The sequence below is a fragment of the Streptomyces sp. NPDC047017 genome (assembly GCF_040644175.1).
In the GTDB taxonomy this organism is placed as follows: Bacteria; Actinomycetota; Actinomycetes; order Streptomycetales; family Streptomycetaceae; genus Streptomyces.
Window position 1 is genome coordinate 400474 of sequence record NZ_JBEYVW010000003.1, and the last position, 57671, is coordinate 458144.

The 57671-nt window shown below is 75.8% G+C and carries 21 protein-coding genes (2 of these 21 only partly in view); 15 read left to right on the forward strand and 6 right to left on the reverse strand.

Annotation, left to right across the window (positions count from 1 at the left end; all coding sequences use genetic code 11):
• The 4 genes from ABZ858_RS07325 to ABZ858_RS07340 all read left to right on the forward strand — a co-directional run.
• Nucleotides 1-16673 carry the 3' portion of a non-ribosomal peptide synthase/polyketide synthase gene (locus ABZ858_RS07325; RefSeq protein WP_361373624.1) on the forward strand. 2161 nt of this gene lie to the left of the window's left edge, so the window shows 16673 of its 18834 coding nt (coding positions 2162-18834); its start codon lies off the left edge, out of view; its stop codon occupies nucleotides 16671-16673.
• Nucleotides 16674-16686: 13 nt separating this feature from the next.
• Nucleotides 16687-36663 carry a non-ribosomal peptide synthase/polyketide synthase gene (locus tag ABZ858_RS07330; protein ID WP_361373626.1) on the forward strand — a complete coding sequence of 6659 codons (19977 nt, stop codon included), beginning with the start codon at nucleotides 16687-16689 and terminating at the stop codon, nucleotides 36661-36663.
• 134 nt (nucleotides 36664-36797) lie between these two features.
• Nucleotides 36798-37004, forward strand: a complete 207-nt coding sequence (locus tag ABZ858_RS07335; RefSeq protein ID WP_361373628.1) for an MbtH family NRPS accessory protein — start codon at nucleotides 36798-36800, stop codon at nucleotides 37002-37004.
• A gap of 135 nt (nucleotides 37005-37139) precedes the next feature.
• Nucleotides 37140-37667 (forward strand): GNAT family N-acetyltransferase, encoded by a 528-nt coding sequence (locus ABZ858_RS07340; protein WP_361373630.1) that lies wholly within the window; start codon nucleotides 37140-37142, stop codon nucleotides 37665-37667.
• A gap of 91 nt (nucleotides 37668-37758) precedes the next feature.
• Here ABZ858_RS07340 and ABZ858_RS07345 read toward each other — a convergent pair whose 3' ends face one another.
• The 3 genes from ABZ858_RS07345 to ABZ858_RS07355 are packed head-to-tail and all read right to left on the reverse strand — an operon-like array spanning nucleotide 37759 to nucleotide 41366.
• Complete coding sequence (locus ABZ858_RS07345; protein ID WP_361373632.1) at nucleotides 37759-39372, reverse strand: FAD-dependent oxidoreductase; 1614 nt, start codon at nucleotides 39370-39372, stop codon at nucleotides 37759-37761.
• Complete coding sequence (locus tag ABZ858_RS07350) at nucleotides 39369-40106, reverse strand: methyltransferase domain-containing protein (protein WP_361373634.1); 738 nt, start codon at nucleotides 40104-40106, stop codon at nucleotides 39369-39371. Before ABZ858_RS07350 ends, ABZ858_RS07345 begins: the two co-directional genes overlap by 4 nt.
• Before the next feature lie 54 nt (nucleotides 40107-40160).
• Nucleotides 40161-41366 (reverse strand): lycopene cyclase family protein, encoded by a 1206-nt coding sequence (locus ABZ858_RS07355; RefSeq protein ID WP_361373636.1) that lies wholly within the window; start codon nucleotides 41364-41366, stop codon nucleotides 40161-40163.
• Between the two features lie 531 nt (nucleotides 41367-41897).
• Here ABZ858_RS07355 and crtI point away from each other — a divergent pair.
• The 4 genes from crtI to ABZ858_RS07375 all read left to right on the forward strand — a co-directional run bounded on the left by crtI (nucleotide 41898) and on the right by ABZ858_RS07375 (nucleotide 46440).
• Nucleotides 41898-43445 (forward strand): phytoene desaturase family protein, encoded by a 1548-nt coding sequence (gene crtI, locus ABZ858_RS07360; RefSeq protein WP_361373638.1) that lies wholly within the window; start codon nucleotides 41898-41900, stop codon nucleotides 43443-43445.
• Nucleotides 43442-44458 carry a phytoene/squalene synthase family protein gene (locus ABZ858_RS07365; RefSeq protein ID WP_361373640.1) on the forward strand — a complete coding sequence of 339 codons (1017 nt, stop codon included), beginning with the start codon at nucleotides 43442-43444 and terminating at the stop codon, nucleotides 44456-44458. The genes crtI and ABZ858_RS07365 overlap by 4 nt, the downstream gene beginning before the upstream one ends.
• Nucleotides 44455-45447, forward strand: a complete 993-nt coding sequence (locus ABZ858_RS07370; RefSeq protein WP_361373642.1) for a DUF5914 domain-containing protein — start codon at nucleotides 44455-44457, stop codon at nucleotides 45445-45447. The genes ABZ858_RS07365 and ABZ858_RS07370 overlap by 4 nt, the downstream gene beginning before the upstream one ends.
• A gap of 99 nt (nucleotides 45448-45546) precedes the next feature.
• Nucleotides 45547-46440 (forward strand): NADP-dependent oxidoreductase, encoded by an 894-nt coding sequence (locus ABZ858_RS07375; RefSeq protein ID WP_361373644.1) that lies wholly within the window; start codon nucleotides 45547-45549, stop codon nucleotides 46438-46440.
• A 135-nt stretch (nucleotides 46441-46575) separates the two neighbouring features.
• Here ABZ858_RS07375 and ABZ858_RS07380 read toward each other — a convergent pair whose 3' ends face one another.
• Nucleotides 46576-47202, reverse strand: coding sequence for a helix-turn-helix domain-containing protein (locus ABZ858_RS07380; RefSeq protein ID WP_361373646.1), 627 nt, complete (start codon nucleotides 47200-47202; stop codon nucleotides 46576-46578).
• Between the two features lie 126 nt (nucleotides 47203-47328).
• Here ABZ858_RS07380 and ABZ858_RS07385 point away from each other — a divergent pair, with 126 nt between their 5' ends.
• Both ABZ858_RS07385 and ABZ858_RS07390 read left to right on the forward strand, forming a co-directional pair.
• The gene (locus ABZ858_RS07385; RefSeq protein ID WP_361373648.1) at nucleotides 47329-48780 is read left to right on the forward strand and encodes an amidase; all 1452 of its coding nucleotides are present in this window, start codon (nucleotides 47329-47331) and stop codon (nucleotides 48778-48780) included.
• 133 nt (nucleotides 48781-48913) lie between these two features.
• Nucleotides 48914-49420, forward strand: coding sequence for a hypothetical protein (locus tag ABZ858_RS07390; RefSeq protein WP_361373650.1), 507 nt, complete (start codon nucleotides 48914-48916; stop codon nucleotides 49418-49420).
• A gap of 321 nt (nucleotides 49421-49741) precedes the next feature.
• Here the strand turns inward: ABZ858_RS07390 and ABZ858_RS07395 are convergent, their stop codons facing one another.
• Nucleotides 49742-50635, reverse strand: a complete 894-nt coding sequence (locus ABZ858_RS07395; protein WP_361373652.1) for a PhzF family phenazine biosynthesis isomerase — start codon at nucleotides 50633-50635, stop codon at nucleotides 49742-49744.
• A gap of 426 nt (nucleotides 50636-51061) precedes the next feature.
• On the opposite strand from ABZ858_RS07395, the gene ABZ858_RS07400 reads away from it, so the two are divergent.
• The 3 genes from ABZ858_RS07400 (at nucleotide 51062) to ABZ858_RS07410 (ending at nucleotide 54887) form a co-directional block, all read left to right on the forward strand.
• Nucleotides 51062-51787, forward strand: coding sequence for an amino acid racemase (locus tag ABZ858_RS07400; RefSeq protein WP_361373654.1), 726 nt, complete (start codon nucleotides 51062-51064; stop codon nucleotides 51785-51787).
• Nucleotides 51788-51967: 180 nt separating this feature from the next.
• On the forward strand, nucleotides 51968-53677 hold the full coding sequence (locus ABZ858_RS07405; RefSeq protein ID WP_361373733.1) for a helix-turn-helix domain-containing protein: 1710 nt from the start codon (nucleotides 51968-51970) through the stop codon (nucleotides 53675-53677).
• Nucleotides 53678-53834: 157 nt separating this feature from the next.
• On the forward strand, nucleotides 53835-54887 hold the full coding sequence (locus ABZ858_RS07410) for a DUF2599 domain-containing protein (protein ID WP_361373656.1): 1053 nt from the start codon (nucleotides 53835-53837) through the stop codon (nucleotides 54885-54887).
• A 129-nt stretch (nucleotides 54888-55016) separates the two neighbouring features.
• On the opposite strand, the gene ABZ858_RS07415 is transcribed toward ABZ858_RS07410, so the two are convergent.
• On the reverse strand, nucleotides 55017-55604 hold the full coding sequence (locus ABZ858_RS07415) for an isochorismatase family protein (RefSeq protein WP_361373658.1): 588 nt from the start codon (nucleotides 55602-55604) through the stop codon (nucleotides 55017-55019).
• 169 nt (nucleotides 55605-55773) lie between these two features.
• Here ABZ858_RS07415 and ABZ858_RS07420 point away from each other — a divergent pair, with 169 nt between their 5' ends.
• Both ABZ858_RS07420 and ABZ858_RS07425 read left to right on the forward strand, forming a co-directional pair.
• Entirely contained in the window at nucleotides 55774-57099 is a 1326-nt protein-coding gene (locus ABZ858_RS07420) for a serine hydrolase domain-containing protein (RefSeq protein WP_361373660.1), read from the forward strand.
• A 26-nt stretch (nucleotides 57100-57125) separates the two neighbouring features.
• Nucleotides 57126-57671 carry the 5' portion of a serine hydrolase gene (locus ABZ858_RS07425; protein WP_361373662.1) on the forward strand. 375 nt of this gene lie beyond the right edge of the window, so only the first 546 of its 921 coding nucleotides appear in the window; it begins with the start codon at nucleotides 57126-57128; its stop codon lies beyond the right edge, outside the window.

The window sequence follows — 57671 nt, forward strand, 5'->3', positions numbered from 1 at the left end:
ACTCCTACGACCTGGCCTCCGGCCCGCTCACCCGGGCGCTGCTGCTGCGCCTCGGCACCGACGAGCACCTGCTGCTGCTCGCCCAGCACCACATCGTCACCGACGGCTGGTCGGTGGGCGTCCTCACCCGCGAACTCGCCGCGCTCTACCACGCGGAGACCACCGGCGCACCCGACGGCCTGGCCGAACCCGCCGTCCAGTACCCGGACTTCGCCGTATGGGAGCAGCGGCAGCGGGCCGCCGGCACCGACGCCGTGGACCTCGCCTACTGGAAGCGGCACCTGTCGGGCCTTCAGCACCTGGAACTGCCCACCGACCGGACCCGGCCGCCGGAGCGCACCACCGCGGGCGCCGCGCACCGCCACCGCCTCTCCGCGGATCTGGTGTCCCGGCTGCGCTGCCTGGCCCAGGGCCGGGGCACCACCCCCTTCACCCTGTACGCCGCGGCCGCCGCCCTGCTGTTCTCCCGCTACTCCGGCCAGCGCGACGTGGCGTTCGGCACCGTCACCAACGGCCGCGACCGCCGCGAACTGGAGGACGTGACCGGCTTCTTCGCCAACACCGTGGTGCTGCGCGGCGACGTGGACGAGAAGACGACCGTGGACCGCTTCGTGGAGAGCATGCGCGCCACGGTGCTGGACGCCTTCGCCCACGACGCGGTGCCCTTCGACCGGGTCGTGGAGGAACTGGCCCCGCCCCGCGACCCCAGCCGCACCCCGCTGGTGCAGGCCCTGGTCGTGCAGCAGACCGCGCCCGTGCTGCCGCCGCGCTCCGGCGGCGTGCGCTTCGAGGACCATCCGCTGCCCCGCCCCGCCGCCCGCTTCGACCTCGTCCTGGAGTTCGCCCCGGAGGCCGGCGCCGACGGCGGCTGCGCGCTCACCGTCGAGTACAACACCGACCTGTTCGACGCCGCGACCGTCGCCCGGCTGACCCGGCATCTGCACCGGCTCCTGGAGGGCATGGCGGACGGGCCCGGCCGCACCCTGGCCGAGCTGCCCATGCTCGCCGACGACGAGCAGCGCACCCTCGTGGAGGCCTGGAACCCGCCCGCGTGCCCGTCCCGCGACACCGGCGGCGCCACGCTGCCCGCGCTGTTCCGGGCCCAGGCGGCCCGCACCCCCGACCGGACCGCCGTCACCTGCGGCCCGGACCGCCTGGACTACGCCGAGGTCGACCGGCGCTCCGACCACCTGGCCCGGCTGTTCGCCGCGAAGGGAGCGGGCCCCGAGGCCCTGGTCGCGCTCTGCCTGCCCCGCACCGCGGACCTGATACCCGTCCTGTGGGCGGTCCTCAAGTCCGGCGCCGGCTACCTGCCCGTCGACCCCGCCTACCCGGCCGACCGCGTCCGCTTCATGCTCGCCGACGCCCGGCCCGCCCTGGTCGTCGCCACCCGCGAGACCGCGCACGCCCTGCCCGAGGACTGCGCGCCCCTCCTGCTGGAGGACTGCGCCCAGGACACGGAGACCGAGGACGACCGTCCGGCCGCCGGACCGCCCGCCGCCGGCCCGCTACGGCCCCCGCTCCCGGACCATCCCGCCTACGTCATCTACACCTCCGGCTCCACCGGCCGCCCCAAGGGCGTCGTCATCACCCACCGCAGCGTGGCCGAGCTGGCCGCCTGGACGCGCGAGCGGTTCGCCGCCGACCGGCTGGCCCACGTCATCGCCTCCACCTCCCTCAACTTCGACGTCTCGGTCTTCGAGCTGCTGTGCCCCCTGCTGGCCGGCGGCACGGTCGAGATCGTCACCGACCTGACGGCGCTCGCCGACGCGCCCGACGCCCGCCGCGCCGGACTGCTCAGCGGCGTGCCGTCCGTGGTCTCCCGCCTGGTCGCGGGCGGGACGACACCGGTCACCGCGGACACCGTCGTCCTCGCCGGGGAGGCCCTGTCGGCCCAGACGGCGCACGAGGTGCGCGCCGCCATGCCCGGCTGCGAGATCGCCAACATCTACGGCCCCACCGAGGCCACCGTGTACGCCACGGCCTGGTTCGGCGGGCAGCGGCTGCCCGACCAGGCCCCGCCCATCGGCCGGGCGGTGGCCCGCACCCGCGCCTACGTCCTGGACCGCTCGCTGCGCCCGCAGCCGGCCGGGGTCACCGGCGAGCTGTACCTCGGCGGCCCCGGACTGGCCCGCGGCTACCTCGGCCGCCCCGGACTGACCGCCGCCCGCTTCCTCGCCGACCCGTTCGGCGCGCCGGGGGAGCGCATGTACCGCACCGGCGACCTGGTGCGCCGGCGCGCCGACGGCGAGCTGGAGTACGTCGGCCGGACCGACCAGCAGGTCAAGGTGCGCGGCTTCCGCATCGAACTGGGCGAGATCGAGGAGGCGCTGCGCGGCTGCGCGGGCGTGGCCGAGGCCGCCGCCACCGCCGCCGACGACCGGCGCCGCCTGGTCGGCTACGTCGTCCCGGCACCGGGGGAGCGCGTCGAACCCGAGGCCGTACGCCGTGAACTGGGCCGTACGCTGCCGGACTACATGGTCCCGCCGACCGTCGTCGTGCTGGACGCGCTGCCGCTCAACCCCAACGGCAAGCTGGACCGGGGCCGGCTGCCCGACCCGGGACCCGCCGTGCGCGCCGTACGGCACGTCGCCCCGCGCACGCCCACCGAGCGCGCCCTCGCCGCGATCTGGGCGGACGTGCTGAACGTGGAACGGGTCGGCGTCGACGACAACTTCTTCGAACTCGGCGGCGACTCCATCGTCAGCATCCAGGTCGTCGCCCGCGCCCGCACCGAGGGCCTGCCGATCACCTCCCGCGACGTCTACCGGCACCAGACCGTCGCCGCGCTCGCCCGCTGCGCCGACGCCGCGACACCCGTACGGGCCGCCGCCCCCGCCCCGGAGGCCGCCACGGGCACCGCACCCCTGACGCCCATCCAGCACTGGCTGTTCGAGGCCCTGGGCGACCGGGCCGGCCACTACGCGCAGGCGCTGACCCTCCAGCTCCCCGACGACCTGGACGAGGCGGCGCTGGAGGACGCGCTGAACGACCTGATCGCCCACCACGACGCCCTGCGCTCCCGCTTCGCCCCGGACGGCGACGCCGCGGCCGGGAGCACCGCCGGGCTCCGCTGGCACATCGACGAGCAGGCGCCCCGCCTCCCCCTGGCCCGCCACACCGGCCCCGAGACCGACACCCCGCACTTCGGGCCGTTCGACGTCGCCGCCGGGCCGCTGCTGCGGGCCGTGCTGCACGAGCGCGGCCCCGGCCGGGGCCGCGCCCTGCACCTGGCCGTGCACCATCTGGTGGTCGACGGCGTCTCCTGGAGGCTCCTCCTGGAGGACCTCGACCGCGCCTACCGGGCCCGGCGGGCCGGCCAGGACGGCACGGCGGCGCTGCCCGCCAAGTCCTCGCCGCTGCGGCAGTGGGCCCGCCGCCTGGACGCCCACGCCGCCGCGGGCGGCTTCGCCGGCGAGACGGCGTACTGGGCCGAGGCCGTCGCCGGCGCCCGGGCCGCGCTCCCGGCCGACCTCGCGGGCGCCGACACCTACGCCTCGGCCCGCGCGGTCACCGTACGCCTGACCCCCGAGGACACCGCCGCCCTGCTGCGCACCCTGCCGGACACCTACCGCACCCAGGCCAACGACGTGCTCCTGAGCGCGCTGGGCCGGGCGCTGTGCGCCTGGAGCGGACACGACCGGGTGCTCGTCGACGTGGAGGGGCACGGCCGCGAGGAACTCTTCCCCGACCTGGACATCAGTCGCACCCTCGGCTGGTTCACCACCCGCCACCCCCTCGCCCTCGCCGTGCCCGAGGACGCCGGCTGGGACGCCGTGCTCAAGCAGGTCAAGGAGCAGCTGCGGGCCGTACCCCGGCACGGCATCGGCCACGACGTCCTGCGCCGCCTGGCCGGACCCGGCGCGCCGCCCGCACCCGCCGCGCAGATCAGCTTCAACTACCTGGGCCGGATGGGCCTCGCGGACACCGCCGACGGCCTGTACCGGTCGGTGCTGCGCCCGCTGGAGCTGGACGCCGACCAGGACGCCCCCCGCCCGCACCCCCTGGAGGTCGTCGGCCGACTGGACGGCGACGCGCTGGAGTTCACCTGGTTCTACTCCGGCCGGATACACCGGCAGGACACCGTCGAGGCACTGGCGCGGCGCTACGCCGACGCGCTCGCCGACCTGGCCCGCCACGCCGCCCGCCCCGGAGCCGCCGGACGCACCCCGTCCGACTTCCCGCTGGCCCGGCTCGACCAGGCCGCGGTGGACCGCGTCACCGGCGACGACCCGGCCGCCGTACAGGACGTCCTGCCGCTGACACCGACCCAGAGCGGCATGCTCTTCCACGGCCTGTCCGAGGACGACCGCGGCGTCTACCTCCAGCAGCTCACCTTCGTCCTGGACGGCGTACCCGAACCGCGGGCCCTCGCCGACGCCTGGCAGCACGTGACCGACCGCACCGACGTGCTGCGCGGCCGCGCCCTCTGGCAGGACGTGCCCGAACCGCTGCTGGTCGTCCAGCGCCACGCGGCCGTGCCGGTCACCCACCTGGACTGGCGCGCCCTGCCGCCCGAGGAGCGCGGCGACCGGCTGCGGGAGCTGCTGGCCCGCGACCGCGAGGACGGCGTCGACCTGACCCGCGCCCCGCTCCAGCGGCTCGTGCTCGCCCGCCTCTCCGACACCGAAGTACGCGTGGTGTGGACCTTCCACCACCTGCTCCTGGACGGCTGGAGCCTGTTCCAGGTGCTGTCCGACGTGTTCGCCCACCACGCCGGGACCGCCCCGGACGCCCTGCCCGAGCGGCCCCCCTACCGGGACTACGTCGCCTGGCTGCGCGAACGCGACACCGGCGAGGCGGAGACGCACTGGCGGCGCCGCCTGTCCGGGCTCACCGAACCCACCGCGCTGCCCTACGACCGCGAGCCGCGCGAGAGCCACCGCGCCGAGTCCACCCGGGAGGTGCGCGTCACGCTGCCCGCGGACGCCACCCGGGCCCTGGAGAACCTCGCCCGGACCTCCGGCCTCACCCTCAACACCCTCGTCCAGGGCGCCTGGGCGGTGCTGCTGGCCCGCCAGTCCGGACGCCAGGAGGTCGTCTTCGGCACCACCGTCTCCGGCCGGCCGCCCGAGCTGCCCGGCGCCGACGCCATGACCGGCCTGTTCATCACCACCCTGCCCACCCGCGTCGCCGTCCCCGCCGAGGGCACCCTGCTGGACTGGCTGCGCCTGCTCCAGCGCGACCAGATCGAGGACCGCCGCTTCGACCACCTGCCCCCGACCCGCATCCGCACCTTCACGGACCTGCCCGAGCGGGCCAACCTGTTCGACTCCATCGTCGTCTTCGAGAACTACCCGGTGGACGACGGCCTCGCCGCCGCCCACGGACTGCGCCTGAGCGAACTGGAGGGCGTGGAGACCACCAACTACCCGCTGAGCCTGGTCGCCTACCCGGGCACCGGACTGACCCTGCGCCTCGGCTACGACCCGCGGCTGTTCGACGCCGCCACCGTGCGGCGGACCGCCGAGTACCTCTCCGTGCTGCTGTCGGGCATGCCGGACGCCGCCGCGCTCGCCCCCGCCCGGCTGCCGCTGCTCACCGCCGAGCGCCGCACCCAGGTGCTGCGCGAGTGGAACGACACCGCCACCGAGCTGCCCGAGGCCACCGTCGCCGACCTGTTCGCCGCCCAGGTCCGGCGCACCCCCGACGCCGTCGCCCTGGAAGCCGGGGACGAACGCCTCACCTATCGCGAACTCGACGAGCGGGCCGCCGCGGCCGCCGGCCGGCTGGCCGCGCTCGGGGTCCGCGCCGAGCGCCCGGTCGGCGTCCTGATGGACCGCTCCGCCCACCTGATCGTCGCCCAGCTCGCCCTGGTGCGCACCGGCGGCGTGTGCGTCCCGCTGGACGGCCGCGCCCCCGCCGACCGGCTGCGCCGCATGCTGGCCGAGACGGGAGCGGAACTGCTGCTCACCGACGCCGCCTGGGAGCGGACGGCGCACGAGGTGCTGCCCGGCGGCACCGTGCTGCGGGCCGACGCCACGGCGACGGCTGCCGAGGTCCCGGCGGCGCCTGCGCCTGCTGATGCTTCGGCGACGCCTGCCGACGTCCCGGCGCCTGCGCCTGCCGGCATCCCGGCGACGCCTGCCGACGTCCCGGCCACGCCTGCCGGCATCCCGGCCATGCCCGCCGCCGGAGTGGCCGGGGCGGCCGTCTTCCCCGTGCACCCCGACAACGTCCAGTACCTGATGTTCACCTCCGGCTCCACCGGCGTCCCCAAGGGCGTGGCGGTGCGTCAGCGGGACGTGGCCGCGCTCGCCCTGGACCGCGCCTTCGCCGGCCACGACCGGGTCCTCGTGCACTCCCCGCACGCCTTCGACGCCGCCACCTACGAGGTGTGGGTGCCGCTGCTGCGCGGCGGCACCGCCGTCCTCGCCCCGCCGGCCGACCTCGACGCGGCGGCGGTCCGGCACGCCGTGCGCGAGCAGGGGGTCGGCCATCTGTGGCTGACCGCGGGCCTGTTCCGCCTCCTCGCCCAGGAGGACCCCACCTGCCTGCGCGGCGCCCGCCAGGTGTGGACCGGCGGCGAGGCCGTGCCCGGCGCGGCCGTCCGCCGTGTCCTGGACGCCTGCCCCGGCCTGACCGTGGTGGACGGCTACGGCCCCACCGAGACCACCACGTTCGCCACCCGCCGCGCCTTCCGCGCCGGGGACCCGCTGCCCGCCGTCCTGCCCATCGGCCGCCCCCTGGACAACACCCGCGTCCACGTCCTGGACGGCGCCCTCCAGCCGCAGCCCCCGGGCATCCCCGGCGAGCTGTACATCGCGGGCGCCGGACTGGCCCGGGGCTACGCCGGCCGCCCCGGCGCGACCGCCGCCCGCTACGTCGCCGACCCGTTCGGCCCGCCCGGTACGCGGATGTACCGCACCGGCGACATCGTGCGCTGGAGCGCCGACGGAGAACTCCAGTTCGTCGGCCGGGCCGACGACCAGATCAAGATCCGCGGCTTCCGCGTCGAACCCGCCGAGATCGAGGCGCGGATCACCGCGCACCCGGACATCGCCGAAGCCGTCGTCTCCCTCTACCAGGACGGCGGGCGCAAGCGGCTGGCCGCGCACGTCGTCCCCGCCGACGGAGCGACCGCGCCGGCCGCCGCGCGACTGCGCGCCCACCTCGCGGACGGCCTGCCGGACTACATGCTGCCCGCCGCGTTCGTCACCGTGCCCGAACTGCCGCTGACCGCCAACGGCAAGGTCGACCGGCGGCGCCTGCCCGCCCCCGACTGGTCGGCCGGCGCCGAGGGCGCCTACCGGGCCCCGCGCGGCGAGGCCGAGCACCTCCTCGCCGGCATCTGGGCCGATCTGCTCGGCGTGGAACGCGTCGGCGCCGACGACAACTTCTTCATGCTCGGCGGCGACTCCATCCTCAGCATCCAGGTCGTCTCCCGCGCCCGGGCCGCGGGCCTGGCCCTCACCCCGCGCGACCTGTTCCGGCACCCCACGGTGGCCGAACTGGCCGCCGTCACCGGCACCACCGCCCACATCGCCGGCACCGGACCGGTCAGCGGCGAGGCCCCGCTGACCCCGATCCAGCACTGGTTCCTCGACCCGCGCCCCGCCCAAGCGGAGTTCTTCAACCAGTCCGTCGTCGTCGAAGCCCCCGCCCCGATCGACCCGGACGCCCTGCGCCACGCCCTGACCGCCCTGTGGGAGCACCACGACGCACTGCGGTCCCGGTTCGTCCTCGACGGCGGCAGCGAAGGCGGCGGCGACAGCCAAGGCGGCGGCGACCACGGGGACGGCGTCTGGCGGCAGTACATCGCCCCCGCCGGCGCCCCCGCCCCCGGCCTCCTGGAGATCTGCCCGCTCGACCCGCACAGCGACCCGCGGGCCGCCGGGCAGGCCGAGGCCGACCTCACGGCGGCCGCGCACGCCGGATTCCGCCTGGCGAGCGGGCCGCTGTTCACCGCCCGCCTGTTCACCGCCGCAGGCACCCGCCCCGACCGGCTGCTCCTCGCGGTGCACCACCTGGCCGTGGACGGCGTCTCCTGGCGCGTCCTGCTGGAGGACCTGGAGACCGCGTACCGGCAGGCGGTGGCGGGCGAACCCGTACGGCTGCCCGCCCGCACCACCTCCGCCAAGGAGTGGGCCGAGCGGCTGCGCGCCCGCGCCGGTGACTTCGCCGCCCACCTCGGCCACTGGGAGGACACCGCCCGGCACTGCGCCGCACCGCTGCCCGTGGACGGCGACGGCGGCAACACCACGGCCGACGTCCACGAGGTGACCGTACGCCTGGACCGCGCCCGCACCGCCGACCTCCTGCGCAAGGTCCCCGGCGTCTACCGCACCCGCGTCGACGACGTCCTGCTCACCGCGCTCGGCCGGGTGCTGTCCGAGTGGACCGGCCGCGACACCGTCGCCGTCGGCCTGGAAGGGCACGGCCGCGAGGACCAGCTGTTCGAGGACATCGACCTGTCCCGCACGGTCGGCTGGTTCACCTCGCTCTACCCCGTCGCCCTGCGTGTCCCCGCCGACGACTGGGGCACCGCCCTGAAATCGGTCAAGGAACAGCTGCGCGCCGTACCCGAACGCGGCCTCGGCCACGGCGTCCTGCGCCACCTCGCCCGCGACGCACGCCTGACCGGCGCGCCCGCGCCCGCCGTCAGCTTCAACTACCTGGGCCGCTTCGACTGGACGGCGAAGGACGCCGCCCTGGTCGGCGCGGTGCCCGGCGGCCTCGGCGGCGCGGAGGCGCCCGGCACCGAACGCGCCCACCTGCTGGACGTGGTGGCCCGCGTCGAGGACGACCGGCTGGAGATCAGCTGGTACCACAGCAGCGGACGGCACCACGAGCGGACCGTCACCCGGCTCGCCGAGCACATGCTGCGCGCGATCGAGGACATCGTCGCCCACTGCGCCCGCCCCGACGCGGGCGGCCGCACCCCCTCGGACTTCCCGCTGGCCCGCCTGGACCAGGCGGCGGTGGACCGCGTCTGCGGGGACGGGCGGGACGTCGCCGACCTCTACCCGCTCACGCCGATGCAGGCGGGCATGCTCTTCCACAGCCTGCTCGACCCCGACGGCCGCACCTACGTCAACCAGGTGCAACTGGTGCTGCACGGCGTCACCGACCCGCGGCTGCTCGCCGAGGCGTGGCAGCGCACCGCCGACGCCAACCCGGCCCTGCGCACCCGCCTGGTGTGGCAGGACACCCCCGAACCGCTCCAGGCCGTCCAGCACCGGGCCACCGTGCCCGTCACCCACCACGACTGGAGCGCGCACCCCGCCGACCGCCGCGCCGACGACCTGGAACGGCTGCTCGCCGAGGACCGGCAGGCCGGCGTGGACCTGGCCGCGGCGCCCCTGATGCGGCTCACCCTGATCCGGCTGGCCGCCGACCGGGTACGGATGGTGTGGACGTTCCACCACGTCCTGCTCGACGGCTGGAGCGCGGCCCAGGTCTTCGACGAGGTCTGCGAACGCTACGCCGCCCTCGCCGCCGGACGGCCCCCCGAGACCCCCGACCGCAGGCCCTTCGCCGCGTACCTGCGCTGGCTGACCGCGCAGGACACCGACCGGGCCGAACAGTACTGGCGCCGCACCCTCGCCGGTTTCGCCGCCCCCACCGAGCTGCCCCGCGACCGGCGGCCCACCGGCGCCCACCACGACTCCTCCTCGGGCACGGTCCGGGTCACCCTGGACGCCGGGATCTCGGCGCGGCTGCGGGAGACGGCCCAGCAGGCGGGCCTGACCGTGAACACCGTCCTCCAGGGCGCCTGGGCGCTGCTGCTGTCCCGCTACGGCGGCGGGGACGACGTGGTGTTCGGCACCACCGTCTCCGGGCGGCCCGCCGAACTGCCCGGCGTCACCTCGATGGTGGGCCTGTTCATCAACACGCTGCCCACCCGGGCCCGCGTCGACGGCCGCCGGCCGCTCCTCGAGTGGCTGCGCGAACTCCAGGCCGCGCAGTCCGAGGCGCGCCGCCACGACTTCGTGTCGCTGGCCCAGTTGCAGACATGGAGCGAGCTACCCGGCGGCACCGGCCTGTTCGACTCCATCGTGGTCTTCGAGAACTACCCCTTCGACGAGAACGCGCTGGCCCGGCACGGCCTGGCCATGGAGCAGGAACGCGACCTGGAGCCGACCAGCTACGCGCTCAGCGTGGTCGTCGCACCCGGCCACGAGCTGTCCGTGAACCTCGACTACGACCCCGCCGCCTTCGACGCCACCACCGTCGAAGGGCTCGGCGAGAGCCTGCGCACCCTGCTGACCGCGATGGCCGCCGACCCCGACCGCCGCCTGGCCGACCTGCCGCTCCTGGACGCCGACCGCGGCCACGACCTCCTCGCCCGGTTCGGCGGCACGCCCGTGTCCATGCCGCGAGGCACCCTGCCCGAGGCGTTCGCACGGCAGGTCTCCCGCACCCCCGACGCCCTCGCCGTCCGCGCCGGCGACCGGCTCCTCACCTACCGCGAACTCGACGAGCGCTCCAACCGGCTGGCCCGCCGGCTCATCGCCGCCGGCGCGGGCCCCGAGCGGTTCGTCGCCCTGTGCCTGCCCCGTACCGCGGACCTCGTGGTCGCGCTGCTCGCCGTCCTCAAGAGCGGCGCCGCCTACCTGCCGGTGGACCCGCAGTACCCGGCCGAGCGCGTCGCCTTCCTCTTCGAGGACGTACGGCCCGACGCGGTGATCACCAGCACGGCGACCGCCGGACGCCTCCCCGAGGGCACCTACGCCCGGCTCCTGCTGGACGAGCCGGCACCCGACGCCGAACCGGCCGCGTCCACCACGGAAGAAGCGGAAGCCGGGTCCACCGCCGAAGAAGCAGAGGCCCTGTCCGCCGCGCCCGTCGGGGACGCCGACCGGCGCACCCCCCTCCTCCCCGGCCACCCCGCCTACGTCATCCACACCTCCGGCTCCACCGGCCGCCCCAAGGGCGTCGTCGTCGCCCACGCCTCGGTGCTGGCGCTGACCGACTGGGCCGCGGCGGAGTTCACCGGCCGGGGCCTGGCGCACGTGGTGGCGTCCACCTCGCTCAACTTCGACGTGTCCGTCTTCGAGATCTTCTCGCCGCTGCTGTCCGGCGGCTGCGTGGAGGTGGTGCGCGACCTGCTCGCCCTGGCCGAGCGTCCCGGGCCCTGGCGTGCCGGGCTGATCAGCGCGGTCCCCTCCGCCCTGGACCGGCTGCTCGCCGAGGGCGCCGTCCAGGTCACCGCGGACACGGTGGTGCTGGCGGGGGAGGGGCTGCCCGCCCGCACCGTCCGCCGGGTGCGGGAGGCGATCCCCGGCGCCCAGGTGCGCAACATCTACGGCCCCACCGAGGCCACCGTCTACGCCACCGCGTTCACCTGCGACCCCGCCGACCCCGACCGTGACCCGCCGATCGGCCGGCCGCTCGGCGGGGCCCGCGCCTACGTGCTGGACGAGCGGCTGCGCCCGGTGCCGGCGGGCGCCCCCGGCGAGCTGTTCCTCGCAGGTACCGGCGTGGCCCGCGGCTATCTGCGCCGCCCCGGCCTGACCGCCGCCCGGCTGCTGCCCGACCCGTACGGCCCGCCCGGCAGCCGCATGTACCGCACCGGCGACCTCGTCCGCTGGAGCGCGGACGGCGACCTCGTCTACCTCGGCCGCGGCGACGACCAGGTCAAGGTGCGCGGTTTCCGCATCGAACTCGGGGAAGTGGAAGCGGCGCTGGCCCGCCACCCGGCGGTCGCCCAGGCGGCGGCCCGGGTCGTCGAGCAGGACGGCCACCGCCGCCTGGTCGGCTACGCCGTGCCGCGCGACACCGCGCTCCCGGACCCGGCCGAACTGCGCGCCTTCCTCGGCCGCAGCCTGCCCGACCACCTCGTGCCCGCCCTCGTAATGCCGCTGGAGCGGCTGCCGCTGGGCGCCACCGGCAAGCTCGACCGCAGGGCACTGCCCGACCCGCGGTGGGCGGCCGCCGCCCAGGGCACCCGGCGCGCACCGGGCACCGAGGCGGAGAAGGCCCTCGCCGCCATCTGGTCCGACGTCCTCGGCGTGCCCGAGGTCGGCGCCGACGACAACTACTTCGCGCTCGGCGGCGACTCCATCCTGGGCATCCAGATCGTCTCCGCCGCCCGCCGGGCCGGCCTCGCCCTCACCCCGCGCCACCTGTTCACCCACCAGAGCCTCGCCGAACTCGCCGCGGCCGCCGAGCGGGTGCCGACCGCCACGGCCACCGCGGAACAGGGCCTGGTGGTCGGCGACGCCCCGCTCACCCCCGTACAGCACTGGCTGCTCGACACCCTCCCCGGCGATCCCGCCCACTTCGCCCAGGCCGTCTCCTACGAGCTGGCGCACGACCCGGACGAGTCCCTGCTGCGCGGCGCCCTGGCCGCCCTGCTGGAGCACCACGACGCCCTGCGGCTGCGTTTCGCGCCGGACGGCGACGGGCGGTGGCGCCAGCACGCCGACGCGCCCGGCGCGGCCCCGCACCTGGAGATACACCACACCGCCCCGGCCCCGGAGACGGCCGAGTCCCTCGCCGCCGGGTTCGACCTGGGCGCCGGACCGCTGCTGCGGGCCGCGCTGTGCCGGCCCGGGGACGGCGGGCGGCCGGTGCTGCTGCTGGCGGCGCACCACCTCGTCGTGGACGCGGTGTCCTGGCGGATCCTTCTGGAGGACCTGGAGACCGCCTACCGCGCCCTGGCCGCCGGTGAACGCCCCGGCCTGGGCGCCAAGAGCACCTCCTTCCCGGCCTGGGCCCGGCGGCTGGCCGCGCACACCGCATCCGGCGGCTTCGACGCCGAACTCGCCCACTGGCGCGGCCTCGACGCCGACACCTCCCTGCCCACCGACCGCGCCGGCCGCAACACCGCCGCCCAGGAACGCGGCGTCACGGCCGGCCTCGACGAGGACGACACCCGCCGGCTGCTCCAGGACGTGCCGCGGGTGTACCGCACCCGGATCAACGACGTCCTGCTGTGCGCGCTGGGCCGCGTCCTGGCCCGCTGGACCGGCCGGGACCGGGTCGCGGTGACGCTGGAGGGGCACGGCCGCGAGGAGCTGTTCGACGACGTCGATCTCGCCCGTACCGTCGGCTGGTTCACCACCTTGTACCCGGTCGCCCTGGACGTGCCCCGCGCCGCGGACACGGGCACCGCCCTGAAGGCCGTCAAGGAGAGCCTGCGGGCCGTCCCGCGCGGCGGCCTCGGGTACGGCGCCCTGCGCTTCCTGCGCCCGGAGGCCGCCGCGGACCTGCCCGGACTGCCGCAGGTCTGCTTCAACTACCTGGGCCAGCAGGACGCCGGGACGGCACCGGGCGGCCTGCTGCACGCCCCTTACGGCGACGGCCTCACCGGCGGCATGGACCGCTCGGCGGACCGGCCCCACCTGCTGGACGTGCTCGGCCGGGTCAGCGGCGGCCGGCTGGAGTTCACCTGGTCCTACTCCGACGAGCTGCACCACCGCGAGACCGTCACCCGCCTCGCCGGGGAACTGGCCGCCGAACTGCGCGCCGTCGTCCGCCACTGCGCCGAACCCGGCGCCGGCGGCCGCACCCCCTCCGACTACCCGCTGGCCCCCCTCGACCAGGCCGCCGTCGACCGGCTCGTCGGCACCGGAGCCGGCGTCGCCGACGTCTACCCGCTCACGCCCACCCAGGCGGGCATGGTCCTGCACGGCCTGGACGACGCCGAACACGGCCTGTACGTCGAGCAGATCACCTTCGTGGCGGACGGCGCCCGCGACCCGCGCACCCTGGCCGACGCCTGGCGGCACGTCGTGGAGCGCACCCCCGTGCTGCGCACCTCCGTGGCCCTGCGCGACGTGCCCGTGCCCCTCCAGATCGTGCACCGGCACGTCACCCTGCCGGTCACCGAACACGACTGGAGCGCCCTGCCCGAGGAGCGGCGCACCGCGGAACTGGAACGGCTGCTCGCCGACGAGCGCGCCCGCGGCCTCGCCCTGGACCGGGCGCCGCTGCTGCGCGTCGCCCTGGTCCGGCTCGGTCCTGACGCGGTCCGGGTGGTGTGGACCTTCCACCACGTCCTGCTGGACGGCTGGAGCGTCTTCCACGTCCTGTCCGACGTCATGGCCGCGCACGCGGCCCTGGCCCGGGGCGAGCGGCCCCGGCTGCCCGAGCGCAGGCCGTTCGCGGACTACGCCGCCTGGCTGGCCGGGCGCGACACCACCCGCGCCCGCGAGCACTGGAGCGGCGTCCTCGCGGACCTCGCCGCCCCGACCCCGCTGCCGTACGACCGCAGGCCCGCCCCCGGGCACACCGCCCGCTCCGGCACCTGGCTCTCGCACCGGCTCGGCACCGAGGAGACCGGTCGGCTCCAGGAGTTCGCCCGGCGCCACCGGCTGACCCTCAACACCGTGGTGCAGGGCGCCTGGGCGCTGCTGCTGGCGCGCTGGAGCGGGCAGGACGAGGTGTGCTTCGGCGCCACCGTCTCCGGGCGGCCCGCCGACCTGCCCGGCGCCGACACCGTCACCGGCCTGTTCATCACCACCCTGCCCACCCGGATCGCGGTCGACGGCTCCGCCGGCTGCGGGGCCTGGCTGCGTACCGTGCAGGAGGCCCGCGCCGAGGACCGCCGCCACGACCACATGCCGCTGGGCGAGCTGCACGGCCTGACGCAACTGCCGCCCGGCACCGAGATGTTCGACTCCCTGGTGGTGTTCGAGAACTATCCGGTGGGCGACGCCACCGCGGGCGCCCACGGCCTCACCGTGCGGGACCTGGACGCCCGCGAGGCCACCAACTACCCGCTCACCGTGGTCGTCTCGCCCGGCGACCGGCTGGCCGTCGAACTCGGCTACGACGAGCGGTGCTTCGACGCCGCCACCGCCGACTCGCTGGCGGAGCAGCTCCTCCACGCCCTGCGGGCCCTGGCCGACGGCGAGGACACCGCCCGCCTCGACGACCTGGACGTGCTGCCCCCCGCCCTGCGCGCCCGCCTGCTGCGTACCACGGCCCGCCCGGCCCTCGACCCGCCGGCCCCCGCCCCGCTGCCCGCCCTCGTCGAGGCCGCCGCCGACCGCACTCCGCACGCGCCCGCGCTGGCCGAGCCCGGACGGCTGCTGACCTTCGCCGAGACCGACGCCCTCGCCGACCGGCTCGCCCACCGGCTCATCGCCCGCGGCGCGGGCCCCGGCGACCTCGTCGCGCTCCTCCTGCCGCGCTCGGCGGACATGGTGCTGGCCCAGCTCGCCGTGACCAAGGCGGGCGCCGCGTTCCTGCCCGTCGACCCCGGCTACCCGGAGGAGCGGATCGCGCTGATGCTGCGCGACGCGGCACCCGCCCTCACCCTGGACGCCAAGGAGGTCGCGGACCTGCTCGCCGCCCCCGAGGACCAGACGCCCGCGCACCGGCCCACCGACACCGACCGCACCCGCCCCCTCCACCTGGACGACCCCGCCTACGTCATCTACACCTCCGGCTCGACCGGCACCCCCAAGGGCGTCGTCGTCACCCACCGCGGGCTCGCCGCGTTCTGCGCCGCCGAGGCCGCCCACTACCAAGTGGCCGAGGGCGACCGCGTCCTCGCCTTCGCCACACCCAGCTTCGACGCCTCCGTACTGGAACTGTGCATGTCCCTGCCGCACGGCGCCCGCCTGGTCGTGCCCCGCCCCGGCCCGCTGCTGGGCGCCGAACTGGCCGAGGTGCTGCGCGCCGAACGGATCACCCACACCCTGCTGCCGCCCGCCGCGCTGGCCACCGTGCCCGCCGGCGTCCCCGGCACCCTGCCGGACCTGAAGACCCTGATCGTCGGCGCCGACGCCTGCGGCGCCGACCTCGTCGCCCGCTGGGCCCCGCACCACCGCATGGTCAACTCCTACGGCCCCACCGAGGCCACCGTCGTCGCCCTGTGGTCCGCGCCGCTGGAACCCGACGGCGCGGCCCCGCCCATCGGCCGCCCGCTGCCCGCCACCGGCGCCTACGTCCTCGACGCCCGGCTGCGGCCGGTGCCCGACGGCGTACCCGGCGAACTGTGGCTCAGCGGCCCCACCCTGGCCCGCGGCTACCTCGGCCGGCCCGGACTCACCGCGGCCCGCTTCACCGCCGACCCCTACGGCCCGCCCGGCACCCGCATGTACCGCACCGGCGACCTGGTGCGCCGCGACGCCCACGGCGAGACGCACTACCTGGGCCGCACCGACCACCAGCTCAAGCTGCGCGGTCACCGCATCGAGGCCGGCGAGGTCGAGGCCGCTCTCACCGCCCACCCGGCCGTCCTGGACGCGGTGGTGAGCGTCCGGGAGGACGAGCCGGGCCTGCCCTGCCTGGTCGCCCACCTGCTCACCGCGCCCGGCCACGAGGCACCCGCCCCGGCCGAACTGCGCGCCCTGGCCGCCCGCACCCTGCCCGGATACATGGTCCCCTCGGCGTTCGTGGCCCTGGAACGCTTCCCGCTCACCGAGAACGGCAAGACCGACCGCTCCGCGCTGCCCGCCCCGGCACCGTCCGGCGAGCAGGAGCAGCCCGGACACGTACCGCCCCGGACGCCCACCGAGGAAGTACTCGCCGAGATCTGGGAGGAGACCCTCGGTACGGCCGTGGGCGCCGAGGACGACTACTACCTGCTCGGCGGCGACTCCCTGCGCGCCCTGCTCATCGCCTCCCGCGCCAACGACGCGTTCGGCACCGCGCTCACCCCCCGCGACATCCTGGCCTCCCGCACCGTCGCCGCCCTGGCGGAACTGGTGGAGGAACAGGTGCTCAGCGAACTCGAAGACGCCGCGTACGGCGGCCACGACCACGACGAACGGTGAGGACCCGACGACCATGACGTCTTCGAAGCCTTCGAAGCGAGACCGCGCCGAGGCCCTGCCCGAGGAGATGCGGGAAGCGCTGCGCCGCCGGCTGGCCGGACGGAACCGGAAAGCCGCCCCGGACACCGGGCAGGGCATCGCGCGCGCCGGCCGCGACCGTCCGCTGCCGCTGTCCTTCGCCCAGCAGCGCCTGTGGTTCCTGGACCGGCTGCGGCCCGGCGACGCCCGCTACAACAGCGCGGTCGCCCTGCGGCTGGCCGGCCCCCTCGACCGGGACGCCCTCCAGCGGGCGCTGGCCGTCGTCGTGGAGCGCCACGAGGCGCTGCGCACCACTTTCGACGAGAGCGACGGCCTGCCGGCGCAGACCGTGCGCCCGGCCGGCCCGGTACCGCTGCCGCTGCGGGACACCGCCGACCTGGACGCGGACCTCCTGGCGGAGTACTCCCGCCCCTTCGACCTGCGCGAAGGCCCCCTGCTGCGCGCCCTGCTGCTGCGCGAGTCGGACAGCTCCCACGTGCTGCTGCTGACCGCCCATCACATCGTCACCGACGGCTGGTCGATGGGCGTGGTCCTGGACGAACTGTGCGCCGCCCTGGCCGCCCTGACCCAGGGCACCGGCATCGCCCTGCCGCCGGTGGCGGTCCAGTACCCCGACTTCGCGGTGTGGCAGCGCGACCAGCTCTCCGGCGCCCGCCTGGAACGCCACCTCGCCCACTGGCGGGAGCACCTGACCGGCGCGGTCGCCCCGGAACTCCCCCTGGACCGGCCGCGGCGCGGCGAGGAGGCGGGCGCGGGCGCCGTGCACACCTTCACCGTCCCGGCGCCGCTCACCGCCCGGCTGCGCGACCTCGCCCGCGAGCGGCACACCACCCTGCACACCGCCCTGGTCGCCGCCACCCAGGCCCTGCTGGCCCGCTGGTCGGGCCGGGACGACATCACCGTCGGCTCGCTCACCCCCGGCCGCACCCGCACCGACCTGGAACGCGCCGTCGGCTTCTACGTCAACACGGTCGTCCTGCGCACCCCGGTCGAGGCCGCCGCGTCCTTCCGCGACCTGCTGACGAGCACCGCCGACACGGTCAACAGCGCCTTCGCGCACGGCGACACACCCTTCGAACGGATCGTCGAGGCGGTGGGCGCCACCCGCGAGGCCGGCCGCAACCCGCTGTTCGACGTGATGGTGCTGCTGCACCCCGACCCGCCCGCCGCCACCGCCCCGCACGGCCTGGCGGCCACCCCGGTCGCCGTGCCCCGGCAGGCGGCCACCTTCGACCTCAGCGTCGAGTTCGTGCCCGACGGCGACGCGCTGACCGGCCTGCTGGAGTACCGCACCGACCTGTTCGACGCGTCCACCGCGCGGCGCATGGCCGGACAGCTGCTGCGCCTGATCGAGGGCGCCGCCGCCGCACCCGACCGCCCCCTGGGCGCGCTGCCGCTGCTGTCCGGGCAGGAGGCGCGGCAGGCGATCGCCACCGGCGTCACCGCCGCCACCCCCGCCGAGGACGTCACCTACCCCGACCTGTTCGCCCGGCAGGCGGCCCGCACCCCCGACGCCCTCGCCCTCGTCGCCGGCGGCGAACGCCTCGACTACGCCGCTCTCGACGCTCGCGCCAACCGCCTCGCCCACCACCTGATCGCGCTCGGCGCGGGCCCCGAACGGCTGGTCGCGCTCAGCCTGCCGCGCACCGCCGACATGATCACCGCGATCCTCGCCGTCTGGAAGGCCGGCGCCGGTTATCTGCCCCTGGACCCCGCGCTGCCCGCGGAACGCGTCGCCCACCTCCTCGACGACGCCCGGCCCGCGCTGGTCCTGGACGAGGCCGCGCTGCGGGCCGTACCGGACACCGCGCCCGCCACCGAACCCGCCCGGGACGGCCTGCACCCGGACCACACCGCTTACGTCATCTACACCTCCGGCTCCACCGGCCGGCCCAAGGGCGTCGCCGTCCCGCACCGCTCGGCGACGCGCCTGCTCGCCGCCCACCGCGCCGGTTTCGTCGCCGACGCAGGCGGCGGTCCGCTGCGGGTCGCGCTGACCGCGTCGTTCTCCTTCGACACCTCCCTCGAAGGCATCCTGCTGATGGCGGACGGCCACCCCCTGCACCTGGTGGACGAGGAGACCCGCAGGGACCCGGCCGCCCTGGTGGAGTACGTGGTCGAACACCGCGTCGACTTCCTCGACGTCACCCCGTCCTACCTGCGGCAACTGCTGCCCGCCGGACTCCTCACCGACCCCCGGCACCACCCGCGCGTGCTGATGCTCGGCGGCGAGGCCGTCGGCCCCGCCCTGTGGCGCGAGCTGGCCGCGCTGCCGGACGTGGCCGCCTACAACTTCTACGGCCCCACCGAGTGCACGGTCGACGCGCTGGCCTGCCGTATCGAGGCCGCCGACCGGCCGCTGGTGGGCCGCCCGCTGCCGGGCGTACGGGCGTACGTCCTGGACGACCGGCTCCGCCCGGTGCCGCCCGGTGTCGGCGGCGAGCTGTACCTCGCCGGGGAGCAACTGGCCCGTGGCTACACCGGCCGCCCGGGGCTGACCGCCGCCCGCTTCACCGCCGACCCGTACGGCCCGCCCGGCACCCGCATGTACCGCACCGGCGATCTGGCCCGCTGGATGGCCGACGGCCGCCTCGACTACCTCGGCCGCGCCGACGACCAGGTCAAGGTGCGCGGCCACCGCATCGAGCCCGGGGAGGTCGAGGCGGCCCTGCTGGACCTGGCCGAGGTCGGCGCGGCGGCGGTCGTCGGCCTGGCCGACCCGCACGGCCACACCCGGCTCGCCGCCTACGTCGTCCCCGCGCCCGGCCGCCCCGCGCCCGCGGCCGCCGACCTCCGCGCGGCCCTGCGCCGGGTCCTGCCCGACCACATGGTGCCGTCCTCCTTCACCGCGCTGCCCGCCCTGCCCCTGACCACCAGCGGCAAGCTGGACCGCCGCGCCCTGCCCGCCCCGGACGCGGGCGACGCCGAGCGGCGGCAGGAGTACGCCGCCCCGCGCACCCCCGCCGAGGAGACCCTGGCCGGCATCTGGGCCGAGGTGCTCGGGGTGAGCCGGGTCGGCGTCACGGACAACTTCTTCGAGCTGGGCGGCGACTCCATCCTGAGCATCCAGGCCGTCTCGCGCGCCCGCGCGGCTGGCCTGCGGATCGGCTCGCAGGACGTCTTCCGCCACCAGACGGTCGCCGACCTGGCCGCCGCCGCGTCCGGACGGACCGCCGAGGTGCCCGCGCCCCGGCGCCCGCAGGACGACGACACCCCCGCCCCGCTCACCCCGGTCCAGGAGTGGTTCCTCACCACCCACGGCCCGCGCCGCCGCCTCAGCATGTCGATGCTGCTCGACCTGCCCGCCGACCTCGACGAACAGGCACTGGAACGCGCGCTGGAAGCCGTCGTCACCCGGCACCCCGCGCTGCGCGCCCGGTTCACCCGCACCGAGGACGGCCGGCGCCAGCAGCCCGGCACGGGCCCGGCCACCGGTCTGCTGACCCGCGGCCCCGCCCTGACCGCCGACGACACGCAGGCGGCAGCCGAGGCCGCCGACGCCGCCCGCGCCGGGCTCGACCCGGCCACCGGAGCGCTGCTCCGGGCCGTCCTCCTGCCGGGCCGCGACCATCCGCGTCTGTTCCTGACGGCCCATCACCTGGCGGTCGACAGCGTCTCCTGGCGGGTCCTGCTCACCGACCTGGAACAGGCCTACCGGCAGGCCGCCGCGGGGGAGCAGCCCACCCCCGAGCCGGAGCTGACCACCTTCGCCGACTGGGCGCGGCACCTGGCCGAGCAGGTGCGGGCCGGCGCCCTGGACGACGATCTGCCGTACTGGACGGCCCAGGTCGCCCCCGCCCCCGCCCCGCTCCCCGCCGACCTGCCCGGCACCCCGCTCACCGGCTCTGTGCGCACGGTGCGCACCCGGGTGGACCGCGCCACCACCGACGCGCTGCTGCGGCAGGCACCGGCCGCGTACCGCACCCAGGTCAACGACGTACTGCTGAGCGCGCTGGGCCGGGTCCTGGCCGACTGGGCGGGCACCGAGCGGATCACCGTCGCCTTGGAGGGCCACGGCCGCGAGGAGGACCTGGTCGAGGGCGCCGACCTGTCGCGTACCGTCGGCTGGTTCACCACCCAGTACCCGGTCACCCTGACCCCCGGGCCCCGGGGCGACTGGGGGGCCACGCTCAAGGCCGTCAAGGAAAAGCTGCGGGCCGTGCCCCGCCGCGGCCTGGGCTACCAGGCACTCGCCCACCTCGGCTCGCCGCACCCCGAGGCCCGCGCCCTGCGCGAGGTGCCGCTGCCCCAGGTCTGCTTCACCTATCACGGCCAGTGGGAGACGTCCGCCGGCGGCGCCTTCGCGCCCGCCGGTGAGGCGCCCGGCCGGGAGACGGACCCGGACACGCCGCTGGACCACCTGCTGGACGTCTCGGCCCTGGTGGCCGACGGCGAACTGGAGATCACCTGGCACTACAGCGACCAGGTGCACCGCGCGGAGACCGTCGAGGACCTGGCCGAGGGCATGGTCCGCGCGCTCGGCGCCGTCGCCGGGCACTGCACCGGGCCCGACGCGGGCGGCCGCACCCCCTCCGACTTCCCGCTGGCCCGCCTCGACCAGGCCGGCGTGGACCGCCTGGCCGGCGACGGCCGCCGGGTGGAGGACCTGCTGCCGCTCACCCCGCTCCAGGAAGGCATGCTCTTCCACCGCCTGGTCGGCGGCCCCGACGACATCTACGTCGACCAGGCCGCGCTGCTCCTGGACGGCGTGGGCGACCCGGACGCGCTGGCCGCCGCCTGGCAGCGGGTGACCGACCGCACCCCCGCGCTGCGCACCTCGGTGGTGTGGGAGGACGTCCCCGTGCCGCTCCAGGTCGTGCACCGCGACGTCACCGTGCCGCTCACCGTCCTCGACTGGCGCGATCTCGGCCCGGACGAGCGCGCCGCCCGCCTGGACCGGCTGCGCGAGGACGATCTCGCCCGGGGGCTCGACCTGGCCGCCGCGCCCCTGATGCGGCTCACCCTGGTCCGCCTCCCGGACTCCCGGCTGCACCTGCTGTGGACCTCCCACCACCTGATCCTGGACGGCTGGAGCCTGGCGCAGGTCCTCACCGAGGTCTTCGAGGAGTACGCCTCGCTCACCACCGGCGCCGGGACCCCGCCGCCGGTGCGCCGGCCCTTCGGCGACTACGTGCGCTGGCTGGCCGGCCAGGACGCCGGCGCCGCCCGCGCCTACTGGAGCGGCGTCCTCGGCGGGTTCGCCGCGCCCACCCCGCTGCCCGCCGACCGCGCCCCGCGCCCCGGGCACGAGACCCGCTCGGCGGCCGTGCACACGGGCGGCCTGTCCGAGGAGACCTCCGCCCGCCTCGCCCGCACCGCCCGCACCGCGGGCCTCACCCTCGGCACCGTGGTCCAGGGCGCCTGGGCGCTGCTGCTCTCCCGCTACAGCGCCGAGCCGGAGGTGCTGTTCGGCACCACCGTCTCCGGCCGCCCCGACGACCTGCCCGGGGTGGAGTCGATGGTCGGCATGTTCATCAACACCCTGCCGACCCGGGTGCGCGTGGACGGCGCCCGCACCGCCACCGCCTGGCTGCGGGACCTCCAGGAGGCCCAGGCCGAGGCCCGCAGGCACGCCGGTGTCTCCCTGGCAGAACTGACCGGCCTGAGCGACGTGCCGTCCGGCAGCCCCCTGTTCCACAGCATGGTCGCCTTCGAGAACTACCCCTTCGACCAGGCCCGTTCGGCGGCCTCCGGGATCCGCCTGGCGGAGGTCTCCGGCCGCGACGCCACCAACTACCCGCTGCTGCTGCGGGCCCACCAGGGCGAACGGTTCGGCTTCGACCTCGCCTACGACCCCGCCCTGTTCGACGCGGCGACCGTCCGGTCCCTCGCCGACCGGCTGTGCCTGCTGCTCACCCAGCTGGCCGACGACCCGGACCGCCCCCTGCGCGCCCTCGCCCGCACCGCCGCCGAGGAGCACCGGCCGGCGCCGGAGGAGACGTACGCCACGGACCGGCCCACCCGGACCCTGGTGGACCTCTTCGAGGCGCAGGCCGCCCGCACCCCGGCCGCCGAGGCCGTCACCTGCGGCGACGAACGCCTCGACTACGCCACCCTGGACGCCCGGGCCGGCCGGCTCGCCCACCGGCTCGCCGAACTCGGCGCCGGACCCGAACGCCACGTCGCCCTCGCCCTGCCCCGCAGCGCCGAGCTGGTCGTCGCGGTCCTCGCCGTCCTCAAGACCGGCGCCGCCTACCTGCCCGTCGACCCCAGGCTCCCCGCCGAACGCGTCACCCACCTCCTCACCGACGCCGCCCCGGCGGCCCTGGTGACCACCACCGGGACCACCGTGGACACCACCGTCCCCGTCCTGGCCCTCGACGACCCGGACGTACGCGCCGACCTGGCCCGCCGCCCCGCCGGCGGCCCCGCGGACCCGGCCCGCCGCCCGCTGCCGGAGAGCCCCGCCTACGCCATCTACACCTCCGGCTCCACCGGCCTGCCCAAGGGCGTCGTCATCCCGCACGCCAACGTGGTCCGGCTGTTCACCCGCACCCGGCAGTGGTTCGGCTTCGGACCCGACGACGTGTGGACGCTGTTCCACTCCTACGCCTTCGACTTCTCCGTGTGGGAGCTGTGGGGCCCGCTGCTGCACGGCGGCCGGCTCGTCGTCGTCCCCGACGACACCGCCCGCTCCCCGGAGGACTTCCTGCGGCTGCTCGCCGACGAACAGGTCACCGTCCTCAACCAGACACCCTCCGCGTTCTACCCGCTGATCCGCGCCGACGCCGAGGACCCCGCCACCGGCTCCCGCCTCGCCCTGCGCACGGTGATCTTCGGCGGTGAGGCGCTGGACGTGACCCGCCTCACCGACTGGTACACCCGCCACCCCGACACCGCGCCGCGCCTGGTCAACATGTACGGCATCACCGAGACCACCGTGCACGTCACCTACGTGCCGCTGGATCGCGCCACCTCCGGCGCCGGAGCGGGCAGCCCGATCGGCACCCCCATACCCGACCTGCGCGTCCACGTTCTGGACGACGCCCTGCACCCCGTCCCGCCGGGCGCCGTGGGCGAGATGTACGTCGCCGGGCAGGGCCTGGCCCGCGGCTACCTCGGCCGGCCCGGCCTGACCGCCACGCGCTTCCTCGCGGACCCCTTCGGCCGGCCCGGCACCCGCATGTACCGCACCGGCGACCGGGCCCGCCTGCGCCCCGACGGCACCCTGGAGTACCTGGGCCGCGCCGACCAGCAGGTCAAGATCCGCGGCTACCGCATCGAACCCGGCGAGATCGAGGCCGCCCTGCACACCCACCCGGGCGTGGGCGCGGCCGCCGTGGGCGTGTACGAGGACGCCGCCGGCACCCGCCGCCTGGTCGCCCACGTCGTCGGCACCGGCGGCGGCGACCGCCCCGTACCGCCGCCGCCCGCCGCGCTCCGCGCCCACCTGGAACGCTCGCTGCCCGCGCACATGGTGCCGGCCGCCTACGTACCGCTGGCCGCCCTGCCGCTCACCGTCAACGGCAAGCTCGACCGGCGCGCCCTGCCCGCGCCAGGACCGGACGGCTTCGCCGCCGCGGACGGCGAGCGCGTCGCCCCGCGCACCCCCGCCGAACAGCGCGTCGCCGCCGCCTGGACCGACGTCCTGGACACCGACGCGGTCGGCGCGCACGACAACTTCTTCGCCCTGGGCGGCGACTCCCTGCTCGCCGTCCGGGTCACCTCCCGGCTGCGCACCGCCTTCGGCGCCGACGTCTCGCCCCGGCTGCTGTTCACCCACCCCGTCCTCGCGGACCTCGCCGCCGCCCTCACCGACCGGGCCGCCCCGGCCGCCGACGACACCATCCCGGCCACCGACCCTCACCTCCCGGCACCCCTGTCGTACGCCCAGCAACGCCTGTGGTTCCTCGACCGGTTCGAACCGGGCGGCACCGAGTACACCACCCTGTCCGTGCTGCGGCTGCGCGGCCCGCTCGACACCGGCGCGCTGCACACCGCCCTGGACGGCCTGGTGGCCCGGCACGAGGCGCTGCGCACCACCTTCGCCGAACAGGACGGCGAGGCCCGGCAGCTCGTCGGCCCGCCCCGACCCGTGGACCTGCCGCTGGAGGACTGCCCGGACGCCGCCGCCCTGGACGCCCTGCTGCACCGCGAGGCGAGCACCCCGTTCGACCTGGCCGCCGGACCGCTGCTGCGGGCCCGCCTCGCCCGCGTCACCGCGGACGAACACGTGCTCGTCCTGGCCGTGCACCACATCGTCACCGACGGCTGGTCCCTCGGCGTGCTCGGCCGCGACCTGGGCGAGCTGTACGCCGCCGCCCTGGCGGACCGCCCGGCCGACCTGCCCGCCCTGCCCGTGCGCTACGCCGACCACGCCGCCTGGCAGCGCGCCCGCGCCGACCGCGTCGAGGCCCACCTCGACCACTGGCGCCGCGTCCTGGACGGCGTCACCCCGCTGGAGCTGCCCACCGACCGGCCGCGCCCGGCCGTGCGCGGCCGCGCGGGCGCCCTGACGACCTTCACCCTGCCCGCCGGCCTGACCGAGCGGCTGCGGGAACGCGGCCGGGCCGCCGACGCCACCCTCTACATGACCCTGGTGGCCGCCTGCCAGGTGCTGCTGGCCCGCTGGTCCGGGCAGCAGGACATCACCGTCGGCACCGTCACCGCCGGCCGGGACCGGCCCGAACTGCACGACGTGGCCGGCATGTTCGTCAACACCCTGGTGCTGCGCTCCCGGGTGCGCGAGGAGCAGCCGTTCCGCGAGCTGCTGACGGAGGTGCGCGGCACCGTCCTGGACGCGTTCGCCCACCAGGAGGCGCCCTTCGAACGGGTCGTGGACGCCGTGCGGCCCGCCCGGGACACCAGCCGCACCCCGCTGTTCCAGGTCATGGTCGCCCTGCACAACCTGGGCGCCGAGACCCCCCGGCTGCCCGGCCTGGAGGCGACGCCGGTGACCCCGCCGGTGCGCACCGCCACCTTCGACCTGGCCTTCGACTTCGTGGAGCGCGACGGCGGCCTCACCGGCTACCTGGAGTACGACACCGGCCTGTTCGACGCCGGGACCGCCGACCTCCTCGCCGCCCGCCTGCGCACCCTGCTGGAGGCCGCCGCCGAGGACCCCGGCCTGGCCGTGGGCGCGCTGCCCCTGATGAGCGACGACGAACGACAGCAGGTCCTGCGGTGGGGCCACGGCGCCCGCCTGCCCGAACCCGCCACCGACTTCCCCGCCCTGTTCGAGGCACAGGCCGCCCGCACCCCGCACCTCACCGCCCTGGCCGCCCCCGACACCACGTACGACTTCGCCGCGCTGAACGAGCGCGCCAACCGCCTCGCCCACCACCTCGCCGCCCTCGGCGCGGGACCCGAGCAGGTCGTCGCCGTACAACTGCCGCGCACCTCGCACCTGGTGGTCGCCGTGCTCGCGGTCCTCAAGGCGGGCGCCACCCTGCTCTGCCTGGACCCCGCGCTGCCCGACGCACGCCGGCGCCTGCTGCTCGACGACGCCCGCCCGCACACCTTGCTGACCTCCCTGGACGACGTGCCCTGGGACCGGCTGCCCGCCCACGACCCCACCGACGCCGACCGCACCCGGCCGCTGCGGCCGCAGAACGCCGCCTACATCGTCTACACCTCCGGCTCCACCGGCCGCCCCAAGGGCGTCCTGGTCGAACACCGCCAGCTGGCCAACCTCTGCCACGACCACCGCGCCGGACTGCTCGCCGCGCACACCGCCGGCGGACGGCGGCTGCGGGCCGCGCTCAGCGCCTCCTTCGCCTTCGACACCTCCTGGGAGGGGGCGGTGCTGCTCGCCCTCGGCCACGAGGTGCACCTCGTCGACGAGGACGTACGCCTGGACCCGGAGGCGTTCTGCGCCCAGGTCGCCCGCGACCGCCTCGACTGGGTGAACGTCACCCCGTCCTTCCTGCGCGAACTGCTCTCCGCCGGACTGCTCGCGCCCGGCCGCCACCACCCGCGCCTGCTCCTCGTCGGCGGCGAGGCCGTCCCCGCCGCCATGTGGCGCGAACTCGCCGCCGCCGAACGCGACCACGGCGTGGCCGTCCACAACATGTACGGCCCCACCGAGTGCACGGTCGACGCCGTCCACGGCCGCGTCGGCGACCGCCCCGACCGGCCGGTCATCGGCCGACCCGGCGGCAACCTGCGCGCCTACGTCCTGGACGCCGGGCTGCGCCCGGTGCCGCCCGGCGTGCCCGGCGAGCTGTACCTGGCCGGGGCGCAGGTGGCCCGCGGCTACCTGGACCGGCCCGGCCTGACCGCGGCCCGCTTCCCGGCCGACCCGTTCGGCGCGCCGGGGGAGCGGATGTACCGCACCGGCGACCGGGCCCGCTGGGACCGGCAGGGGCTGCTGGAGTTCCTGGGCCGCGTGGACGAACAGGTCAAGATCCGCGGCTTCCGCATCGAGCCCGGCGAGGTGGAGGCGGCCCTGCGCGCCCACCCGGACGTCCTGGACGCCGCGGTCACCGCCCGCGAACACGCCGGCCGTCTCATGCTGGTCGGCTACGTCGTGGCCGCCGGCGCGCGCACCCCCTCGGGCGACGCGCTGCGGCTGGAACTGCGGCGCACCCTGCCCGACCACATGGTGCCCGCCGTGTTCGTGCCGCTGGCCCGCATCCCGCGCACCACCGGCGGCAAGACCGACCGGCGGGCGCTGCCCGCACCGCCCGACCGGCCCGACACCGCCATCGCCTACGTCGCCCCGCGGCCCGGCGCCGAGGAGCGGCTGGCCGCCATCTGGGCCGAGGTGCTCGGCGTGGACCGGGTCGGCGCCCGCGACAACTTCTTCGCGCTCGGCGGCGACTCCATCCTCAGCATCCAGATCGTCTCCCGCGCCCGCCAGGCCGGGCTCGCCCTCACCACCAAGGACGTCTTCCGCCACCAGACGGTCGCCGAACTCGCCCTGCGCACCGCCGAGTCCGCCCCGCCCACGGCGAGCGCGGCACCGGAGACCGGCGAGGCACCGCTCACCCCGATCCAGCACTGGTACCTCGACGGCCGCGACCCGCACGACCGGCTCCGCTTCACCATGACGCAGCGCCTGGAGCTGGCCCCGGGCACCGGCCCGGACGCCCTGCGCCAGGCCGTGGACGCCGTCGTACGCCATCACGCGGCCCTGCGCACCCGCTTCCACCGCACCCCCGACGGCTGGCGCCAGGAACCCCTGCCCGAGGCGCCGCACCCCGTCCTCACCCGGCACGACACGAGCGCCCTGGACGCCACCGCGCTGGAGGCGCAGGCCCAGCGGCTCACCGACGAGGCACAGCGCGCCCTCGACCCCACCGAAGGCCGGGTCGTCCGCGTCCTCCACCTCGACCACGGACCCGAACAGCCGGGACAACTCGTCGTCACCGCACACCACTTGGTCATCGACGGCGTCTCCTGGCGCATCCTGCTCGCCGACCTGGAGACCGCCCACCGCGCCGCCGCGGCCGGCCGCCCCGTCGAACTGCCGCCCACCGGCACCCCGTACGGCCACTGGGCCGCCCGCCTCGACCGGCACACCCGCTCCGGCGCCCTCGACACCGACCTGCCGTACTGGACCCGCACCGCCGGCACACCCGCCGCCCTGCCCGCCGGACGCCCCGGCCCCAACACCCACGGCACCGCCGCCACCCTCACCGTCACCCTGGACGAGGCGGCCACCGACGCCCTGCTGCGCCAGGTCCCCGAGGTCTACCGCACCCAGGTCAACGACGTCCTGCTCAGCGCCCTGGGCCGCACCCTCGCCCGCTGGTGCGGACGCGACAGCGTCCTGCTCGGCGTGGAGGGACACGGACGCGAGGACCTCTTCGACGACGTCGACCTGTCGCGGACGGTGGGCTGGTTCACCGCCGAGTTCCCGCTCGCGCTGCGCGTCGACCCCGACGCCGGCTGGCACGACACCCTCCGCTCGGTCAAGGAACAGCTGCGCGAGGTGCCGCTGCACGGCCTCAGCCACGGCGCCCTGCGCCACCTCTCGCCCGCCGGCCCGCTCACCGGCGCCCCCGCCCCCCTGATCGGCTTCAACTACCACGGGCGGTGGGACACCGGCGGCGCCACCGCCGACGGCCTGTTCCGCGGCTCCCTGCCCCCGGCCGGCCGCGACACCGACCCCGACGAGGACCGCCCCTACCTGCTGGACATCACCGGCGTCGTCCAGCAGGGCCGCCTGGAACTCGGCTGGACCTACCCGCGGGCCGTCTACGACGAGGCCACCGTGCGAGCCCTGGCCGAGGAGACGGCGGCCGCCCTGCGCGACATCGCCGCGCACTGCGCCCGCCCCGGCACCGGCGGCCGCACCCCCTCCGACCACCCCCTGGCCCGCCTCACCCAGGACCAGCTGGACCGGCTCGTCGGCGACGGCCGCGACACCGAGGACGTCCTGCCGCTCACCCCGCTCCAGTCCGGCATGCTCTTCCACGGCCTGGTCGACACCGTCAGCGCCTACGCCGACCGCATAGCCGTACGCCTGTCCGGAATCGCGGACCCGCAGGCGTTCGCCGCGGCGTGGCAGCAGGTCGCGGACCGCACCCCGGCCCTGCGCACCAGCGTCCACTGGAAGGCGCTGCCCCACCCCGTGCAGATCGTCCACCGCCGCGCCGGACTGCCCGTCACCCACCTCGACTGGCGCGACCTGACCGCGCCGCAGCGGGCCGAGCACACCGAGCGCCTGCTCGCCGAGGACCGCGCGGCGGGCATGGACCTCACCACCGTACCGCTCACCCGCCTCACCCTGGCCGCCCTGCCCGGCGACGAAGTGCTGCTGGTGTGGTCCACCCACCACATCGCCCTCGACGGCTGGAGCACCGGGCAATTGCTCACCGAGGTCTGCGAACGCTACGCCGCGCTCACCGGCGGCCCCGACACCCCGCCGCCGCTGCGCCGGCCGTTCGCGGACTACCTGCACTGGACGGCCGCCCAGGACCCGGCCGCCGCCGAGGCGCACTGGTCCGGCGCCCTCGCCGGCTTCACCGCCCGCACCCCGCTGCCCTACGACCGCACCCCCGCCGAGGCACACCGCGCCCGCTCCTCCGCCGCCGTCCACCACGAGCTGGACGAGGACGTGTCCCGGCGGCTGCGGGAGGGCGCCGCCCGCGCCGGACTCACCGTGAACACCGTGGTGGCGGGCGCCTGGGCGCTGCTCCTGGCCCGGCACGCCGGCCGGGACGACGTCGTCTTCGGCACCACCGTCTCCGGCCGCCCGGCCGAACTGCCCGGCGTCGAGACCATGATCGGCATGTTCATCAACACCGTGCCGGCCCGGGTCCGCGTCCCCCGGGGCGCGGTCCTGCCGTGGCTGCGCGGCCTCCAGGAGGACCAGAGCGAGGCCCGCCGCCACGACTTCCTCGCGCTCTCCCGCATCCAGGCCGTCAGCGAGATCCCGGCCGGTGAACCGCTGTTCGACAGCATGGTGGTGTTCGAGAACTACCCCGTGGACGAGTCCGCCACGGCCCGCACCGGCGTCGGCGTCGAGGAGGTGCGCGCCGACGACGCCACCACCTTCCCCTGGTGCCTGCGCGCCCATCTGGCCGAACGGCTCGGCTTCGACCTGGCCTACGACCCCGCCCTGTTCGACCACGGCACCGCCGAGCGCGCCGCCGGCCGGCTGGCCACCCTGCTCACCGCCCTCGCCGACGGCCTCGACGGCGACCTCGCCGGCCTGGACCTGCTCACCGGGGCCGACCGGGAACTGCTGACGGCCTGGAACACCCCGGCCCGCACGGCCGCCCCGGCCGGTCCGGTGGACGTGTTCGCCGCACAGGCCCGGCGCACCCCAGAGGCGATCGCGGTGTCCGACGGCGAGCGGGAGCTGACGTACGCCGCCCTCGCCGACTGGGCCGGCCGGCTCGCCGCCCGGCTGCTGGCCGACGGCCTGGCCCCCGAGGAACGCGTCGCGCTCGTCGTGGAACGCTCGGCCGAACTGGTCGTCGCCCAGCTCGCGGTCCTCCTCGCGGGCGGCGCCTACGTCCCCGTCGACACCCGCGCCCCCGAAGACCGCCGCCGCACCCTGCTCGACACGGCGGGCGCCGCCGTCCACCTGACCTCGGCCGACGTCACCGCCGCCCGCACCGCACCGCCCGGCGGAGCTTTCCCGGCCGCCGACCCCGACCGGCTCGCCTACGTCATGTTCACCTCCGGCTCCACCGGCCGCCCCAAGCCGGTGGCGGTACGGCACCGCGACATCACCGCGCTGGCCACCGACAGCCGCTTCACCGGCGGGGCCTGCGACCGCGTCCTGCTGCACTCGCCGGCCGCCTTCGACGCCGCCACCTTCGAGGTGTGGGCGCCGCTGCTCAACGGCGGCCGTGTCGTCGTCGCCCCCGGACACGACGTCGACGCCGCCCTGGTGCGGCGCCTGGCCGCCGGCGGCGAGGTGACGGCACTGTGGCTGACCGCCGGCCTGTTCCGGCTGCTCGCCCAGGACGCCCCGGACTGCTTCCGCGGCCTCACCCAGGTGTGGACCGGCGGCGACGTGGTGCCCGCCCAGGCCGTACGGGACGTGCTCACCGCCTGCCCCGGACTGACCGTGGTGGACGGCTACGGCCCCACCGAGACCACCACCTTCGCCACCTCCTTCGCCCTCACCGACCCGGCCGCGGTGCCCGCCACCGTGCCCGTCGGCCACCCGCTGGACGACATGCGCGTCCACGTCCTGGACGCCCGGCTGCGCCCGGTCCCGCCCGGCTGCGCGGGCGAGCTGTACCTCGCGGGCGAGGGCGTCGCCCGCGGCTACCTCGGCCGCCCCGGCGACACCGCCGCCCGCTTCCTCGCCGACCCGCTCGGCCCGCCCGGCGCCCGCATGTACCGCACCGGCGACCTGGCCCGGCGGCGGCCGGACGGCGCCGTGGAGTTCCTGGGCCGCGCCGACGACCAGGTGAAGATCCGCGGCTTCCGCGTCGAGCCCGGCGAGGTCGAGGCCGCGCTCGCCGCCCATCCGGGCGTCGCCGACGTCGCCGTGCTCGCCCGCGAGGACCGGCCCGGTGCCAAACGGCTCGTCGCCTACGTGGTCGGCGCGGCGGGCGACGGCGCGCCGGACCCGGACGCGCTGCGCGACTTCGCCGCCCGCACCCTGCCCGACTACCTCGTCCCCACCGCGTTCGTCCCGCTCGACGCCCTCCCGCTCAGCGGCAACGGCAAGGTCGACCGCGCGGCGCTCCCGGCCCCGGAACCCGCCTCGCGCCCGGAGCGCGTCGCGCCCCGCACCGACGCCGAACGCCGCACCGCCGGCGTCTTCGCCGAAGTCCTCGGCACCGAACCGCCCGGTGTCCGCGACGACTTCTTCCAGCTGGGCGGCGACTCGATCCTCAGCATCCGGCTCGCCGCCCGCCTCGCCGAGGCGTTCGGCGCCGACGTCACCCCCCGGACCGTCTTCACCCACCCCACCCCCGCCGCACTCGCCGAACTGCTCGGCGGACGGGAGAACGACGGACGGGAGAACAGCGGCCGGCCGGCCATCGTCCCGGTGCCCCGGGAAGCGGTGGCACCGATGTCGTACGCCCAGCAACGCCTGTGGTTCCTGGAGGAGTTCGCCCCCGGCGGCGCCGAGTACGTCACCGCGCTCGCGCTGCGGCTGCGCGGCACCCCGGACACCGGCGCCCTGTCCGCCGCGCTCGACGCGGTGGCCGCCCGGCACGAGTCGCTGCGCACCACCTTCGACAGCGTCGACGGCCACGGAGTGCAGATCGTCCACCCGCCGCGCGCGGTGCCCCTGCCGCAGCACGACCTGACACACCTGCCCGCCGCCGAACGCGAACCGGCGCTGCGCCGGGCCCTCGCCCAGGAACGCACCCGCCCCTTCGACCTGCGCCGGGGCCCGCTGCTGCGCACCGCCGTGTTCCGCACCGCCGAGGACGAGCACGTCCTCGCGCTCACCCTGCACCACATCGTCACCGACGGCTGGTCGACGTCCGTACTGCTCGGCGACCTCGCCCACCTCTACCGCGCCGAACTGGGCCAGGAGGAGAGTGAGCTGCCGCCGCTGCCGGTGCAGTACGCCGACTACGCGCACTGGCAGCGCACCACCGCCGGTGCCACCGGAACCGACGAACAGCTCGCCCACTGGAAGGAGCACCTGGCCGGCATCGAGCCGCTGGAGCTGCCCACCGACCGGCCCCGGCCCCCGGTGCGCACCGGTGCCGGCGCGACCACCCGCCTGATGGTGCCCGCCCGGACGGCCCGCGCACTGACCCGGATCGCCCGGGACCGGGGCACCACGCTGTTCACTACGCTCGTCGCCGCCGCGCAGGGCTACCTGGCCCGGCTCACCGGCGGCGAGGACATCGCCGTGGGCACCGTCACCTCCGGCCGCGACCGCGTCGAGACCCAGGGGCTCGTCGGGTTCTTCGTCAACACGCTGGTGCTGCGCTCCCGGGTCGACGCGGCCCAGCCGTTCACCGGGTTCCTCACCGGCGTACGGCAGACCGTGCGGGACGCGCTGGCCCACCAGGACGTGCCCTTCGAACGGGTGGTGGACGAGGTGCGGCCGGACCGCGACACCAGCCGCAGCCCGCTCTTCCAGGTCATGGTCGTCCTGCAGAACACCCCCGGCGCCGGACTCGACCTGCCCGGCCTCGACGTCACCGACGTCGAACCCGACTCCGAGCACGCGGCGTTCGACCTCACCCTGGAGTTCGCCGAGACCGCCTCCGGGGCCCTGGACGGCCTGATCACCTACAGCACCGACCTGTTCGACGCGGCCACCGCCGAACGCATGGCCGACCAGCTCGCGACCCTGCTGACCGCCGTCGCCGAGGACCCCGACCGCCCCCTGGGCACCCTCCCGCTGACCGGCCCGGACGAGGCCAAGGCCCTCCTCGAACAGGGGGTGGGCACCTTCCGCCCGGTTCCCGAGGCGACCCTCGCCGACCTGTTCCAGCGGCAGGCGGCCCGCACCCCCGACGCGGTGGCGCTGGCCGACGGCGAACGGGTACTGACCTACGCGGAACTGGACCGGGCCGCCAACCGGCTCGCCCACCGCCTGGTCCGCGACGGCGCCGGACCCGAACACGTGATCGCCCTCGCCCTGCCCCGCGCCGCGGAGACGGTGGTGGCGCAGCTCGCCGTCGCCAAGGCCGGCGCGGCCTTCCTGTCCGTCGACCCCGACTACCCCGCCCAGCGGCGGGAGTTCATGATCCGCGACGCGGGCGCCCACCTCGTCCTCGACGACCCCGCCGGGGTATGGACCGCCGAAGGACCCGACACCGCGCCCACCGACGCCGAGCGCACCACCGCACTCGGCTGCGACCACCCCGCCTACGTCATCTACACCTCCGGCTCGACCGGCACCCCCAAGGGCGTCGTCGTCACCCACCGCGGCCTGGCCTCCTTCGCCGCGGCCGCCGCCGAGCAGTACGCGGCCGGCCCCGGCGACCGGGTGCTCCAGTTCGCCTCGCCCAGCTTCGACGCCTCCGTCCTGGAACTGTGCGTGTCCCTGCTCAGCGGCGCCACCCTGGTCACCGGCGAGGAAGGGCCCCTGGTCGGGGAGCGGCTGGCCGAGGTGCTCGCCCAGCGGCGCATCAGCCACACCCTGATCCCGCCGGCCGCGCTGGCCACCGTCCCGCCCGGCACCGCCGAGACCCTGCCCGATCTGCGCACCCTGATCGTCGGCGCCGAGTCCTGCCCGGCCGACCTGGTCGAGACCTGGGCGCCCGGACGCCGGATGATCAACTCCTACGGGCCCACCGAGGCCACCGTCGTCGCCACCTGGACCGGCCCGCTCACCCCCGGTGCCGGCGCCCCGCCCATCGGCCGCCCCTCCGGCGCCACCCGCGTCCACGTCCTGGACGCGGCCCTGCGCCCCGTCCCGCCCGGCGTCACCGGGGACCTGTACGTCGCAGGCCCCGGCCTCGCCCGCGGCTATCTGCACCGCCCCGGCCTCACCGCCGGGCGCTTCGTCGCCGACCCGTTCGGCGGCCCGGGGGAGCGCATGTACCGCACCGGCGACCGGGTGCGCTGGAGCGCCGACGGAACGCTCGTGTTCGCCGGCCGCGCCGACGAGCAGGTCAAGCTGCGCGGCTTCCGCATCGAACCCGGCGAGATCGAGAGCGCCCTGCGCCGCAGCGCGCTGGTGCGCGACGCCGTCGTGGTCGTACGCACCGACCCGCCGCAGGACGGCGGCCCCGCGGGACCCGCCCGGCTCGTCGCCTACATCGTGCCCGCCGACCCGGAGACCGCCGCCGACCCGGAGGCCGCTGCCGCCGCCGACCCGGCGGCCGCCGCCGACCCGGCCGCCTCCGCCGTGCCGGTCACCGAACTGCGCCGGCACCTCGCCGAGCACCTGCCCCCGCACATGGTGCCCTCGCTGTTCGTCCCACTGCCGCGGCTGCCGCTCACCCCGAACGGCAAGACCGACCGCCGCGCCCTGCCCGCACCCGGGCCCGCGCGGACGGCCGGCGAGCCCGGCACCGCCCCGCGCACCCCCACCGAACAGCGCATCGCCCGGATCTGGTCCGACGTGCTCGGCGTCGAGGGCATCGGCGCCGACGACAACTTCTTCGCCCTCGGCGGCGACTCCATCCTCAGCATGCAGGTCGTCTCCCGGCTGCGCCGCGACGGCCTGCACCTGGCCACCCGGGACCTGTTCACCCACCAGACCGTGGCCGAACTCGCCACCGTCGTCCGCGACGCGCCCCGCCGCGCCGACACCGGCCCCGCCACCGGCGAGGTGCCGCTCACCCCGATCCAGGAGTGGTTCCTGACCAGCCCGCGCGCCGCCCACCACCACTTCAACCAGTCGGCCCTGCTCGAACTCGACGGCACCCCCGACCCCGAGGCACTGTGCCGCGCCCTCGACGCCCTGCTCGACCACCACGACGCCCTGCGGATGCGCTTCACCCGCGACACCGGAGCAGACAGCGGCTGGCACCAGTTCGACCCGCCGCCCGCCGGCGCCTACGACGTCCTCACCCGCCACGACCTGACCGGCCTGAGCGACCAGGACGCTGACGCCGCCATGGCCAAGGCCGCCGACGACCTGCACGCCGGATTCGACCTGGCCCACGGCCCGCACCTGCGGGCGGCCCTGTTCACCGGGGCCGCCGGCCGGCCGGCGTTCCTCCTCCTCATCGCCCACCATCTGGTCGTCGACGCCGTCTCCTGGCGCATCCTGCGCGACGACCTGGAGAACGCCTACCGCCAGGCCGCCCAGGGCGAGGACATCGACCTGGGGGAGCGCACCACCAGCTTCCGCGACTGGTCGCGCGGCCTCGCCGCCCACGTCGCCGAAGGCGGCCTCGACCACGAACTGCCCCACTGGGAAGAAGCGGTACGCGCCGAACCCGCCCCGGCCGACCCGCCCGCGGGAGCCGACGCCGCCACGAGTGCCGTGGTCGCCGTCGAACTCGACGAGGACGACACCACCGCCCTGCTCCGCCACGCCCCCACCGCCTACCGCACCCGCGTCAACGACGTCCTGCTCGCCGCCCTCGCCCTGGCCCTGGCCCGCTGGACCGGCCACGACCGGGTCCGCCTGGACCTCGAAGGCCACGGCCGCGAGGACCTGCTCGACGGCGTCGACCTCTCCCGCACCGTCGGCTGGTTCACCACCGTCCACCCCGTGGCCCTCCAGGTGACCGCCCCCGGCGACCTCGGACCGGACCGGGACTGGCGCCACCTCGTGAAGTCGGTGCGCCGCCAGCTGCGCGCCGTGCCCGGCAACGGACTCGGCTACGGCGCCCTGCGCACCTTCGGGCCGCCCGAGGTACGCGGGCGGCTCGGCGACGGCGCCCACAGCCAGGTGGTCTTCAACTACCTGGGCCAGTGGGACGCCCGCCCCGAGACGGCGACCGGTGGCCTGATCCGGACCGAGCACGGCTCCCTCGGCCAGGACCACGACCCCCGCGACCCCGGCTCGCACCTGGTGGAGGTGGTGGGCGCGGTCCAGGACGGCCGGCTCGCCTTCACCTGGCACCACCGGCCCGGCGTCCACGACACGCAGAGCGTGCGCCGCGCGGCCGAGGACTTCGCCGAGGCCCTGCGCCGCCTCGCCCGGCACGCCCGGGGAGGCCGGTGACACCCCACCACCCCGGGGCAGCCCCGCGCCCCCGCACCTTGCGCCCCCGGACCCCGCGCCACGGTCCGCGCGCACCGCCCGCCACGACCACCACATCCGCGACGACCCACCCCGCACCCCCGAAGGAGAACGACATGGACGAGAACACCCGCTACCAGGTGCTGCGCAACGACGAGGAGCAGTACTCCCTGTGGCCCGTGGACATCGAGGTGCCCGCCGGCTGGCAGCCCGTCGGCAAGGAGGGCACCGAGGCCGAGTGCTCCGCCTACGTCGACGAGGTCTGGACCGACATGCGGCCGCGCAGCCTGCGCGAGCGCATGGACAGCCCGGCCGGGGCCTGACCGCCGCCGTACCACCGGCACGCCGGGCCGCGCGCACCGCGCCGGCCCGGCGCCTCCTCCCCCCCACGGTTCCCCGCATCCCCGGTGCCCCACCACCGCGGACCCGCACACCGCGCACCACCCGAGGAGACCGTCATGACCCCGACCCTGCGCACCGAACGCCTGGAGTTCCGTCCCTACCGGCCCGAGGACGAGGACTCCTTCGTCGCCCTGCTGCGCGACGAGGAGGTGTGCCGCTGGATGGGCCAGGACCTCGTGCCCGAACCCGAGATCCGCGAACTGTTCCGCGCCATCCTCACCGACGTGTACCCGCAGCGCCGCTTCGACGTGTGGGGACTGTGGCAGGACGGCACGTACGTCGGCCACGCCGAGGTGAAGAAGACCGGCAACGTCGACGGGTACGAACTCGTCACCGCGCTCCTCCCCGGGCACTGGGGCCACGGCCTGGGCGGCGAGGTGGTGCGCGGCCTGCTCCGGCACGCCGCCGACGACCTCGGCCTGAAGGAGGCGTACGGCATGGTGGGCGCCGAGAACACCGCCAGCCTCGCGATGTGCCGCAGGCTGGGCTTCCGGTACGTGCGCGACGTCGTCGGCGACGACGGCTCGGTCACGAAACTGCTGGTCGTCTCCACGACGGACACCGAGCCGGCCCCCGCCACCTGACCACGGCCGCGCGCGGCGCCCGGGCCGGGCGTGAACCGGCCCGCACCGACACCAACACCAACACCAGGACCCGCCCGGCCCACCCCCCATCTCACCCGCTCACCCACCCCGCCAGCCCCCGCAGTACGGCGTTGCGGCCACGCGTCGGCACCGTCCACAGCGTCTGGCCCCGGACGCCCCACTGCTCCAGCAGGGCGTTGGCGGCCAGGAATCCCGTGGTCGCCGCCCGTTCCATCAGCGCCACCGGCAGATCGGCGCGCACCAGATCGCCGGCCACCGCCAGCCGGGGATGCGGGGTGCGCACGGTGGGGCGGTCCCGGTGGCCGCCCACCGGGAAGAGCGGGCAGTCCTCGCGCCACTCGTGGCGGCTGTCGACGACCTCGGCCGCCCGCGTCTCCGGGTAGAGCCGGTACACCTGCTCGATGAGGCACTTCTCCGTCACGTCCCGGGGCAGGTGCGGCGGTACGGCGTAGGCGTGGAGTTCCACCACCGAGCCCCCGGTGCGGGCCGCCCACCGGGCGGCCTCGTCCTCCCAGCGGTCCAGGACGCTGATGTTGTCCAGGGCGCCGAAGCCTCCGGTGCCCAGGAAGCCCGGCCGGTCGGCGGCGACGGGCCGGTCCAGCCACAGCCGGGTGACCAGGAACGGGGGAGCGGTACGCAGCCGTGCGATCCCCGCCCGCCACGGGGCGTCGCCCAACCGGTCCGAACGGGCGACCAGGGAGCGCAGCCCGGCGGCGTCCAGGGCGAGCACGACACCGTCGTGGTGTGTCTCGTCCCGGTCGGTGACGACCCGGTGGCCGCCGTCGCGCGCGGGAGCGACGTGCTCCACGGACGTACCGGTACGGATCTCGGCGCCGTGCCGCCGCAGATAGCCGGCGAGCGGCTGCCACAGCGCGGCGGGGAAGGGGCCGCGGGGCACATCGAACAGCAGGCCCTCGGCGGAACCGAGGAAGTAGATGTGGAACATCAGCGCCAGCTCGGCCGCCGACAACTGCCGCGGATCGGCGAAGAAACTGCGTGAGAACACCTCGAAGGCCAGGTGACGGGCCCTGCGGGGGAAGCGCACGGCGTCCAGGAAGTCGTGCGCGCTGATGTCGTCGAGCCGGGCGTACACCTCGGGGACACGCACGTCGAACAGGGGCAGCGCCGCGACCGGGTCCAGCGCCCGCAGGTCCCGCAGCCCGAAGGAGGGGCTGAGCAGGGCGAAGCCGAGCGCGCTGAGCGGCGGGGTGCGCGGGACGTGCCGGAAACCGTCCCGGGTGCCGTCGGCGTGCAGCAGCGGATAGTCCGGCAGGCCGGTGAGCCGCTCCAGCCCGGGATCGGTACGGCGCAACAGCCCGCGTAGGTTGTAGTACTGGCGGAAGAAGGCGTGGAACCCCCGGCTCATCGTCACCTCGGTGCCGTCCCGCAGCCGGGTGGGCCAGCCCGCCACCCGGCCGCCGAGGCACGGCTGACGCTCGTACAGCACGACGGACACGCCGCGCTCGGCCAGCGCCGTGGCCGCGGCCAGCCCGGCGATCCCGCCCCCGACGACCGCCGCCGTGGGACGGTCGCCGCCCTCGACCCGCCGCCGCCCCTGCGGACCGGGCAGGACGACGGCCCGCCTGTCCCGCCCATGACGAGCGCCCGCCGGCCGGCCCGCGCCGCGCGTCGGGCGCTGCCCGGATGTTGCTGGGCTTGCGCCCACCGCCCTGGCCCCGGTCATCGCCCATCCTCCGTGCGGCCCGCGCTCCCCGGGCGGCGGGCGACGAAGGTGTGGGCGATGCCCGTCTGCCAGCCCGGCAGGGGCAGCACCCGCACCCGGTCGAAGCGCGCCGCGCGCAGGCGGTCCGCGAAACGGCCGGCGGTGTCGAAGTCCACGACGCTGCGCCACAGGTGGCGGTAGAGGGCACCGTCTCCGAGGACGGCCGCCGCGGGCTGGACGACGCCCCGGCACACCAGGGTCCACACCACCCGGTCGGCACGACGGCCGCTGAGCGTGTACTCGTGCACGCCGAACCGCCCGCCGGGCGCCAGCAGCTCGCGCACGGCGGCCAGTACGGCGTCGGGATCGTGCACGTTGCGCAGCAGATAGGCGGCGAAGACCGCGTCGAACGGCCCGGTGACCCCGGCCTCGGCCAGGCGTTCCGCGGGCGCGTGCACGAAGTCCACGCCGCGCGCCCACGGCTTGGCGGCGGCCCGTTCTAGCATGCCGGCGGAGGCGTCGACGGCCGTGATGTGCGCGGCCGGCGCGGCGGAGCGCAGCGCGGCGGTGGAGGCGCCGGTGCCGCAACCGAGGTCGAGCAGGCGCAGCCCCCGGCCGTCTTTGGGCAGGCCGAGCCGGCGCACCGAGCGGCGCAGGTGCGCGTGGTAGCCGGGGTTGGCGGCCACCAGCGCGTCGTAGCTGCGGGAGGCGTGGTCGAAGGCGGCGGCGAGGTCCTCGTCGCGCAGCAGGGTCATACGGGCTCCAGGGATGGCAGGAGCGGCCGCCGCACGCGCGGCGCGCTCGGGCGGTCAGTCGAAGGGGCGGCGCGGCAGGGTCGGCAGCTCAAGGGCCGAGCGGAGCATGGGGCGGACCGGGGTGCGCAGGCCGATCGCGAGATCCTCCAGCAGGCCGGTGTCCCCGTCGAGGAAGCGCAGCAGCCGGGCCATCGGGACCTCGGCGAACAGCCCGCTGAACAGCGCCGGGCCGTCCACTCGCCCGCTGGCCAGGGCGCGCAGCAGTACGGCGTCCATGGCGCGGGAGCGTGCGGAGTGGGCGGGCGGCGGCAGCGGACGGCGGCCCCGGCGCAGCGCCGCCGCGACCGCCCGCGTCTGCCGCTGGAGACCGGCGAAGGTGTACCCGGTGGCGGGCCGGGTGGCACCTCCGGCGGCGCCGACGCGGAAGACGCGGGCCCCGGTCTGCCGGGCGATCGGGGCGTCCGTCATCGGGATGACACCGGTCTCGGTGGCGAGGACCTCCCGGTCGCCGAGGCGGAGCACGTCGTCGGTGTAATGGCGTACGGCCGCCTCGTAGCCGCCCGCCGTCAGAGGGCGCGGGGAGAACTCGGTGTACTCCACCAGCGCCTCGCACGGCCCGGTGGGCAGGACATAGCCGAAGGACAGGCCGCGCGCGGGCTGCCGGGTGCGGAAGTCCATCAGCTCCGCGACCCCGGGTTCGAAGACGGGCCGGGAGGTGCGGACGAACCAGCCGTGGAAGTGCTGGAGCAGCAGGGTGCGCGCGGCCGGCAGGCTGCCCGGCGGGCGCGAGTCGAGCACCCAGCGGGCCCGCAGCACGCGGCGGGCGCCGCCTGCCTCCCGCAGGTGCACGCGGGCGCCGCCGTCGACGTCCTCCACCGTCTCCACGGTGGCTTCGACACGGCGCACGTTGGGACTGCCGGCCAGGTCCCGGCCGACCAGTTCCTCGAAGTCGTCCGAACGGATCATCTTGTACCGCAGCGGCGAGAGGTCGCCCTCGATCGGATTCCCCTTCGGCGGACGCACCCGCAGCCGCCGCCAGCGGGCCGTCACCGCGGCGTCGAACCGGCCCGCCCCCCGCTCCCAGAAGCACCAGGTGCGCCGGGGCGGGCGCAGCGGCCCCGGCGGGGCGTCCAGCAGGACCACGGACGGCGTACGCAGCCCCGGCACTCGCCCGTTCAGGCGATGGGCCAGGGACAGCCCCGCGGCTCCGGCCCCGACCACCGCCACGTCAGCCTCCACCTCCGCCTCCCCTTCCAGCACCGGGCCTCCTTCCGGCCGCGTCCCGCTCGATCCGTGCCCCGTCCCGATCCGCGTCCCGCTCGCTTCGCCGACCGCTGTTCCCGACCGCTGTTCCGGCGCGGGCGCCCGAACGGATGCGGTGTCACCCGTGTGCGGGCGGTCCGCCGTACTCCGGCCGGCGAGCGGGGAAAGGACATCGCGCGACCCGGCACACACGTCATCGGCCCGTACCGCATCCAGGACCGCGGCGGCAGCCGAAGCACCGCGCGACGGACCGTGTGCGACCACGACGAGAGGACGCGGGATGAGTTCCCCACAGGCGAAGGAACACCACGGCGCGCCGCCGCCGCCCCTCCCGCGCCCGCATCCGGCACCGGGATCGCCCGGACGGACGCGCCCGGACGAGGCGCACCGGGCGGCCGGAGCCGCCGGGCCGACGGACGCGCGGGCCGAGGAGGCGCCGGCGGTGCGGAAGCCGCCACGCGCCACAGCCACAAGCGGGGGCCGCGCGCACCTGCCCCCGGCCCCCGCCCCCACCGCCCGGGAGGCCCGGTGAGCGCCCGTCGGCTGCCCGGCCGTACCGATCACATCGTGGTCGTGGGCGCCGGACTCGCCGGACTCGCGGCCGCCCTGCACCTGCTCGGCGCCGGGCGCCGGGTCACCGTCGTCGAACGGGACGCGCTGCCCGGCGGCCGGGCCGGACGCCTCGAACTCGGCGGCTACCGGATCGACACCGGGCCCACCGTACTGACCATGCCCGACCTGGCCGACGAGGCGTTCGCCGCCGTCGGCGACAGCCTGTACCGGCGCACCGAGCTGATCCCCCTGCACCCGGCCTACCGGGCCTGCTTCGCGGACGGCGGCACCCTCGACGTGCACACCGCGGCGGACGCCATGGCGGCCGAGGTGGAACGCTTCGCCGGACCCGGGGAAGCGGCCGGCTACCTGCGGCTGCGCGCCTGGCTGGAGCGGCTGTACCGGGCGCAGATGCGCCGCTTCATCGACACCAACTTCGACTCCCCGCTCGGCCTGCTCAACGCCGACCTGGCCAGGCTGGCGGCGCTCGGCGGCTTCAGCCGGCTGGACCGCCGCGTCGGCGGCTGCCTGCGCGACGAGCGGCTGCGGCGGATCTTCACCTTCCAGGCGCTCTACGCCGGCGTACCCCCGGCCCGCGCGCTGGCCGCGTACGCCGTCATCGCGTACATGGACACCGTCGCCGGTGTGTACTTCCCGCGCGGCGGCATGCACGCCCTGCCGCGGGCGATGGCGGACGCCGCCGCCGACGCGGGCGCCGACCTGCGGTTCGGCCAGGAGGTGACCCGGCTGGAGCGCCGCGGCGACCGCGTCACCGCGGTCGTCACCGACCAGGACCGCATCCCCTGCGACGCGCTCGTCCTCACCCCCGACCTGCCCGTCGCCTACCGCCTGCTCGGCCGCCGGCCCCGGCGCCCGCTGCGGCTGCGGCACGCGCCGTCCGCGGTCGTGCTGCACGCCGGCACGGACCGCACCTGGCCGCGACTGGCCCACCACACGCTGTCGTTCGGGGCGGCCTGGCGCACCACGTTCGACGAACTGACCCGCACCGGACAGCTGATGAGCGACCCCTCCCTGCTCATCACCCGCCCCACCGCCACCGACCCCGGCCTCGCCCCGCCCGGCCGCCACCTGCACTACATCCTCGCGCCCTGCCCCAACACCGACATCGGCCCCGGCCCCGCCGCCTGGGGCGACCTCGCCCCGCGCTACCGCGCGACACTCCTGCGGGAACTGGAACGGCGCGGCCTGCACGGCATCGAGGCCGCCATCGAGGAGGAGTGCCTGGTCACCCCGGCCGCCTGGCAGGCGCGCGGGCACGCCGCGGGCACGCCCTTCTCCGCCGCCCACACCTTCGCCCAGACCGGCCCGTTCCGGCCCCGCAACCTCGTGCGCGGCACCGAGAACGCCGTCCTCGCCGGCTGCGGCACCACACCGGGCGTCGGCGTGCCGACCGTACTCGTGTCCGGGAAGCTCGCCGCCGCCCGCGTCACCGGACCGCGGCCCCGCACCCCGGCCGGCGCCCGCCCCCGGCGTCCGGCCCCGTCGAGGGAGAGCACCGCATGACCGAACGGGAACTGGACGCGGCGGGCATCGGCGACCCGGTGCTGCGCGCGGCGTACCGGCACTGCCGCGCCCTCAACGCCCGGCACGGCAAGACGTACTACCTCGCCACCCGGCTGCTGCCCGTCGAGCGCAGGCCCGCCGTCCACGCGCTGTACGGCTTCGCCCGCTGGGCCGACGACATCGTCGACTCGCCCGACCCGGCGACCGCCGCCGCCGGCCCCGACCAGGCGCTGGCACAGCTCGGCACCGCCCTGGCCGAAGGGCTGCGCGACGGACACAGCCGGGAACCGGTGGTGCGCGCCCTCGCCGACACCGCCCGCCGCTACGGCATCGACCACGCGCACTTCCACGACTTCATGGCCGCGATGCGCTCCGACCTCACGGTCACGGACTACCCCACCTACGCCGACCTGCGCGGTTACATGCACGGCTCCGCCGCCGTCATCGGCCTGCAGATGCTGCCCGTCCTGGGCACGGTGGTGCCCAGGGAGGAGGCCGCCCCGCACGCCGCGGCGCTCGGGGTCGCCTTCCAGCTCAGCAACTTCCTGCGGGACGTGGGCGAGGACCTGGACCGCGGCCGCGTCTACCTGCCCGCGGACCTGCTCGCCGGCCACGGCGTCGACCGGGAACTGCTGCGCGCCGGCCGGGACTCGGGCCGCCGCGATCCCCGGATCACCGCGGCGCTGCGGGAGTTCGCGGCGCTGACCCGCGGCGTGTACCGGGAGGCGGCGCCGGGGATCGCCATGCTCGACCCCGTCGCGCGCCCCTGCATCCGCACCGCGTTCGTCCTGTACGGCGGCATCCTGGACGCCGTCGCCCGCGACGGGTACGCGGTGCTGCACCGCCGCGCGGTGGTCCCGCGCCGGCACCGCGCCGCGGTCGCCGCCGACGGGCTGGCCCGGGTGGCCCTCGCACGGCTGCGCGCCCGGCACCCGCTGCCCGTGACACCACCGCCCCTGCCCGCCGCCCCGCCCGTACGCGCGCGACGGGCCGCCCCGGAGGAGGTCGCGTGAGCCCCCGCCGCATCCCCCTGTCACTGCGCCGCGCCCCCGTGCCGTGGGACCGTCAGCGGCCCACCTGGCGCGACGCCCGCCCCGCGCTGATCGCCCAGGCGCTGAAACGCGCCCAGGCACGCCCCTCCGGCAACTGGTACGTCCTCGGCGCGTCCGCCGCGGTGCGCGGTGACCGCCCACTGGCGCGCACGGTCGGCGGTGCGGAGGTGGTCGTCTGGCGCGCCGCCGACGGCCGGCTCGTCGGCGGCCCCGGCATGTGCCCCCACCTGGGAGCGCCCCTGTGCGACAGCCCGGTCCGCCGCGGCACCCTGGTGTGCCACTGGCACGGCCTGGCTCTCGACGGCCGCCCCTACGCGGGCTGGACCCCGCTGCCGGTGCACGACGACGGCGTCCTGGTGTGGGTACGCCTGGACGCGGTCGGCGGCGAGACACCGACGGACGCCCCGGCCGTGCCCCGCCGCCCCGACCAGCACCGGGCCCTGACGGCCGTGTACACGGGCATGGGCGTCTGCGAGCCCGAGGACGTCGTGGCCAACCGCCTGGACCCGTGGCACGGGGCCTGGTTCCACCCGTACTCGTTCGTCGACCTGACCGTGGTCGGCTCCCCGGAGGGTGAAACGGGGCCGGACGCCTTCACCGTCGACGTCTCGTTCAAGGTCGCGGGACGGCTGGTGGTGCCGGTGCGCGCGGTGTTCACCGCCCCCGATCCCCGCACGGTCGTCATGCGCGTCACGCGGGGCGAGGGGGCGGGCTCCGTCGTCGAGACGCACGCCACGCCACTCGGCCCGGACGAGCACGGCCGTCCCCGCACGGCGGTCGTCGAAGCGGTACTGGCCGCCTCCGACCGCCGCGGCTACACCCTCGCACGCCGGACGGCCCCCCTGCTGCGCCCCCTGATGCGCGCCGCGGCGGGACGCCTCTGGCGTGACGACCTGGCGTACGCCGAGCGCCGCTGGCAACTGCGCTCCAGCGGACGGTTCCCGGGCTGACCGGCCCGCGGGGGCCGCACCCCGCCGTCACCCTGGCACTACCAGCTACGATCATGTAGCCGTTGTTTAAAGCAAACGGTTAGTGTTATGTTCGGCGGCATGAAGAAAGTGAGCTTCGCCGAGTTCGGCGGACCCGAAGTGCTGCGCCTCATCGATGCCGAGGAGCCCCACGCGGGTCCCGGCCGGATACGTGTCGCCGTGCGGGCGGCGGGGGTGAACCCCGTCGACTGGCGGCTCCGGGAGGGCCAGGTGCTGGGGGCTCATCCGATCGTGCTGCCGTCCGGGGTCGGGCTGGATGCCGCCGGGGTGGTGGACGAGGTCGGTGAGGGCGTCGAAGGGGTCGCGGTCGGTGACCGTGTGTTCGGTGAGGGGGTGAGCACGTATGCGGAGTTCGCGGTGCTGTCGGCCTGGGCCCGAATGCCCGGGGGGCTGTCGTTCGAGGAGGCGGCGGGGTATCCGTCCGTGATGGAGACGGCGGTGCGGATCATCGGTGAGGTGGGTGTGCGGCCGGGGCAGACGTTGCTGGTCAGTGGCGCGTCGGGGGGTGTGGGGTCGGCGGTGCTGCAGATCGCCCGTGACCGTGGCATCACGGTGATCGGTACGGCGGGTGCCGGGAACCAGGACTACCTGCGCGGTCTGGGTGCTCTGGCCACGACCTACAAGGAGGGCTGGGCCGGGCGGGTGCGGGGGCTCGGGCGGGTCGACGCGGCCCTCGACCTGGCCGGCTCGGGCGTGATCCCGGCCCTCGTCGAGCTGACCGGGGACCCGCGGAGGGTGGTGAGCATCGCGGACCTCGACGCGCCGAAGTTCGGCGTGCGTTTCTCCGGTGTGGCCGGGAGCGTGCCGGTGGCACTCGCCCAGGCCGCCGATCTCATCTCCCGGGGCAGGCTCCACATCCCGGTCGAGAAGTCCTATCCCCTCACCGAGGCGGCCGCGGCCCACATCGACAGCCAGGCCGGCCACACCCGCGGACGCCGGGTCATCGTCATCTGACCCGCTCCGCGAGCAGGAACTCCCGGGGGGCGGTGCAACTCCCCCCGGGCACGGGGGGAGCGCGGCGCCCGGGCACGGGGGAGCGCGGCGCGCCAGGGCTGTCGGGCCCCTCCGGCTGGAGGAGACCTCGTCCCGTCAGGGGGTGCCCGCCCCCGAAGCGTCCCCAGCCGGGCGGGACCGGTCCATGATCCCCTCGATGATCCGCATCAGACGGTCCCCCGTCCGGTCGACGCAGCCGTTCTGGGTGCTGACCTGCGCGCCTTCGAGGACGAAGGTGATCTCGGCCGCCGTCTGTTCGGGGTCGGACAGCCCGGCGCGGACGCACAGGCCGACCAGCCGGCGCAGCTGGCGCTCCTTGTGCTGTTCGATCACCTGCCGTGCGGGGTGGGAGCGGTCGGGCAGTTCGGCGAGGGAGTTGATGAAGGGGCAGCCCCGGTACGAGACCGCCGGCAACCCCTCGGCGATGAAGCGGGCCACGCCCAGGATCTGCTCCCCGGGCCGGTCGGGATACTCGGCCTCGACCCGGTCGAACACCGCCTGGTAGTCGGCGGCGACGATCCGCAGCCACTCCGCGACCAGCGCGTCCTTGGTCTCGAAGTGCCGGTAGATCGCCATCTTGGTGGTCTCGGCCCTGTCGGCGATCGCCTGGACGCCCACCTGCCGGATCCCCTCGCTCTGGAACAGCTCCTCCGCCGCGTCGAGGATGCGCTCACGCGGCGGCAGCTTCGCCACCCTGCTCGGTCTGCTGGCGGTCGATGCCATGGCTGCTCCGTGCCCTCCGGTCGGTTGCGGGTCCCCGCGTCCTGCTACGGTACCAGTCCGTCCCTGGCGATACCGATCGGTATCGCCAGGGACTTGACGGTACCGTTCTCGCTCTCGGGAGTGTCAGTGGACATCGACGAATACGTACGCTTCGACGCGGTCGGGCTCGCCCAGCTGGTTGCCCGGAACGAGGTGACCCCCGCCGAACTGGAAGCGGTCGCCCGCGAGGCCGCGCGGGCGGTCGGCCCGCGGCTCAACGCCGTCGTGGAGACCTGGCCCACCGACGACCGGCCCCGCCCGGGCAGTGCCCCGCTGGCCGGTGTCCCGTTCCTGATCAAGGACATGGCGGTCACCATGGCCGGGCGGCGGACGGAACTCGGCAGCCGCCTCGCGGCCGGCCTCGTCGCCGGCGCGGACTCCACCCTGATGACCCGCTTCCGCCGGGCCGGCCTCGTGACGTTCGGACGCACCGCGACCCCGGAGATGGCCTTCAGCACCACCACGGAACCGGTGCTGTACGGCGCGACCCGCAATCCGTGGGACCCCACGCGAAGCGCCGGCGGCTCCAGCGGAGGCGCGGGCGCGGCCGTGGCCGCCGGCATCGTCCCCGTCGCGCACGCCACCGACGCCGCGGGCTCGATCCGCATCCCCGCCGCCTACAACGGCCTGTTCGGGCTGAAGCCGACCCGCGGCCGGGTGCCGGTGGGCCCCGCCTTCGACGAGGTCTTCAACGGCCTGGCCGTGCACGGCAGCGTCAGCCGCACCGTGCGCGACAGCGCCGTACTGCTCGACCAGATCCGCGGCCCGGAGCCGGGCGACCCCTACTTCGCGCAGGAGCCGCCCCGGCCGTACGCGGAGGAGGTCACCCGGCATCCGGGCGCCCTGCGGATCGGTGTCCTCGCCCAGGCGTGGGGCGGCCACCGCACCGCCCCACCCGTCGTCGACGCCCTGTCCCGCACCGTGCGCCTGCTGGAGTCCCTCGGCCACCGGGTGGAGGAGGCCGCACCCGAACTCGGCGTCGACTGGGAGGAGTTCGTGCTGTCCAACGCCCATTTGTGGACGGCGAATCTCACGGCCTCGGTCGATGAGCTGGCCGCCGCGCTCGGCCGGCCCGTGGACTCCTCGACCCTCGAACCGCAGACCCTCGCCAGCTACCACTACGGTCAGCGGGTCAGCGGCCCCCGGTTCGTGACCGCCCTGGCGGTCCGCAACCGGGTCTCCCGCAGCCTGGCCCGCTCCTTCGAGACGTACGACGTACTGCTCACCCCGACCGCGCCGGAGCTGCCCGTGCCCCTGGGCACCCACGGCCGGGGCGCGGAGGCGCTGGACGGCCTCGGCTGGCTCCGCAGGCTCTTCGACCTCTCACCGTTCACCGCGGTGTTCAACGTGACGGGCACACCCGCCATGTCCGTGCCGGTGACGGCCGACGCCGCCACGGGGCTCCCGGTCGGTATGCAGTTCGCCGCCGGATACGGTCTCGAAGGCCGCCTCTTCCGCCTCGCCGGACAACTCGAACAGGCCGATCCGTGGTCGGGCCGGACCCCCGCGATATGGGCCGGGAACCGCCGGGACAACTGAGGTCCGCCCGCGCGGCGGAGGGGCGCGGGCCTCCCCGGCCGCATCCGGCAAGGCGTGCGCCACCCGGGTGATCGCGGTGCCCGTGCCGGGCGCGCAGGTGCACAGAGCGCCCGCCCGGGAGACTGATGAAGGCATGAGCACCCACCACGCCGACGGCCCGGACGGCGCGCACCAGTGCCCGCCGGGCGTCTCGGACACCCTCGTGCGGGCCCTGGGCGCGCTGTCGAAGGCACTGGAGACGACCGAACGCGCCCGCGGTCACCTCTACGCCTTCCACCAGCTCACCGGCGGCGCCGACTTCGAACTGGACCGCGCAGTCGGCCTGCTGCGCGAGGCGGGCCGGGACGAGTGGGCCGACCGGGTGCAGGCGGAGATCCTGGGCCGCAACGTGATCCCCGGCCACTGGACCTTCCAGATCATCGAGGCGTACAACGCGACCTACTACGAACCCTTCAAGACCACCGAGGCTCAGGCCCGTCAGGATCTCGTCGGCGGACGCGACCACCTGTACGAGGCGGAACTGAAGGAGCGGCGCCGCACCCGCGGTCACCCCGACCACACGGCACGGCCGGACTCGGCACGGACGGCGGACGAGCCGGGGCGGCCCGCCACCGGAGACGACCCGGCCGCCCCACGGTGACCGGCCGGCGAGGACATGGCACCTGACGCACTCGCGCCGCACCGCCGTCACCCCGGCGCTCCCACGCCCTCCGGACACTGTCCGTGCCCTCCGGGCCGCTGTCCTCCCGCTTGATCGACCAGGCGATTGGCCCCCGCGTGACCCGTCGCCCAGGACCGGCGGGACGGTGCCCCGGAGGGCACCCACGCGGGGTAAACGGAACGTACGCCTCCGCTCGACCGGACCGGAAGTCCCCGAGCGGTGTGTCGTGGCTCACAGCGGTCCGGCCGGGTCGCGGGCCGGGCAGCACGGCCCGGGGGAGTGGAGGGCGGGCCCCGCGCGTCAGCGTGCGCCGGCCTCCGGAATCCGGGCGCCCGTGCCGCCCACCCGCACCCGCGGGTCCCCGGCGCGCAGCTCCACCCGCAGTTCGCCCGGGCGGCCCATGTCCGCGCCCTGGCGCAGTTCCAGGGCCGACTCCTCGGGGACCAGGCCCAGTTCGCGCGCGTAGGCGCCGAATGCCGCGGCCGCCGCGCCCGTCGCCGGGTCCTCGACCACGCCGCCGACGGGGAAGGGGTCGCGCACGTGGAAGACCGTCTCGGACTCGCGCCACACCAACTGCACCGTGGTGAGGTCCAGGGAGAGCATGAAGTCCTTGAGCCGCTCGAAGTCGTAGTCGAGATCCGCCAGCCGCGCGCGTGTGGTGACGGCGAGGATCAGATGGCGGGCCCCGGCGTAGCCGATCCTGGGCGGGAAGGCGGGGTCGAGGTCGGCGGCGGACCAGCCGAGCGCCGCGAGGGCCTCGGTGACGTCCTTCTCCGCCACCTCGTGGACGGCGGGCTCGACACTGGTGAGGGTCGCGCGCAGGGTGCCGTCCGAAGCCTCGGTCACCGTCACCGGGACGGTGCCGGCCCAGGTGGCGAACAGCAGGTCGCCGGGGCCCCGGCGTTCCGCGTGCGCGATGGCCGTGGCGATCGTGGCGTGTCCGCAGAAGGGGACTTCGGCCTCGGGGGAGAAGTAGCGCACGGTGTACGCCCGTTCCTGGCCGGAGAGTTCCGCCGGCGGCGCGGTCAGGAAGGCGGTCTCGCTGTAGCCGAGGTCCGCCGCGATCGCGAGTTGCTCCGCGTCGCTCAGGCCGGTGGCGTCCAGGACGACTCCGGCGGGGTTGCCTCCCGCGGGATCGGCGGAGAACGCGGTGTAGCGGAGGATCTCGGGGCTACGGGACGGTGTTGTCGTCATGACGGTGGCAACTCCTTGCGTTCCAGGACCGTGTGCGGGCTGTGCGGGCTGTGCGGGGCTTGCGGGCGGGGCGGGCTGTGCGACGTGGTGGTGCGGGTGTGACCGGCGTGCGTGCCGTGGTGCGGCCGTCTTGATCGTTCGCACCCTCTCATGGCCCGCGAGTTCCTGGCCCGGATATTCGAACGCGGTGGCGACGACGACGTGGTGGGTCCGGCCCCGCGCACAGCACTTCGGCCCCGTGCACAGCACTTCGGCCCCGCGCACAGCACTTCGGGACCCGCGACCCAATCCGGACCCGAGTCTTCGGGCGCCGCCACGACCCGTCACGCGCGGTCGAGGGCCAGGATCGGGAGGAGCCGTCCCGCCTCCCGAAAGGCCCTCCTTGACCGACCGCATTCCGTCCCCCGCCCACCCGGCGGTGGGCCGATGAGACGCGCACGTCCCACTCTGGGCATCCTCGGCGGCATGGGCCCGTTGGCCACCGCCGACTTCTACCACCGGCTCGTCGCACGGACGCCGGCCGACGCCGACCAGGAACACCTGCCGGTCCTCATCTGGGCCGACCCGGCGGTCCCCGACCGTACCGCCGCGCTGCTGGGCGAGGGCCCCTCGCCCGTACCGGCGCTGGCCGAGGGCGCCCGCTGGCTGCGGCGGGCCGGGGCGAGCTGCGTCGCCGTCCCGTGCAACACCGCGCACGCCTACGTCGAGCAGGTCGCCAAAGCCACCGGCATCGAAGTGCTGGACATGATCAAGGCGGCGCTGGACGCCGCCGCCGACGCGGCACCCGCCGTGGAGCGGGTGGGCGTCCTGGCGACACGCGGCACCTGCCGGGCGGGACTCTACGAGCGGGCCGCGGCACCGCGCGGCGTCGAGGTGATCCAGGTACCCGAAGACGTCCAGCGCGAGTACGTCGACGCGGCGATCCGCGCGGTGAAGGCGGGAGCGGACCTGGACGGACCCGCGCGATGGATCGCCACGGCCGCCGCGGCCCTCAAGGAGCGGGGCGCGGACGTGGTGATCGCCGCGTGCACGGAGATCCCGCTGGTCAGCGGGCTGGCCGCCCGCCTGGTGCCGCTGGTCGACTCCACCGACGCCCTCGTGGACGCGGCGCTCGCCCGGCTGTGGAGACCCGACGCGGCCACTCCGGCCTGAGCGACCCACTCAGATCTGGCGTATCCCCGCCGACCCGGCCCGGCGCACGCACTCCGCCCCGGCTCACCGGAGCCCCTCGCCCGCTTCGTCCCACCGTACGGAGCCGCAGGCGTACTCTCGTACCCGGCCACCACATCGCAGCGGCCCCCCACGACCTAACCTGCGGAGATGATCAGGCACATGTCGGCGCACCCCGCCAGGAGCCTGAGCCGGGTGCTCGAAGACCTCGGCTCCACTCTCCTGGACCTCCTCCACGGCGACGCGGAGACGGCCGGGGAGATCGGCGGTGTCGCCATCCACGACCCGCACGACGAGCAGCACCACCCGCCGCACGCCGTCGTGCTCGGCGTCGGTGTCCACGGGACCGAGGAGATCGCCGGGCTGCTGCGCGGCCTCCGCGCCCACGAGGCCGCGGCCCTGGTGGTGCGGGGCCCGGTCGAGGACGCCGACGGGCTGGCGGACGTCGTGGCCGAGACGGGTGTCGCCCTGCTGGCCCTCACCCGCGGCGCGTCCTGGGCCCAACTGGCGGCGATGCTGCGCACCCTGCTCTTCGAGGGCGACGTCGGCGAGGCCGAGGCACAGACACTCGGCGGGGTGCCCTCGGGCGACCTGTTCGCCCTGGCCAACGCGATCGCCACCCTGCTGGACGCCCCCGTCACCATCGAGGACCGGCGCTCCAGGATCCTCGCGTTCTCCGGCCGGCAGGACGAGGCGGACTCCGCCCGCGTGGAGAGCATCCTGGCCCGGCAGGTGCCCGAGCGCTATCTGCGCCTGCACGAGGAGGACGGGGTGTTCAGGGAGCTGTACCGCGGCGACGGCCTGGTGCACGTCCCCGCCCCGGCGCTCGGCGACGAGGAGGCGCTGCCCCGGGTGGCGGTCGCCGTACGCGCCGGCGACGAGTTCCTCGGGTCCGTGTGGGCGGCCCTGCGCAAGCCCCTCACCCCCGAACGGGAGAAGGCGTTCGGGGAGGCGGCCAAGCTCGTCGCCCTCCACATGCTCCGCTTCCGCGCGGGCACGGACGCCGAGAACCGGCTGCGCGCGGAACTGGTCACGACCGCGCTGGAAGGCGGCGCGGGCGCCGTCGAGGCGCTCGGCCGCCTGGGGCTGGTCACCGAACCGACGCTGGTCATGGCCATGGGACTGGCACCGGCCTCGGACGAGGACCACGCGCACGTCACCGCCGAGCGGCAGCGTCTGGCCGGGGCCCTCGCCGTGCACCTCACCGCCGTGCAACCGCGTTCCGCCGTGGCCCTGCTGGGCGATGTCGCCTACGCGCTGTTCCCGGTGACCGGCGACACCGCCCACGCCCGGGAGCGCGCCGCGCAGGTGGCGTCGAACTTCCTCCAGCGCACCGGCGAACGGGCGGGCGCGGTCATCGGGATCGGATCGGTGGCCCAGGAACCGGCCGCCCTCGCCCGCTCACGGGCCAACGCCGACCGGGCGCTGCGCGTGCTGGCCACCGGCCGGACCGGGCAGCGCGTGACGTCGATCACCGACGTGTACGTCGACGCGCTCCTGCTGGAGATGCGGGACCTCGCCATCGCCCACCGCGACGAACTCTCCGGTCCGCTGGCCCGGTTGGCGGCGTACGACGCCAAGCACAACGCCCATCTGGTCGAGACGCTCCGGGCCTGGCTGGACGCCTTCGGTGACGTGATCACCGCGTCGGCGAGCGTGTTCGTCCACCCCAACACCTTCCGCTACCGCATCCGTCGGGTGGCCGAAGTGGGCCGGATCGACCTCCAGGACCCCTCCGCCCGGTTCGCCGCGATGCTCCAGCTGCGCCTGATGGGCACGGACGTCGGCGGCCGGGTCCGCCCCGACGGCACGGACCCGGCCGCCCCCGCCGCTCCCGGCCCGGGCACGGACCCCGCCACACCGGCCGGCTGACCGCAACACCGGCCGGCTGACCGCCGCCGGGCGGGTCGCCGGGCGCGGTATGTGACGCCGGTGCCGGCCAGGTCGGCCGCGACGACGACGCGGTGGCGCGAACTCTGGCTCTTTCTCCGGCAGCCCGCGCCGCCCCCGTCCGTGGATACTGCCGACCATGAACCGACCAACTGCGACACGGCTCCTCGCCGCACTCGCCGCGTGTGCGGCCGGCGCCTCCCTGCTGGTGGGCGTCCAGGCCGCCCCCGCGGCCGCGGAAGTCTTCTGCGGCACTCACTCGGTCGACGGCGCCATCTGGACCGAGTACACCCAGACACCCGGTGTGCGGCAGTCCCTCGGCTGTCCCACCAGCGATGAACTCGGCCTCCCCGACGGGGTCGGCCGCCGTCAGGTGTTCGACAACGGCTCCATCTACTGGAGCCCGGACACCGGGGCGCACGCCGTGTGGGGCCTCATCGGCCAGGAGTGGGGCCGGCACGGCTGGGAAGGCGGCTACATGGGGTACCCGCTCACCGACGAGCTGAAGAACCCCGACGGGATCGGTGTCCGCCAGCAGTTCCAGAACGCCACGGTCTACTGGTCCCCCGGCTCCGGGGCGCACGCGGTGCACGGCAACATCGGATGGTGGTGGGGGCAGTACGGGTACGAAAGCGGGCCGTACGGCTACCCCACGAGCGACGAGTACGACGCCGGACACGTCGGCGGCAACGTCGATGACAACAACGGCGTACGCCAGGACTTCCAGTCCGGCAAGTACATCGTGTGGAGCGGCGGTCAGGCCGACGCCTTCGAGGCCTGCCAGACCGCGTGCATCGGCTACGGCGGCATCACCGACACGAAGTGGGTGAAGAAGACCGAGGTCTACGTCAACTGGACCGACAGCCGCCTGACGTCCGTCCACGTCACCCCGACGGCCGCCGCGTTCAAGACCGTCATGGGGAGCGATGACGCCGCCAGCGACCTGAAGGAGGACTGGCGGCAGGTGTGGTCCAACACGCGCATGTTCCCCGGCGCCACGCCGGCCGAGGAGAACTCGACCTACCAACAGCTGGTGTGCCACGCGGAGTTCTCCTACCCCAACACCAGCGGTGGGCACTTCGGCGGTCCGACGTGGGACCTGGAGACCTGGCGCCCGGAACTCACCGGGGACACCGACACGAAGCTCAAGAAGATGCTCGCTTCCAAGTGCAACTGGGACACGGACTCGTAGCACCTTCTGGTCCGGAGGCACAAGAAGCCCTCGCCGGCCCGGAGACCGGTGAGGGGTTCCGGGCCGGCCTGACCGTTCTCACCAGGATTTCCCGCCCCTCCACCCCTCACACCCGCTCACCCCCGCACATCACAGGCGTACGCCCGCCGGAACGGTCAGGTCCCGGTGCGTGTCGTGGAAGGTGTCGGCGGCCTCGATGGTGCGTACCCAGTCGTAGAACAGTTCCTTGGTGGACAGCGTCTCGATGCCCCGGTCCGACAGACGGCGCAGCCCCCGCTCGTGCGCCCGGCCCGGCGAGTAGGCGGCGTCCTCCACGACCGCCACCCGCTTGCCCGCGTGGTGCAGCTGGATCGCCGAGTGGGCGACGCAGATGTCCGTCTCGATACCGGCCAGGACCAAGGTGGTGCGGCCGGTCGCCTCGATGGCGGCGGCGATATCGGGGTTGTCCCACACGGCGAAGGCGTTCTTGGGCAGGGTGACCGCGCCGGCCGGCAGCGCGTCGCGGATCTCCCGCACGGTGTGCCCGCTGCCGTCGGGGTCCTCCTCGGTCACCACGACCGGGATGCCCAGACGGTCGGCCACCGACGTGATCCAGACGATGCGCCCCACCATCTCGTGGAACCGCTGCCGGTCCACGTCGAGCCGGTGCGGCGGGTAGAAGTCCTCCTGCACATCGATGATCACCAGCGCGCAGTCGTCCCGGTCGATCAGCGGCATCCTCGTCTCCTCTCGAATCCAGCGTCCCGCCACCCTAGGAACCGCGCCGCCCGCCGGAGTCGTCCGCACGTCCAAGCCGTCACCCGCGCGTTCGTACCGGACGACCAAGCATCCGGGGACGTGCCGTGCGTACGCTGCGGCCACGTTCATCGAGTCACCGGAGGCGTGCGTGAAGGCCGACAGGGAGCACTGGGCGAGCCGGCTCGCCGCGCTGGCCGCCGAGTCGCGGGTGCCGGGCGCGAGCCTGGCGTTCTGGCACGGCGGCCGGACGCACGCGTACGTCACCGGCGTGCTGAACTCCACCACCGGCGCCCCCGTGCGCACCGACTCCCTGTTCCAGATCGGGTCGGTCACCAAGGTCTGGACGGCGACCCAGATCATGCTGCTGGCCGAGCAGGGACGCGTCACCCTGGACACCCCCGTCACCGACGTGCTGCCCGGATTCCGGGTACGGGACGCCGAGGCGACGGCCGCCATCACACTGCGCCATCTGCTGACCCACACCTCGGGCATCGACGGCGACCTGTTCCTGGACACCGGCCGCGGCGACGACTGCCTGCGGCGGTACGTCGAGGCCTGCGCCGGCCTGGCCCAGACCTTCCCGGCCGGCGACTCGCACTCGTACTGCAACTCCGGCTTCGTCGTCGCGGGCCGTGTCGTCGAACAGCTCACCGGCCGGACCTGGGACCAGGCCCTGCGCGAGCAGCTCCTCGACCCCCTGGGCCTGACACACACCCACACACTGCCGGAGGACGTGCTGAGGTTCGGCGCGGCCGTGGGACACGACGACGACGGCGCCGCGGTGTCCACGTGGGGGCTGCCGCGGTCGGTCGGCCCCGCCGGACTGATCTGCGCCCGGGCCGCGGACGTGGTCGCCTTCGCCCGCGCCCACCTCACCCCCGGCACCCTCCTCGCCGACCCGGCGGCACTGCGGCAGCCCCAGGTCGACCTGCCCAACCCGTACGACGGCGGCCGGCAGTGGGGGATCGGCTGGAGCCTGGACGAGTGGGACGGGCGGCAGGTGGCCTCCCACACCGGGGACACCATCGGCCAGCACGCCGCCCTGTGGGTCCTGCCCGGCTCCGGGACCGTCGTCGCCCTGCTGGCCAACGGCGGCCACAGCGCCGAGTTCCAGCACCGCCTGGTCAGCGAACTCCTCCGGGAGCTGCACGGCCTGGAGGTCCCGGCGCCGCTCGCCCCGCCCGCCGAGCCCGTGACGGTGGACGTCGAACCCTTCACCGGCCGCTACGAGCGCGCGGGCAGCCGCATCCACGTGACCTCCCACGCGGGCCGGCTCCGGCTGCGTACGGAACCCACGGGCCTCCTCGCCGGACTCGCTCAGCCGCGGACGCTGGAGCTGACCGCCGTCGACGCCACCACCTTCGTGGGCCGCTCCGGCCGTGACGCCCAGTGGGACGCCGTGGTGTTCGAGAACCGCCCCGACGGCCGCTCCTTCCTCCACCACAGCGGCCGTGCCACCCCCAAGTCCCGCTGACGACCCCGATCGGAGCCCCGGAGCCCGTGCACAGACGCCCCACCGCCGACGAGCCGGCCGCCACCTTCCGGTCGGTCTTCGACGAGGCGCACGTCGAGGGCTTCCTCCACGCCCGCGACCTCGACACCGACCGCGAAGTGGCCTTCCGGGCCGACGAACCGGTCATCGTCGCCTCCCTGCGCAAGATCCCGGTCGCCCTCGCCTACGCCCGCGAGGCGGCCGCCGGACGACTGGACCGGGCCGCACGCCACACGATCACCGCCGACCACCGTGAAGGCGGCGGCACCGGCACCGACAGCTGCCTGCACGACGTCACGATGAGCACACGTGACCTGGCCTTCTTCATGCTGTCCATGAGCGACAACGCGGCCACCGACAAACTCATGGAGATCCTCGGCACCGACCGCGTCCGCGCCCTCGTCACCGAACTCGGCTGCCCCCGCCTGCCGGTCGGCCGCTACCACGACCTGTGGGACCCCGTCTGGGCGGAACTGGGCATCGACACCGACGCCGACATCGACGCCCAGCTGGAACAGGTCGGCGAGGAACGGCTCCGGGGCCTGGCCATGCTC

Bases quoted from the DNA above. Each gene is read 5' to 3' on its own strand.
- ABZ858_RS07405 (WP_361373733.1), top strand. From the start codon at position 51,968: ATGTCGGCGCACCCCGCCAGGAGCCTGAGCCGGGTGCTCGAAGACCTC.
- ABZ858_RS07410 (WP_361373656.1), top strand. From the start codon at position 53,835: ATGAACCGACCAACTGCGACACGGCTCCTCGCCGCACTCGCCGCGTGT.
- ABZ858_RS07415 (WP_361373658.1), bottom strand. From the start codon at position 55,604: ATGCCGCTGATCGACCGGGACGACTGCGCGCTGGTGATCATCGATGTG.
- ABZ858_RS07350 (WP_361373634.1), bottom strand. From the start codon at position 40,106: ATGACCCTGCTGCGCGACGAGGACCTCGCCGCCGCCTTCGACCACGCC.
- ABZ858_RS07400 (WP_361373654.1), top strand. From the start codon at position 51,062: ATGAGACGCGCACGTCCCACTCTGGGCATCCTCGGCGGCATGGGCCCG.
- ABZ858_RS07365 (WP_361373640.1), top strand. From the start codon at position 43,442: ATGACCGAACGGGAACTGGACGCGGCGGGCATCGGCGACCCGGTGCTG.
- ABZ858_RS07330 (WP_361373626.1), top strand. From the start codon at position 16,687: ATGACGTCTTCGAAGCCTTCGAAGCGAGACCGCGCCGAGGCCCTGCCC.
- ABZ858_RS07345 (WP_361373632.1), bottom strand. From the start codon at position 39,372: ATGACCGGGGCCAGGGCGGTGGGCGCAAGCCCAGCAACATCCGGGCAG.
- ABZ858_RS07335 (WP_361373628.1), top strand. From the start codon at position 36,798: ATGGACGAGAACACCCGCTACCAGGTGCTGCGCAACGACGAGGAGCAG.
- ABZ858_RS07390 (WP_361373650.1), top strand. From the start codon at position 48,914: ATGAGCACCCACCACGCCGACGGCCCGGACGGCGCGCACCAGTGCCCG.
- ABZ858_RS07395 (WP_361373652.1), bottom strand. From the start codon at position 50,635: ATGACGACAACACCGTCCCGTAGCCCCGAGATCCTCCGCTACACCGCG.
- ABZ858_RS07340 (WP_361373630.1), top strand. From the start codon at position 37,140: ATGACCCCGACCCTGCGCACCGAACGCCTGGAGTTCCGTCCCTACCGG.
- ABZ858_RS07375 (WP_361373644.1), top strand. From the start codon at position 45,547: ATGAAGAAAGTGAGCTTCGCCGAGTTCGGCGGACCCGAAGTGCTGCGC.
- ABZ858_RS07380 (WP_361373646.1), bottom strand. From the start codon at position 47,202: ATGGCATCGACCGCCAGCAGACCGAGCAGGGTGGCGAAGCTGCCGCCG.